General features: G+C 71.6%; 49 protein-coding genes, 1 tRNA gene and 4 pseudogenes (1 of these 54 running past the window's edge). 31 read left to right on the top strand and 23 right to left on the bottom strand.

All coding sequences use genetic code 11. The annotated features are described in order from the left end of the window. Positions 1–165: 165 nt before the first annotated feature. Entirely contained in the window at positions 166–345 is a 180-nt protein-coding gene (locus tag ACIBLA_RS15770) for an LxmA leader domain family RiPP (protein WP_363242316.1), read from the top strand. Positions 346–388: 43 nt separating this feature from the next. Next, positions 389–568: an LxmA leader domain family RiPP gene (locus ACIBLA_RS15765; protein WP_363242317.1), complete on the top strand. Its 180-nt coding sequence runs from the start codon at positions 389–391 to the stop codon at positions 566–568. Between the two features lie 85 nt (positions 569–653). On the opposite strand, the gene ACIBLA_RS15760 is transcribed toward ACIBLA_RS15765, so the two are convergent. Both ACIBLA_RS15760 and ACIBLA_RS15755 read right to left on the bottom strand, forming a co-directional pair. Then, positions 654–1,124, bottom strand: coding sequence for a hypothetical protein (locus ACIBLA_RS15760; RefSeq protein ID WP_399198905.1), 471 nt, complete (start codon positions 1,122–1,124; stop codon positions 654–656). Further along, positions 1,121–1,393, bottom strand: a complete 273-nt coding sequence (locus ACIBLA_RS15755) for a helix-turn-helix transcriptional regulator (RefSeq protein WP_031231541.1) — start codon at positions 1,391–1,393, stop codon at positions 1,121–1,123. Before ACIBLA_RS15755 ends, ACIBLA_RS15760 begins: the two co-directional genes overlap by 4 nt. A gap of 124 nt (positions 1,394–1,517) precedes the next feature. On the opposite strand from ACIBLA_RS15755, the gene ACIBLA_RS15750 reads away from it, so the two are divergent. Together ACIBLA_RS15750 and ACIBLA_RS15745 are read left to right on the top strand one after the other, a co-directional pair. Continuing rightward, entirely contained in the window at positions 1,518–2,516 is a 999-nt protein-coding gene (locus ACIBLA_RS15750) for an LLM class flavin-dependent oxidoreductase (protein WP_363242319.1), read from the top strand. Further along, on the top strand, positions 2,509–3,618 hold the full coding sequence (locus ACIBLA_RS15745) for a hypothetical protein (RefSeq protein ID WP_399198904.1): 1,110 nt from the start codon (positions 2,509–2,511) through the stop codon (positions 3,616–3,618). Before ACIBLA_RS15750 ends, ACIBLA_RS15745 begins: the two co-directional genes overlap by 8 nt. Before the next feature lie 24 nt (positions 3,619–3,642). On the opposite strand, the gene ACIBLA_RS15740 is transcribed toward ACIBLA_RS15745, so the two are convergent. The 4 genes from ACIBLA_RS15740 to ACIBLA_RS15725 form a co-directional block, all read right to left on the bottom strand. Beyond that, entirely contained in the window at positions 3,643–7,524 is a 3,882-nt protein-coding gene (locus ACIBLA_RS15740) for an ABC transporter ATP-binding protein (RefSeq protein WP_399198903.1), read from the bottom strand. A gap of 194 nt (positions 7,525–7,718) precedes the next feature. Then, positions 7,719–9,410, bottom strand: coding sequence for a thiamine pyrophosphate-binding protein (locus ACIBLA_RS15735; protein ID WP_399198902.1), 1,692 nt, complete (start codon positions 9,408–9,410; stop codon positions 7,719–7,721). Beyond that, a complete protein-coding gene (gene speB, locus ACIBLA_RS15730) occupies positions 9,407–10,420 on the bottom strand; it encodes an agmatinase (protein WP_399198900.1) in 1,014 nt (337 codons plus the stop codon). Before speB ends, ACIBLA_RS15735 begins: the two co-directional genes overlap by 4 nt. Positions 10,421–10,511: 91 nt before the next feature. Beyond that, the gene (locus tag ACIBLA_RS15725) at positions 10,512–12,032 is read right to left on the bottom strand and encodes a sodium:solute symporter (RefSeq protein ID WP_363242324.1); all 1,521 of its coding nucleotides are present in this window, start codon (positions 12,030–12,032) and stop codon (positions 10,512–10,514) included. 130 nt (positions 12,033–12,162) lie between these two features. Between ACIBLA_RS15725 and ACIBLA_RS15720 the strand changes: the two genes are divergently transcribed. Beyond that, entirely contained in the window at positions 12,163–13,599 is a 1,437-nt protein-coding gene (locus ACIBLA_RS15720; RefSeq protein ID WP_399198899.1) for a PucR family transcriptional regulator ligand-binding domain-containing protein, read from the top strand. Positions 13,600–13,632: 33 nt separating this feature from the next. Here the strand turns inward: ACIBLA_RS15720 and ACIBLA_RS15715 are convergent, their stop codons facing one another. From ACIBLA_RS15715 to ACIBLA_RS15695, 5 genes are read right to left on the bottom strand one after another with little or no spacing between them, the layout of a single operon-like run. Continuing rightward, positions 13,633–14,466, bottom strand: coding sequence for an amino acid ABC transporter ATP-binding protein (locus ACIBLA_RS15715; RefSeq protein ID WP_363242326.1), 834 nt, complete (start codon positions 14,464–14,466; stop codon positions 13,633–13,635). Next, positions 14,463–15,482 carry an amino acid ABC transporter permease gene (locus ACIBLA_RS15710; RefSeq protein ID WP_363242327.1) on the bottom strand — a complete coding sequence of 340 codons (1,020 nt, stop codon included), beginning with the start codon at positions 15,480–15,482 and terminating at the stop codon, positions 14,463–14,465. Before ACIBLA_RS15710 ends, ACIBLA_RS15715 begins: the two co-directional genes overlap by 4 nt. Before the next feature lie 24 nt (positions 15,483–15,506). Continuing rightward, positions 15,507–16,457: an ABC transporter substrate-binding protein gene (locus ACIBLA_RS15705; RefSeq protein ID WP_399198898.1), complete on the bottom strand. Its 951-nt coding sequence runs from the start codon at positions 16,455–16,457 to the stop codon at positions 15,507–15,509. After that, positions 16,454–17,272 (bottom strand): deaminated glutathione amidase, encoded by an 819-nt coding sequence (locus tag ACIBLA_RS15700; protein ID WP_363242329.1) that lies wholly within the window; start codon positions 17,270–17,272, stop codon positions 16,454–16,456. Before ACIBLA_RS15700 ends, ACIBLA_RS15705 begins: the two co-directional genes overlap by 4 nt. 19 nt (positions 17,273–17,291) lie before the next feature. After that, positions 17,292–18,287 (bottom strand): hypothetical protein, encoded by a 996-nt coding sequence (locus ACIBLA_RS15695; RefSeq protein WP_363242330.1) that lies wholly within the window; start codon positions 18,285–18,287, stop codon positions 17,292–17,294. Positions 18,288–18,554: 267 nt separating this feature from the next. On the opposite strand from ACIBLA_RS15695, the gene ACIBLA_RS15690 reads away from it, so the two are divergent. The 3 genes and pseudogenes from ACIBLA_RS15690 to ACIBLA_RS15680 form a co-directional block, all read left to right on the top strand. After that, positions 18,555–19,904 (top strand): aminotransferase class I/II-fold pyridoxal phosphate-dependent enzyme, encoded by a 1,350-nt coding sequence (locus ACIBLA_RS15690; RefSeq protein WP_399198897.1) that lies wholly within the window; start codon positions 18,555–18,557, stop codon positions 19,902–19,904. A 145-nt stretch (positions 19,905–20,049) separates the two neighbouring features. After that, positions 20,050–21,207, top strand: a complete 1,158-nt coding sequence (locus ACIBLA_RS15685) for an acyl-CoA dehydrogenase family protein (RefSeq protein ID WP_399198896.1) — start codon at positions 20,050–20,052, stop codon at positions 21,205–21,207. 23 nt (positions 21,208–21,230) lie between these two features. Beyond that, positions 21,231–21,405: pseudogene (locus tag ACIBLA_RS15680) on the top strand (acyl-CoA thioesterase II); the annotation flags it as partial. A 54-nt stretch (positions 21,406–21,459) separates the two neighbouring features. On the opposite strand, the gene ACIBLA_RS15675 reads toward ACIBLA_RS15680, so the two are convergent. Further along, positions 21,460–22,248 carry a phosphatase gene (locus ACIBLA_RS15675; RefSeq protein ID WP_363242333.1) on the bottom strand — a complete coding sequence of 263 codons (789 nt, stop codon included), beginning with the start codon at positions 22,246–22,248 and terminating at the stop codon, positions 21,460–21,462. An 87-nt stretch (positions 22,249–22,335) separates the two neighbouring features. Between ACIBLA_RS15675 and ACIBLA_RS15670 the strand changes: the two genes are divergently transcribed. Beyond that, positions 22,336–22,821 (top strand): peroxiredoxin, encoded by a 486-nt coding sequence (locus ACIBLA_RS15670; protein ID WP_399198963.1) that lies wholly within the window; start codon positions 22,336–22,338, stop codon positions 22,819–22,821. Here ACIBLA_RS15670 and ACIBLA_RS15665 read toward each other — a convergent pair. Then, positions 22,811–23,443, bottom strand: a complete 633-nt coding sequence (locus ACIBLA_RS15665) for a TetR/AcrR family transcriptional regulator (protein ID WP_399198895.1) — start codon at positions 23,441–23,443, stop codon at positions 22,811–22,813. The two genes, ACIBLA_RS15670 and ACIBLA_RS15665, sit on opposite strands and share 11 nt — an antisense overlap. A gap of 120 nt (positions 23,444–23,563) precedes the next feature. Here ACIBLA_RS15665 and ACIBLA_RS15660 point away from each other — a divergent pair, with 120 nt between their 5' ends. From ACIBLA_RS15660 to ACIBLA_RS15635, 6 genes are all read left to right on the top strand, one after another. After that, entirely contained in the window at positions 23,564–25,195 is a 1,632-nt protein-coding gene (locus ACIBLA_RS15660; RefSeq protein WP_399198894.1) for a carboxyl transferase domain-containing protein, read from the top strand. A 124-nt stretch (positions 25,196–25,319) separates the two neighbouring features. Continuing rightward, positions 25,320–27,275: an acetyl/propionyl/methylcrotonyl-CoA carboxylase subunit alpha gene (locus tag ACIBLA_RS15655; RefSeq protein WP_399198962.1), complete on the top strand. Its 1,956-nt coding sequence runs from the start codon at positions 25,320–25,322 to the stop codon at positions 27,273–27,275. Then, on the top strand, positions 27,272–28,207 hold the full coding sequence (locus ACIBLA_RS15650) for a hydroxymethylglutaryl-CoA lyase (protein WP_399198893.1): 936 nt from the start codon (positions 27,272–27,274) through the stop codon (positions 28,205–28,207). Before ACIBLA_RS15655 ends, ACIBLA_RS15650 begins: the two co-directional genes overlap by 4 nt. 2 nt (positions 28,208–28,209) lie before the next feature. Beyond that, entirely contained in the window at positions 28,210–29,364 is a 1,155-nt protein-coding gene (locus ACIBLA_RS15645) for an acyl-CoA dehydrogenase family protein (RefSeq protein WP_363242337.1), read from the top strand. Between the two features lie 591 nt (positions 29,365–29,955). Continuing rightward, complete coding sequence (locus tag ACIBLA_RS15640) at positions 29,956–30,990, top strand: ABC transporter substrate-binding protein (RefSeq protein ID WP_399198892.1); 1,035 nt, start codon at positions 29,956–29,958, stop codon at positions 30,988–30,990. A gap of 3 nt (positions 30,991–30,993) precedes the next feature. Next, positions 30,994–31,869 carry a siderophore-interacting protein gene (locus ACIBLA_RS15635; protein ID WP_399198891.1) on the top strand — a complete coding sequence of 292 codons (876 nt, stop codon included), beginning with the start codon at positions 30,994–30,996 and terminating at the stop codon, positions 31,867–31,869. 4 nt (positions 31,870–31,873) lie between these two features. Here the strand turns inward: ACIBLA_RS15635 and ACIBLA_RS15630 are convergent, their stop codons facing one another. From ACIBLA_RS15630 to ACIBLA_RS15620, 3 genes and pseudogenes are all read right to left on the bottom strand, one after another. After that, positions 31,874–32,545: a lysophospholipid acyltransferase family protein gene (locus ACIBLA_RS15630; RefSeq protein WP_399198890.1), complete on the bottom strand. Its 672-nt coding sequence runs from the start codon at positions 32,543–32,545 to the stop codon at positions 31,874–31,876. A 134-nt stretch (positions 32,546–32,679) separates the two neighbouring features. Next, positions 32,680–32,979 (bottom strand): hypothetical protein, encoded by a 300-nt coding sequence (locus tag ACIBLA_RS15625; RefSeq protein WP_363244059.1) that lies wholly within the window; start codon positions 32,977–32,979, stop codon positions 32,680–32,682. Between the two features lie 81 nt (positions 32,980–33,060). Then, positions 33,061–33,579 (bottom strand): annotated as a pseudogene (locus ACIBLA_RS15620) (family 20 glycosylhydrolase); the annotation flags it as partial. On the opposite strand from ACIBLA_RS15620, the pseudogene ACIBLA_RS15615 reads away from it, so the two are divergent. The 3 genes and pseudogenes from ACIBLA_RS15615 to glmS form a co-directional block, all read left to right on the top strand. After that, positions 33,524–33,910, top strand: a pseudogene (locus ACIBLA_RS15615) (SHOCT domain-containing protein); the annotation flags it as partial. The pseudogenes ACIBLA_RS15620 and ACIBLA_RS15615 sit on opposite strands and share 56 nt — an antisense overlap. Before the next feature lie 88 nt (positions 33,911–33,998). Continuing rightward, on the top strand, positions 33,999–34,280 hold the full coding sequence (locus tag ACIBLA_RS15610; RefSeq protein ID WP_363244060.1) for a hypothetical protein: 282 nt from the start codon (positions 33,999–34,001) through the stop codon (positions 34,278–34,280). A gap of 54 nt (positions 34,281–34,334) precedes the next feature. Continuing rightward, a complete protein-coding gene (glmS, locus tag ACIBLA_RS15605; RefSeq protein ID WP_363244061.1) occupies positions 34,335–36,164 on the top strand; it encodes a glutamine--fructose-6-phosphate transaminase (isomerizing) in 1,830 nt (609 codons plus the stop codon). A gap of 31 nt (positions 36,165–36,195) precedes the next feature. Here glmS and ACIBLA_RS15600 read toward each other — a convergent pair whose 3' ends face one another. Continuing rightward, positions 36,196–36,717 (bottom strand): universal stress protein, encoded by a 522-nt coding sequence (locus ACIBLA_RS15600; protein ID WP_363244062.1) that lies wholly within the window; start codon positions 36,715–36,717, stop codon positions 36,196–36,198. Positions 36,718–37,838: 1,121 nt separating this feature from the next. Here ACIBLA_RS15600 and ACIBLA_RS15595 point away from each other — a divergent pair. The 3 genes from ACIBLA_RS15595 to ACIBLA_RS15585 all read left to right on the top strand — a co-directional run bounded on the left by ACIBLA_RS15595 (position 37,839) and on the right by ACIBLA_RS15585 (position 39,834). After that, positions 37,839–39,056 (top strand): helix-turn-helix domain-containing protein, encoded by a 1,218-nt coding sequence (locus ACIBLA_RS15595; RefSeq protein ID WP_363244064.1) that lies wholly within the window; start codon positions 37,839–37,841, stop codon positions 39,054–39,056. Positions 39,057–39,066: 10 nt separating this feature from the next. Further along, the gene (gene orn, locus ACIBLA_RS15590; RefSeq protein WP_399198889.1) at positions 39,067–39,660 is read left to right on the top strand and encodes an oligoribonuclease; all 594 of its coding nucleotides are present in this window, start codon (positions 39,067–39,069) and stop codon (positions 39,658–39,660) included. 101 nt (positions 39,661–39,761) lie between these two features. Next, positions 39,762–39,834, top strand: a tRNA-His gene (locus ACIBLA_RS15585). Positions 39,835–39,923: 89 nt separating this feature from the next. Here the strand turns inward: ACIBLA_RS15585 and ACIBLA_RS15580 are convergent. Then, a complete protein-coding gene (locus ACIBLA_RS15580) occupies positions 39,924–40,967 on the bottom strand; it encodes a zinc-binding dehydrogenase (protein ID WP_363244066.1) in 1,044 nt (347 codons plus the stop codon). 154 nt (positions 40,968–41,121) lie between these two features. On the opposite strand from ACIBLA_RS15580, the gene ACIBLA_RS15575 reads away from it, so the two are divergent. The 3 genes and pseudogenes from ACIBLA_RS15575 to ACIBLA_RS15565 all read left to right on the top strand — a co-directional run bounded on the left by ACIBLA_RS15575 (position 41,122) and on the right by ACIBLA_RS15565 (position 43,739). After that, on the top strand, positions 41,122–42,036 hold the full coding sequence (locus ACIBLA_RS15575; protein ID WP_363244067.1) for a helix-turn-helix transcriptional regulator: 915 nt from the start codon (positions 41,122–41,124) through the stop codon (positions 42,034–42,036). 61 nt (positions 42,037–42,097) lie between these two features. Further along, positions 42,098–42,295: pseudogene (locus ACIBLA_RS15570) on the top strand (carbohydrate ABC transporter permease); the annotation flags it as partial. Between the two features lie 31 nt (positions 42,296–42,326). Beyond that, positions 42,327–43,739: a GH1 family beta-glucosidase gene (locus ACIBLA_RS15565; RefSeq protein ID WP_363244068.1), complete on the top strand. Its 1,413-nt coding sequence runs from the start codon at positions 42,327–42,329 to the stop codon at positions 43,737–43,739. Between the two features lie 207 nt (positions 43,740–43,946). Here the strand turns inward: ACIBLA_RS15565 and ACIBLA_RS15560 are convergent, their stop codons facing one another. Further along, positions 43,947–45,335, bottom strand: a complete 1,389-nt coding sequence (locus ACIBLA_RS15560) for a sensor histidine kinase (RefSeq protein WP_399198888.1) — start codon at positions 45,333–45,335, stop codon at positions 43,947–43,949. Next, positions 45,332–46,066: a response regulator transcription factor gene (locus ACIBLA_RS15555; protein ID WP_363244070.1), complete on the bottom strand. Its 735-nt coding sequence runs from the start codon at positions 46,064–46,066 to the stop codon at positions 45,332–45,334. Before ACIBLA_RS15555 ends, ACIBLA_RS15560 begins: the two co-directional genes overlap by 4 nt. A 100-nt stretch (positions 46,067–46,166) precedes the next feature. Here ACIBLA_RS15555 and ACIBLA_RS15550 point away from each other — a divergent pair, with 100 nt between their 5' ends. Next, the gene (locus ACIBLA_RS15550; RefSeq protein ID WP_363244071.1) at positions 46,167–46,748 is read left to right on the top strand and encodes a hypothetical protein; all 582 of its coding nucleotides are present in this window, start codon (positions 46,167–46,169) and stop codon (positions 46,746–46,748) included. Positions 46,749–46,769: 21 nt separating this feature from the next. Here ACIBLA_RS15550 and ACIBLA_RS15545 read toward each other — a convergent pair whose 3' ends face one another. Together ACIBLA_RS15545 and ACIBLA_RS15540 are read right to left on the bottom strand one after the other, a co-directional pair. Next, positions 46,770–47,654, bottom strand: coding sequence for a spermidine synthase (locus ACIBLA_RS15545; RefSeq protein ID WP_399198887.1), 885 nt, complete (start codon positions 47,652–47,654; stop codon positions 46,770–46,772). Between the two features lie 82 nt (positions 47,655–47,736). Next, positions 47,737–48,186, bottom strand: a complete 450-nt coding sequence (locus ACIBLA_RS15540) for a hypothetical protein (protein ID WP_363244073.1) — start codon at positions 48,184–48,186, stop codon at positions 47,737–47,739. A 323-nt stretch (positions 48,187–48,509) separates the two neighbouring features. On the opposite strand from ACIBLA_RS15540, the gene ACIBLA_RS15535 reads away from it, so the two are divergent. After that, positions 48,510–49,916 carry a tetratricopeptide repeat protein gene (locus ACIBLA_RS15535; RefSeq protein WP_399198886.1) on the top strand — a complete coding sequence of 469 codons (1,407 nt, stop codon included), beginning with the start codon at positions 48,510–48,512 and terminating at the stop codon, positions 49,914–49,916. Positions 49,917–50,021: 105 nt separating this feature from the next. On the opposite strand, the gene ACIBLA_RS15530 is transcribed toward ACIBLA_RS15535, so the two are convergent. Next, a complete protein-coding gene (locus ACIBLA_RS15530; RefSeq protein WP_363244075.1) occupies positions 50,022–50,618 on the bottom strand; it encodes a histidine phosphatase family protein in 597 nt (198 codons plus the stop codon). Between the two features lie 232 nt (positions 50,619–50,850). Here ACIBLA_RS15530 and ACIBLA_RS15525 point away from each other — a divergent pair, with 232 nt between their 5' ends. From ACIBLA_RS15525 to ACIBLA_RS15505, 5 genes are all read left to right on the top strand, one after another. After that, positions 50,851–51,873, top strand: a complete 1,023-nt coding sequence (locus ACIBLA_RS15525; RefSeq protein ID WP_363244076.1) for a phosphatase PAP2 family protein — start codon at positions 50,851–50,853, stop codon at positions 51,871–51,873. Further along, entirely contained in the window at positions 51,773–53,008 is a 1,236-nt protein-coding gene (locus tag ACIBLA_RS15520; RefSeq protein ID WP_399198885.1) for a hypothetical protein, read from the top strand. Before ACIBLA_RS15525 ends, ACIBLA_RS15520 begins: the two co-directional genes overlap by 101 nt. Further along, entirely contained in the window at positions 53,008–54,672 is a 1,665-nt protein-coding gene (locus tag ACIBLA_RS15515) for a hypothetical protein (RefSeq protein ID WP_399198884.1), read from the top strand. Before ACIBLA_RS15520 ends, ACIBLA_RS15515 begins: the two co-directional genes overlap by 1 nt. Then, the gene (locus ACIBLA_RS15510) at positions 54,669–56,033 is read left to right on the top strand and encodes an AAA domain-containing protein (protein WP_399198883.1); all 1,365 of its coding nucleotides are present in this window, start codon (positions 54,669–54,671) and stop codon (positions 56,031–56,033) included. The genes ACIBLA_RS15515 and ACIBLA_RS15510 overlap by 4 nt, the downstream gene beginning before the upstream one ends. A 92-nt stretch (positions 56,034–56,125) precedes the next feature. Then, on the top strand, positions 56,126–56,412 hold the 5' portion of the coding sequence (locus ACIBLA_RS15505; protein ID WP_363244080.1) for a hypothetical protein. 61 nt of this gene lie beyond the right edge of the window; the window shows 287 of its 348 coding nt (coding positions 1–287); the start codon lies at positions 56,126–56,128; its stop codon lies beyond the right edge, outside the window.

The following is a 56,412-nucleotide window of genomic DNA, read 5'->3' as shown; positions in this document are numbered from 1 at the left end:
CCTCAACGGGGCTCGTTGACCGAAAGCGGCCAGTGTCCGAAAGCGGTCAACTCCATTGCCAGCTCGGCATCGGGAGCGGAATGGTGCTGGCACAGCCGGAGAACGTGATTCACCAATTGCGGATCCGGTCACCGTTCATTCTCGCTATCGTCCAAGGGAGTTGCCATGAACACCCAGTCCCTGATCAGCGGTTACGCCAGCTACGCCGACGCCGACGAGCTGGTCCCCGCGGTCGACGCCCCGGCTGCCACCACCACGATCACGACCTCGTCGCAGGCGTGCATCTCCGCCGCGTCGGCCATCTCGGCGGTGTCGATCGACAACACCTTCGACCACTCCTGCTGAACCGTCGTTCGTCCCAACCGTTCGCATCACTCAAGGAGCCGCAATGAACACCCAGTCCCTGATCAGCGGTTACGCCAGCTACGCCGACGCGGACGAGCTCGTCCCCGCGGTCGACGCCCCGGCTGCCACCACCACCATCACGACCTCGTCGGCCGCGTGCATCTCCGCCGCGTCCGCCATCTCGGCCGTGTCGATCGACAACACCTTCGACCACTCCTGCTGAACCGCGTAACCCCCTAGCACGACGCGAACAGGGCGGGTGCCCACCGCCGCAATCGGTGGGCACCCGCCTCACCGTTTTACCCGTCCTACTCGTCCCGGAAGCTTTCGCTGTCCTCGCCGTCCATACCGGACAGCCCCAGGAGGATCGACGGCAGCGCCGCGGAGGTCAGCATCAGCGTGGTGAGCAGCGCGGGAATCCGCTCGATGACATCGGGCTCGTTCTGGAAGGCGACCATGACCAGTACGACCGCCATGCCGGCGCCGACCGCGCACTGGTATCCGATGAACACGACCCGGTTGCGTACGACTTGTTCGCGCTCGTCGAGTCCGGCCACCGGCCGTTCACCGAGGCCGCGCGTCATCGAGCGGAGCACGCCCCACAGCATCAGCCAGAGGACGAAGGCCACGAGCCACCAGGAGTCGGAGAAGGCGTTGCCGTCCGAGATCTGTGACAGCACCACCATCACCGCGCTGAGCGCGCCGAGTGCGATCGCCATGGGCCGCAGGGGGCTCCGGGTCGCCGCCGTCGTTTCGTCGGAACCTGGTTGCGGGGTCACGAGCGTTCCTCCTTGTTGTACAGCTGGGCGGACAGCGGGACGAAGGGCTTACGACTGAAGATCGCCTCGACCGGAAGCCCGAACACGTCGCTGAGCCGGAACGCCAGATCGAGACTCGGGAAGTAGTCACCCCGTTCGATCGCGCCGATCGTCTGCGGGTGGACCTCCACCGAGTTGGCGAGCGCGACCCTGCTGAGGCCGCGCTCGGCGCGCAGGACTCTCAGCTGGTTGTAGATCGGCGATCCCTCGCGATGGCTCACTGGGCTCATACGGAGAAGGTAAGGGAAACACAACATTCCGTCAAGGAATGACAACAGATACAGTCAGCAACAGGCACCGCGCAACGCACAGCCGGAACAACCGCCACAGCTACCAGGGAAGGTGTGCTGCCTCGTGACCACCGACGCCTCCGACCGGTCGACGCTGCCGAGCATCCTCGTACCGAGCATGCCGGACACGACCGAGACCGTCCGTCCCTACGCCGAGCTGGTGCGCGACGGCGACGCACGCCGCGTCTGGATGGGCCAGTCGCTCAAGGTGGAGACGCACCAGGTGTTCGCGCATCTCGCCGGCGCCGGGGTACGCGTCCCGGTCGGCACCAGCGTGACGCTGATGCCGCTGCGCCACCCGTACGAGGCGGCCCTCCAGGCCCGTTCGCTGGCCCTGACGACGGGTCACCCGGTGGTGGCCGGTTACGGCGTCGGCGCGCCCGCCTTCGTACGGAGCCTGAACGGGCGGCCGTACGACAGCCCCCGCACGATGGCCGCCGAGTATCTGCGTACGGTCCGCTCCCTGCTGGACGGCGAGATCGTCGACCACGCCGGTGACTACCACGCGCTGCGCGGACGTCTGATGCCGATGGAACACCCGCCCGTGGAGGTCGGGGTGGGCGTGCTGCGCCCCAACATGGCGCGTACCGCGGGCGGTGTCGCCGATGTCGCCATCACCTGGATGACGCCGCCCGGCTATCTCGCCGAGACCCTGATACCCGCCCTGGACGAGGGCGCCAAGGGCCGGGACGCCCGGTGCCGGGTCGCGACCGTCGTCCATGTCGCGGTCGACCGCCCGAAGCGGGACCCGTACGTCCTCGCGCACACCGCCGCCGCCGGGCACCTGTCCGCCGACCACTACACGGACATGCTGCGCCGGGCCGGAGTCGCGGCCGACCCGGCCGACCCGCAGGCCGGTGCCGTCTCCCTGGTGGACAGCGGGACGTACGTGTACGGCTCCGCGGACCACATCGCGGGCGTGCTCGGCGAGTACCGGGACGCCGGGGTGGACGAGGTGATCCTCAACTGCGGCGGAGTCCTCTTCACGGAGGGTCAGGCCGCCGCGCTCAAGGACGCGCGGGAGATCGTCGAAGCGGTCCGGCGGCGGGACGGCCGTGGCTGACCGGGCGGACGCCCCGGCGGTCCCCGTGGCGGTACGGCCCGCGGGGGGCGCCGGATCGGTGATCGTACGCGAGTACGGCACCCGGTATCTGCGGATCACCGTGCGGTACCACGGCGACGAACGATTCAGCTGGCTGCGCGTCCCCGGGCCGGCCCACGACCGGCCGCAGGCGCCTCCCTCGCCTGCGGCCGGCGTGGCGCTGCGCCGGGTGGACGCCGTCGTCCGCGGCACGGGCTCCGGCGCCTGGCTCGCCCTCGGTGAGTGGGACGCGGCGCGCGGGGAGGGCGGTGTGCTGTATCGCGTGCCCGGCGCCGTCTCGGTCGCGCGGCTGCTGCCCTCGGGTGTCGACACCGCCTACGGGCTCTCCGTACGGGCGTTGGCGGATGCGGGCCGGACGCTGCGGCAACTGCACGACGTGCCGTGGGAGTTCGCGGAGCCCGCGCCGCCGCACCACGGCGTACGGCGGCTCCGGGCCTGGCTCTCCGGGGCCGGCTCCGGGGCGGGCTCCGGGGCGGGCTCCGGCTCCGGCTCCGGAGAGGAGAGCGCCCCGGACGCCGCCCGGCTGCGCGCCCTGGCCTACGACCGGCTCGGCCCCCGCCTGTGGACCCGGCTGGCCGACTGGGCCGAGGCCGCCCAGGAACCACCCGGCAGGGGAGGAGCGGTCCTGCTGCACGGCGCGCCGAGCACCGGCTGGCTGGTCCCCTCCCCTGCCGGTGACCACAGCGCCCTGCTCACCGGCGAAGAGGTCACCGGCGGCGCCCCGGCGCTCGACCTCGGCTGGATCCTCGGCGAACTGCACGAACTGCGCTCCGCCGCCACGCGCGGTCTCGGCGCCGCCGGTCAGGGCCCGCCGGTGGACTATCCGGCCGCCGCCCGCGCCCTGCTCTCCGGCTACCTCCGTAAGGAGGACGGCGACACCGCTCCTCCTACGGAGGTGGCCGCCGCGCTGCCGCCGGGCACCGCCCGCGCCGCCACCCTCCGACTCGCCATCCACATGCGGGACTTCGCGTCCTTCGTCGGCTGGCACGAGGACCTGGCCCACTACGCGGACCTGCTGGCGGAGACGCTTGACGCGGAGGGCGCGCCCACCGTCCAGTGGTGAGCGCACCCCGTCACGTCGCCGCCGTCACGCCCCCGCGACGGTAGCGGTCTCCTCCTCGTCCTCCGGCGCGGGCGGCTCCGCCTCGCCGATGAAGCTGCGCCACAGCCCCGCGTACGAGCCGTCCAGCGCGAGCAGTTCCCCGTGCGTGCCGTCCTCCACCACCCGGCCGTGGTCCAGCACGACCACCCGGTCCGCGCGGGCCGCCGTCGTCAACCGGTGCGCGACGACCAGCGTCGTCCGCCGCCCCGACAGCCGGTCCGTCGCCTGGTTGACCAGCGCCTCGGTCGCGAGGTCGAGCGCGGCGGTCGCCTCGTCCAGCAACAGGACGTCCGGGTCGACCAGTTCGGCACGGGCCAGGGCGATCAACTGCCGCTGACCGGCGGAGAGGTTACGGCCCCGCTCGGCGACCTCGTGCAGATAGCCGCCGTCCAGCGTGGCGATCATCTCGTGCGCGCCGACCGCGCGGGCCGCCGCCTCCACCTCTGCGTCGGTGGCCCCCGGCCGCCCGTAGGCGATGGCGTCGCGCACCGTACCGGCGAAGAGGTACGCCTCCTGCGGTACGACGCCGAGCCGGTGCCGGTACGCCGTCATGTCCAGGTCGCGCAGGTCGGTGCCGTCCGCCGTGACACGCCCGGACGTCGGGTCGTAGAAGCGGGCGACGAGCTTGACGAGCGTGGACTTGCCCGCGCCCGTCTCGCCGACGAACGCGACCGTCTGACCGGCAGGTATACGGAGGTTGACGCCCATGAGGGCGGTCTCCTCCTGGACCGGGGCCTTCCGCAGGACGACGGCCTCGTCCGGGTCGCCGGCGCCGCCGCCCTCGGCCAGGCCGCCCTCCAGGTTGCCGTACGCGAAGTGCACGTCCTCGAAGGCGATCTCGCCCCGCAGCGACGGCACGTCGACCGGCTTCCGCGCCGCCTCTGTAGAGGTCGGCTCGCGCAGCAGCTCCTGGATGCGCCCCAGCGAGACCGTGGCCTGCTGGTAGCCGTCGAAGACCTGCGACAGCTGCTGCACAGGGGCGAAGAACAGCTCGATGTAGAGGAGGTACGCGACGAGCGCGCCGGTCGTCAGCGTCCCCGACTCCACCCGGCCCGCGCCGACGATCAGCACGGCGGCAGCGGCCACCGACGACAGCAGCTGGACGAACGGGAAGTAGACGGAGATCAGCCACTGGCCGCGTACCCGCGCCTGCCGGTAGTGGTCGCTTCGGCCCGCGAACCGCTCCGCGCCGTCCTTCTCGCGCCCGAAGGCCTGGACGATGCGCAGCCCGGAGACCGACTCCTGGAGGTCGGCGTTGACGACGCTGATGCGCTCGCGCGCCAGCTCGTACGCCTGGACGCTCTTGCGCCGGAAGAAGACGGTGCCGACGATCAGCACGGGGAGCGTCGCGAAGACCACCAGCGCCAGCTCCACGTCGATGACGAGCAGCACGACGAGGATGCCGAAGAAGGTGACGACGGAGACGAAGGCCGTGACGAGCCCGGTCTGGAGGAACGTCGACAGCGCGTCCACGTCGGTCGTCATCCGGGTCATGATGCGGCCGGTCAACTCGCGCTCGTAGTAGTCGAGTCCGAGGCGCTGGAGCTGCGCGAAGATCTTCAGGCGCAGTGAGTACAGGACGCGTTCGCCGGTGCGCCCGGTCATCCGCGTCTCGCCGATCTGGGCCGCCCACTGGACGAGCACGACGACCAGCCCCAGCAGGGACGCCGCCCACACCGCGCCGAGCGCGAGCTGTTCCACGCCTTCGTCGATGCCGTGCCTGATCAGGACCGGCAGCAGCAGGCCCATACCGGCGTCGACGGCCACCAGGGCGAGGCTGGCCGCCAGGGGCAGTCCGAAGCCGCCCAGCAGTCGGCGCAGTCCGTACGACGACTCGGAGGCGACGGCGCGGGCCTCGTCGATCGACGGGACGTCGGTGGCCGGTGGCAACGCCTCGACCTGCGCGAGGAGTTCGGGTGTCGCACCGGGAGCGGCGGACTCCTCGGCGGGCGCCTCCTCGCGTTCCCACAGGGCGGGGGTGATGCCGCGTTCGGCGTCGAACTCGGCGTCGATCTCCTCCTGGACGGTGCGGTCGTCCTGCGCGGACGCGTCGCCGACGAGGGCCGGGACGTGGCCCGGAGAGACGCCGCCCAGTTCGTCGGGGTCGGTGAGCAGCCTTCGGTAGAGGGCGGACCGTTCCTGGAGTTCGTCGTGGGTGCCGATGTCGGCGAGCCGTCCGTCGTCGAGGACGGCGATGCGGTCGGCGAGGCCGAGTGTGGAGCGGCGGTGGGCGATGAGCAGCGTCGTACGGCCCGCCATGACCGAGCGCAGCGCCTCGTGGATCTCGTGCTCGACGCGGGCGTCGACGGCGGAGGTGGCGTCGTCCAGGAGCAGCAGGCGGGGGTCGGTGAGGATGGCGCGGGCCAGGGCGATGCGCTGGCGCTGGCCGCCGGAGAGGGTCAGGCCCTGTTCGCCGACGGTGGTGTCGTATCCGGCGGGCAGTTCGGCGATGAAGCGGTCGGCCTGGGCGGCGCGGACGGCGCGTTCGATCTCCTCGTCGGTGGCGTCGGGTTTGCCGTAGGCGATGTTGGCGCGGACGGTGTCGGAGAAGAGGAAGCTGTCTTCCGGTACGAGCCCGATGGCGGCGCGCAGGGAGTCGAGGGTCAGTTCGCGTACGTCGTGGCCGCCGACGAGCACGGCGCCGTGCGTCACGTCGTAGAAGCGCGGCAGGAGCATCGACACGGTGGATTTGCCGCTGCCGGAGGAGCCGACGACGGCGACGGTCTCGCCGGGGCGGATCTCCAGCGAGAAGCCGTCCAGGACGGTGCGGCCGTCCGCGTACGAGAAGGTCACGTCGTCGAACTCGACGGACGCCTCGGCGTCGGCGGGCAGGTCCTTCGTGCCGTTCCGGATGGACGGTTCGGTGTCGATGAGTTCCAGGACCCGCTCGACGCCCGCGCGGGCCTGCTGGCCGACGGTCAGGACCATGGCGAGCATCCGGACGGGGCCGATGAGCTGCGCGAGGTAGGTGGAGAAGGCGACGAACGTGCCGAGGGTGATCTGACCGCGGGTGGCGAGCCAGCCGCCGAACGCGAGCATCGCGACCTGCCCGAGGGCCGGTACGGCCTGGAGGGCGGGTGTGTAGCGGGAGTTGAGCTTGATCGTACGCAGCCGGGCCGCGAACAGTTTGCGGCCGGCGGCCCGCAGCTTGCCGGTCTCCTGGTCCTCCTGGCCGAAGCCCTTGACGACGCGTACGCCGGAGACGGATCCGTCGACCACGCCCGCGACGGTCGCGGCCTGCGACTGGGCGTACCAGGTGGCGGGGTGCAGCCGGGTGCGGCTGCGCCGGGCGATGAACCAGAGGGCGGGGGCGACGGCGAGGGCGACGAGGGTCAGGGGCAGCGAAAGCCACGCCATGATCACGAGGGAGATGAGGAAGAGCAGGACGTTGCCGATGGTCATCGGCAGCATGAAGAGCAGGCCCTGGATGAGCTGGAGGTCGCTGGTGGCGCGGCCGATGACCTGGCCGGTGGACAGCTCGTCCTGGCGGCGGCCGTCGAGTCCGGCGATGGTGCCGTACATCTCCGTACGGAGGTCGTGCTGGACGTCGAGGGCGAGGCGTCCGCCGTAGTAGCGGCGGATGTACGTCATGACGTAGATGACCACGGCCGCGGCTATCAGGAGGCCGGTCCAGACGGCGATGGAGCGGGTGCCGCTGCCTATGACGTCGTCGATGACGACCTTGGTGATCAGCGGGACGAGGGCCATGACGGCCATGCCGGCGAGGGACGAGCCCAGAGCGAGGATGACGTTGCGCCGGTAGCGCCAGGCGTACCCGACGAGCCGCCGGGCCCAGCCGGCGTCCTTCCGGTCCGTTACGCTCCCGCCCGCCCGCTCGCGCTCGGGATCTGTTCGCTCCGCCGCCACTGTCTCCGCCCTCCGTTGCCCTGCCGCTTGTCGGTACGCGGGCCTCCCCCGTGGACCCCCTGCCGGAAGGCATCAACGCGCCCACGTGCGGAATTCATCCCGCAGCAACAAATACCCGTCCCCGGTCGTACGCGCTCGTCGGAGGTACTAGGACTGATGACCGATCGGCCGCCGGACAGGCAGGGGCCCGGCGGCTACCCCGCGGGCAGGTGCGTGGGGGCGAACAGCTTCAGGAGCGCCGGGAGCACCACCACCGACGGTCCGGGGGCCGCCAGCGCCTTCGACAGGTCCTCGCGCAGCGCCTCGGGGCTCGTACGCACCGCGGGCACCCCGAAGGACTCGGCGAGCGCCACGAAGTCCGGGCGGGCCAGCTCGGTGCCGGTGGTCTCGCCGAAGGCGTCCGTCATGTACTCGCGCAGGATGCCGTACCCGCCGTCGTCCACGATCAGCCAGGTGACGGGCAGGTCGTACTGCCGGGCGGTGGCCAGCTCGGCGATCGAGTACATCGCGCCGCCGTCGCCGGAGACCGCGAGGACGGGCTTCGTACGGTCGGCCGCCGCCGCTCCCAGGGCGGCCGGGAAGCCGTAGCCGAGGCCGCCGGCGCCCTGGCCGGAGTGCATCGGTCCGGGCCAGGCGGACCAGGCCCAGTAGGCGAGGATCGTCATGTCCCAGAAGCTGGGCGCGGTGGCGGGCAGCGCGGCTCGTACGGAGGCGAGCACCGCCTGCTCCAGCTCCAGGTCCTGGGCGCCGATCCGCGCCCGTACGTTCGCCAGGACCGTACGGACCGCGTCGCGCGCGGAGCCGGCGGCGGGCTCGGCGCGTTCGGTGACGGACTCCAGGAGCGCGGACAGCGCCTCGCGCGCGTCGGCGTGGATGCCGAGAGCCGGAAGGTTGGACTCCAGCTTGCCGAGGTCGGCCTCGATCTGGATCACCCGGCCGCGCGGGCGGAACGTGTAGTAGTTGGAGGACAGTTCGCCGAGTCCGGAGCCGACGACCAGGACGACGTCGGCGTCCTCCAGGAAGTCGGTGGTGTGCCGGTCCTCCAGCCAGGACTGGAGCGACAGCGGGTGCTCCCAGGGGAACGCGCCCTTGCCACCGAAGGTGGTGACGACGGGCGCGGCCAGCTTCTCGGCGAGGGCCCGCAGCTTGCCGGCGGCGTCCGCCCGTACGACTCCGCCGCCCGCGATGATCACGGGCCGCTCGGCGTGCGACAGGGCGTGCGCCGCCACGGCGACCAGCTCGGGGCGCGGCAGCAGCTCGCGCGGGGTGGCGTCGACGGCGGTGACGAGTGGCAGCGTCGTCTCCTTGAGGAGGACGTCCTGCGGGATCTCGACCCAGACGGGTCCGTGCGGTGCGGTGAGCGCGGACTCCCACGCCGCCGCGATCGCGGACGGGATCTGGGAGGGCGCCCGGACGACGTGGACGGACTTGACGATGTCGCGGAACGAGGCCTGCTGGTCGCGCAGTTCGTGGAGATAGCCGTGCCGGCCGCCGCCGAGGCCCGCCGACGGGATCTGGCTGGAGATCGCGAGCACCGGCGAGGACGCCGCCGCCGCCTCCTGGAGCGCGGCGAGCGAGGTCAGCGCGCCCGGCCCGGTGGAGAGCAGCAGGGGCGCGACCTCGCCGGTGACGCGGCCGTAGGCGTCGGCGGCGAATCCGGCGTTGTTCTCCACGCGCAGCCCGATGTACTCCAGGTCGGAGCGGCGCAGCGCGTCGAACATGGCCAGCGCGTGCTGGCCGGGCAGACCGAAGACGGTGGTGGCGCCGAGGCCGTGCAGCGTCTCGACGACGAGGTCGCCGCCGCTCCGCCCGGCGGGCGGGTTCAGGGCCTGTGCGGTCTGCTCGGGGGTGTAGCGGGGGATCTCGTGGTGGTGGTCGTGAGTCACTTCGCGCGGTCCTCAGCGATCTGGCGGGACATGATCGTGGTCAGCTCGTACGCCGTGTGGGAGGCGGCGATGGAGGTGATCTCCGCGTGGTCGTACGCCGGGGCGACCTCGACCACGTCGGCGGAGACTAGGTGGCAGGGGGCCAGTCCCCGGAGGATTTCGAGGAGTTCGCGCGAGGTGAGCCCGCCGGCCTCGGGGGTGCCGGTGCCGGGCGCGTGGGCCGGGTCGAGCACGTCGATGTCGATCGAGATGTACAGCGGGCGGTCCCCGATGCGCTGCCGCAGCTGGTCGGCGACCTCGTCGACGCCGCGCCGCATGACGTCGGCGGAGGTGACGATGCCGAAGCCCATCCGGTGGTCGTCGTCCAGGTCCTTCTTGCCGTAGAGCGGCCCGCGTGTGCCGACGTGCGACAGCGCCTCGGTGTCGAGGATGCCTTCTTCGACGGCGCGGCGGAACGGGGTGCCGTGGGTGTACTCGGCGCCGAAGTACGTGTCCCAGGTGTCCAGGTGCGCGTCGAAGTGGAGCAGCGCGACCGGGCCGTGCCTCTTGGCGACCGAGCGGAGGAGGGGAAGCGCGATCGTGTGGTCGCCGCCGAGGGTCATCAGGCGGGCGCCGGTGCCGAGCAGGTCGTCGGCCGCCGCCTCGATCGTGTCGACGGCCTCGTTGATGTTGAAGGGGTTGGCGGCGATGTCACCGGCGTCGGCGATCTGCGCGAGCGCGAACGGCGACGCGTCCTGGGCGGGGTTGTACGGGCGCAGCAGGCGGGACGCCTCGCGGATCGCGTTGCCGCCGAAGCGGGCGCCGGGCCGGTAGGACACCCCGCTGTCGAAGGGGACCCCGACCACGGCGACATCGGCGGCCCCGACCTCGTCCAGCCCGGGCAGCCGGGCGAAGGTGGCGGGTCCCGCGTACCGGGGCACGCGGGAGGAGTCGACGGGCCCGCGCGGGCCGCCTTCCGGGCCCGCGCCCGCTGCGGGGCCGGGGCCTTGGTGTCCTGCTGCGCTGCTCATGCTCGTCGAGCCCTTTCGTGGTGCGTGTTCGTGTCCAGCATGACCTGCCGCACCGACAGTCCCGCTGCCGGTGGTCCGGGGTGTACGCGGATCAGCCCGTGCTTCCGGCGGGCACGGACGGCTCCCGGGGACCGTCCCCGTCCTCGGCCCCGGACTCTGCGATCCCGCCCCCGCTCTCCCCCGCGAGGCGGCGGCGCCACACGGCCAGCACGGCCGCGTCGGTCGGCTTCGTCGCCAGGCTGACGACGAGGTAGACCACCAGCGAGGAGAGCAGCCCGTAGTAGACGGGCTCGTTGGCCAGGATGCCGTACGACATCATCAGGCCGACCACCGAAAGGCCGCCCACGATCATCGCGGCGAGCGCGCCCTGTACCGTGCCGCGCTTCCACAGGAGGCCGCCGAGGATGGGCACGAGCAGACCGCCGACGAGCAGGTTGTACGCGACGGTCAGTGCCCCGACGACGTCGTTGAGCGCGATCGCGATGCCGATGACGGCGAGTCCCATGACCAGGATGAAGGCGCGGTTGTCCTTCACCTCGTCCCGCTCGCCCACCGCCTCCGGCCGCCCGTCCCGCTGTCCGACCAGGCTCCTCAGCCGCGCCCAGATGTCGTTGTTGGCGACGGTGGCGCAGGCGATCAGGGCGCCCGACGACGTCGACATCACGGCGGCGAGCGCGGCGGCCAGCACCAGTCCCCTTACGCCGGGCGGGAGTTCGTCCTTGACGATGGTGGCGAACGCGTCGTCGGGGCTCGGCAGCTTCGGGTAGAGAACCTTGGCGGCGGTGCCGATGACGGCTCCGGCTATCGCGTAGAGGAGACAGTAGGTACCGGCGACGGTGCCGCCCCAGCGGGCGGTGCTGTCGCTGCGCGCGGTGAACACCCGCTGCCAGATGTCCTGTCCGATGAGCATGCCGAAGGTGTAGATCAGCACGTACGTGAAGATCGTCTCGCCGCCGATGCCCAGTGGGTCGAAGTACTCCGTGGGAAGCGTCGCCTTCATCTCGCTGAAGCCGCCCGCCTTGACGACCGCGATGGGCAGCAGGAGCAGCAGCACGCCGATCGTCTTGACGACGAACTGCACCATGTCGGTGAGCGTGATCGACCACATGCCGCCGAGCGTCGAGTACGCGACCACGATCGCGCCGCCCAGCATGATCGCGACGGTGCGGTGCAGGTCGAAGAGGACATCGAAGATCGTGGCGTACGCGATGGTCGAGGTGACCGCGAGCATCAGGGTGTAGGCCCACATGACCAGCCCGGAGATGATGCCGGCGCGCCCTCCGTACCGAAGGTCGAGCATCTCGGAGACGGTGTAGACCTTCAGCCGGGAGATCCGCGCGGAGAAGAACACCGACAGGGCCAGCAGTCCGATACCGATGGTGAAGACCAGCCAGGCGCCGGAGAGTCCGTACTGGTAGCCGAGGCCGACGCCGCCGATGGTGGAGGCGCCGCCGAGGACGATGGCGGCCATCGTGCCCGAGTACATCCAGGGGCCGAGCCGGCGGCCCGCCACCAGGAACTCGCTCTTGGACCTGGCGCGGCGCATGCCCCACCAGCCCATGGCGAGCATGCCGACGAGATAGACGACGATCACCGCGTAGTCCACAGCCATGGGGCTTCCTCCTGATCGACTCCGGGGTACCGGGGGTCCGGTGGTGTGCGAGTCGACGGTAGGTGGCCGGAAAGCAACGCTGAAGTGTACGTTTCATCCATTCTTCCCACCGCCTGTGGATGGACCATCCATGCCGGAACCTTCCGCTCCGCCCACCCCGCCCGTCCCGCTGGCCGCGCTGCTCGCGGACGGTGCGCTCGGCCTGCGCCTGGTCGCGGGTCTGCCGGACGCTGCCGCGAAAGGCGTCGCCGTCCACTGGGTGCACACCTCGGAGATGGCCGACCCGTACCCGTATCTGCTCGGCGGTGAGCTGCTGTTGACGGCGGGCGTGCAGCTCACGGACGCGCACACCGACACCTATGTGAGAAGGGTCGTCGAGGCGGGCGCCACGGCGCTCGGTTTCGGGGTCGCGCCGGTGTACGACACGGTCCCGGCCGGCCTGGTCGAGGCCTGCGACCGGTACCGGCTGCCTCTGTTGGAGATCCCCCGGCGCACCCCCTTCACCACCGTGGCGCGCGGAGTGTGGCGGCTGATGGCCGAGGCCCGCCACCGGGAACTGCGCCGGGTCACCGAGGCCCAGCAGGGCCTCGCCTCGGCCGCCGCCCGCCCGGACCCGGTCCCGGCGGTGCTGCGCCAGCTCGCGGTACGGCTCGGGGGCCGGGCGGTGCTGTTCGCCCCCGACGGCGCGGAGCTGCATGCCACGGGCCGGGACCCGGCGCCGGGATCCCGTACGGCCCTGGCCCGGCTGGCGCGCGTGGTGGCCCCGCCGCACGGGACCGCCACGGACACGGCCGGTGGCGCGCCACTGGCCGCGTACGCGCTGGGCGGCGGCCAGGGTCTCGTCCTCGGCGTCGCGGCAGGCAGCCGGGAGGCCGGGGACCACACCGTCACGGGCATGGCCGTCGTCCTGCTGTCGCTGCTCACGGCGCCGCACCAGGGCGCGGCGGAGGCGGCGCGTTCGGCGGCGCTCGTACGGCTGCTGCTGGGCGCCACGCCCGCCGACGCGGCGCCGCTGCTCGGCCCCGGTCCCTGGACCGTGGTGCACGCGCACGGCGGTGACACACCCTTCGCCCCGTCGGCGCTGGCGGCGGCGCTCGGCAGCGCGCTGGCCGAGTCGGACGGCGCCACCGTCCGCGTCCTCACCGACCGCCCGGTCACCGCCCAGCCCGGCTGGACGCTCGGGGTGAGCGCGCCCGCCGGCCCCGCCGCGCTGCCCGGGGCCGACGCCCAGGCGCGGCGCGCGCTGCGCCGCGCGGAGGCCACCCGCGCCGAACTCGTACAGCACCGGGAACCCGGCCCCGACGCCCTCACCGCGCTCGTACCTCCCAAGGAGGCCGCGGCGCACGCCCGTTCCCGCCTGGCCCCGATCGCCGACTCCCCCGCGCTGACCGAGACCCTGCGCACCTGGCTGTCGCTGCACGGCAGTTGGGACCGTACGGCGGTGGCCCTGACGGTCCACCGCAACACGGTGCGCCAGCGCATCACCCGCTGCGCGACGCTCCTGGAGGCGGACCTGGACGAGGCGGACGTACGGATGGAGCTGTGGTTCGCGCTGCGCTGGCTGTGAGCGGTGCCTGCGGAGATCGCACCGTCCCGGCCGTCAGAGGAAACGTCCGAGGAAGGCGCGGGTACGGGGGTTGGACGGCCGGTCGAGTACGTCCTCGGGGGTACCGCTCTCCAGCACGCAGCCACCGTCCATGAAGACCACCCGGTCCGCGACCTCCTTGGCGAACCCGACCTCGTGGGTCACCACGATCATGGTGAGGCCGTCGCGGGCCAGGTCCCGCATCGTCGCGAGTACCTCACCGACGAGTTCCGGGTCCAGGGCGCTGGTCGGCTCGTCGAAGAGCATCAGCTTCGGCCGCATCGCCAGGGCGCGGGCGATGGCGACGCGCTGCTGCTGGCCGCCGGACAGCTGTCTCGGGTAGGCGTCGGCCTTGTCCGACAGGCCCACGCGCTCCAGCAGCGCGAGTGCTGTCTTCCGCGCCTCGGCCTTCGGCACCCGGAGCACCCCGACCGGTGCCTCCATGACATTGCCGAGGACGGTCTGGTGCGGAAAGAGATTGAAGTGCTGGAACACCATGCCGATGTCACGGCGCTGCCGGGTCACCTCGCGGGGGCGCAGATGGTGGACGCGGGAGCCGGACGTGCGGTGGCCGATCAGCCGGCCGCCGACATGGATGGAGCCCGCGTCGATCTGCTCCAGATGGTTGATGCACCGCAGGAAGGTCGACTTGCCCGACCCGGACGGGCCCATGAGGACGACGACCTCGCCCGCGCGCACGTCGAGGTCGATACCGCGCAGCACTTCCAGGTGCCCGAACCGCTTGTGCACGCCGTGGGCGACCACCAGGGGCGGCGCGACGGGATCGACCGAGGCAGCTCCCCGCGGGGCCTTCGCCAAGGTGTCCTCGGTCAAGATGTCCTTGGTCATGGGGTTTCCTCCTTCTCGGCGGCAGGCGAGGTGGGCGACGTGGCCGCCGCGGTGCGTCGCCGGAAGAGCGCGAAGTCCCAGAAGCCCTGCTGGGCCTGGCGGGTCGCACCGCGTGCGTAGTACCGCTCGATGAACGACTGGCCGACGTAGAGCACGCTCGTCATGACCAGGTACCAGAGGCAGGCCACGATCAGCAGCGGGATGGTCTCGAAGGTGCGGTTGTAGATCGACTGCACGGTGTAGAGCAGATCCGCCAGGGCGATGACGCTCACCAGCGAGGTGGCCTTCATCATGTTGATCACCTGGCTGCCGGTGGGCGGCACGATGAACCGCATCGCCTGCGGCAGCACCACGCGCCGCAGTATCCGAGTCTTGCCCATGCCGAGCGCGGCGGCGGCCTCCGTCTGCCCCGGGTCGACGCCCAGCAGTCCGCCGCGCACGATCTCGGCCATGTAGGCGGCTTCGTTGAGCCCGAGGCCGAGGATGGCGGCGAGCAGCGGGGTGATGAGCGAGTTCGTCTGGCCGCTGACGAACTCGGGGCCGAACGGCACCCCGAAGGAGATCCGGGGCAGCAGCGCCGACAGGTTGTACCAGAACACGAGTTGGACCAGGACCGGGATCCCCCGGAAGAACCAGACGTACGCGCCGCAGACGACGCTCAGCACACGGTTCTCCGACATCCGGCCGACCGCGACGAGTACGCCGCCGACGATGCCGATGAGCATGGCGATGACGGTCAGTTCGATGGTCGTGGCGATGCCCTGCCCGATGGCCTGCGCACCGAAGTAGCTGCCTACGGTGGCCCATTCGAAGTTGCTGTTGGTCACCAGGAAGTGGCCGAGCTGGGCGCCGAGGACCACGAGGGCCAGGACCGACAGCCAGCGCATCGGATGCCGTACGTGGGCGGCCCCGGCCACATCGACGACGGGTACCGTTCCCGGCCCGGCGGCGCCACCGGCATCGTCCGTGGCGGCTTTCCTGGGGGTGGTGGAGGTGGGGGAGTGTGCGGTGGCCATGGTCGGCTCACCTCCTCACTGGGATCAGGCGTCGCCGCCGAGGTTGACACCGGGCTTGTCGAGCTGGTTGGCGGACAGACCCCACTGCTTCATGATCCGGCCGTAGGTGCCGTTGTCGATGAGCTTCTGGATCGACTTGACGAGTACGTCGCGCAGCGGCGAGTCCTTGGCGACGACCGTGCCCTGGTAGAGGTCGTTGAAGCCGTTCGACTGGCCTGTTCCGCTCAGTTCGAGTTCGCCCTTCGCCTGGGAGACGAAGTACGTGAGGGGCGCCTGCGAGGAGAAGAACGCGTCGGCCCTGCCGGACCGTACGGCCAGGATCGAGCCGGGCTGGTCCTTGTACGACTGGACCTTGACGGCCGGCTTGCCGTCCGTGACGCACTTCTCGGACTGCTTCTTGATCACGGCTTCGGCCGAGCCGCCGCCCATGACGGCGATCCGCTTGCCGCAGGCGGTGTCGAGGTCCTTGATGCCCTGCGGGTTCCCCTTCTTCACCGCGAAGACGACGAACTCCTGTGCCCAGTCGACGAAGTCGTTGGCGCTCTGACGGTCCTTGAAGTCCCCGATCGGGCCGATCGCGAGGTCGTAGCGGCCCGCCTTGATTCCGGTCAGCACGCTGGGCAGGCCGTCCGCCGTCACATGCTCGATCTTGACGCCGAGGAGCTGCCCGAGCGCCTCGGAGAGGTCGGCGGAGGCTCCGGTGAGGCTGTGTCCGTCGGAGCCGGCTATCTCGTACGGCGGGAAGGAGCCGTTGTTGACCGAGACCAGCTTGCCGGACGTGCGCGCCTTCTCGGGCAGCAGCGCGCTCAGTTCCTTGTCCACGGTCAGCTTGGACTTGGCCTGGCCCGCGGCGCCGGTGCTGTCCGTGGCGCCCTTGGACTGGGGCGGGTTGCTGCCGCAGCCGACGAGGACGAGAGAGCAGACGAGGGCGGTGGCGAACCCCGCACTCTTCGGGAAGTGTTTCGGGAAACTCATGAGTGGGCTCCAGATGGTGCGAGGGGAATGACTGCCGGGTCGACGGCGAACCGGCGGTTGGCCAGCACGGGCAGGGTCCGGCGGGCGGAGGATGTGATGTCGGGGTCGGCCTCGGCCCAGGCCAGCCCGCGTACGGCGGCGAGCCGGGTGCGTACGGTGCCGAGCGGGTCCACGACGAGGCTGTTGCCGATGTTGCGCGGGCCGCACTCGCCGCTCGCCGCGACCCAGCAGGTGTTCTCCAGCGCCCGCGCCGTGATCATGACCTCCCAGTGGCGCTCCTTGGCCGGACCGCGTACCCATGCCGCGGGCAGCGCCAGGACCTCGGCGCCGGCGTCCACGAGGAGCCGGGCCAGTTCGGGGAAGCGCACGTCGTAGCAGGTCATGAGGCCGACCTTGGTGCCGGCCACCTCGATGACGACGGGCGGCTCGTCCGCCGGGCGTACGTTCGCCGACTCCTGGTCGCCGAAGGCGTCGTAGAGATGGATCTTGCGGTACCGGCCGACCAGCTCGCCGTCGCGGAGCGCGACGAGTGTGTTGAACACCCGCCCGTCGTCGGAGGGTTCATGGATTCCGACGACGACGGTGACATGGCTCCCGACGGTCGTGGCGCGCAGTTCGCTGACGAACGGGCCGTCCAGCGGCTGGGCCACCTCGCGGATGCGGTGGCGGTCCTCGGTGAAGCGGGCCAGTACCCCTTCGGGGAGTACGAGCAGATCCGCGCCGCCCCGTTCCGCCTCGGCGGTGAGTTCCTGGCAGGCGGCGAGATTGTCCTTCCAGTCGGGGCTGGCGGCGAATTGTCCGACGGCTATGCGCATGGTGACGGCTCCGGGAGGCTCAGGCGGCGGTCAGGGGAAGGGGGCGGGGGAGCACGGCGTCGGGGACGCGCGCGAGCGCGGGGTCGGGGAAGACCACGGCCGGGTCGATGGGTTCGGGCCAGACTCCCTGCGCGTACAGCTCCTCGCAGAAGGCGCTGGTCATCTCCGCGTTGCTCTCCGCCCCGTACGGCATCCAGTCGCCGCCGAACAGGACGGCCGACTCGGTCAGTTCGTGCAGCAGCCACGGCGTGGTGTCGGCGAGCAGCCTGCGCCGCTCGACCCAGCGGCGCTTGGACCGCTCAAGGCCCGCGAGCAGCGCGGCGGGCAGCGTGGGATGGGCCTCGACGACCTCGCGCTTGAGGGTGACGAGGTGGATTCCGGGGACGAAGCCGGTGGCCGCCCAGTAGGCGCGCTCGGCCGCCCGGTGGTCGTCCAGCAGATGCCGGAAGCGGCTGTCAGGGGTGAAGAGTTCCGCGGGCATGAACGGGCTGAGTATCGCGTCCAGCCGGCCCGCGGCCAGCTCGCCCTCCAGAGTCTCGCCCTCGCCCATGGCGGAGACGTTCGGCGGAAGCGGCCTGCCGCCCAGCCGGTCCTTGCCCGACTCCCCCGCTGTCAGCGGCCCCACCCGCCAGGTCACGCCGGTGAGATCGACCCCTTCCGCGCGCAGCAGGGCGCGGGTCCAGGTGTTGCCGGAGTCCGGCCAGCCGGTGAGTCCGACCCTGGCCCCGGCGAGCTGGGCGAGGGTGTGCAGCGGGCTGTCCACCCGTACGAGTACGCAGCGCTGGCGGAATCCGCGCATGACGAACGCGGGCAGGCCGACCAGCCGGTCGTCGCCGGCCGCGCGGGCCTGGACGTAGCGGCTGAACGAGGTCTCGCCGCCGTCGAGTCCGGGCTCGGTGAGTACGTCGGGGGTGGTGTCGCGCGAGTCGACCCGGACGGTGAAGCCCGCGACGTCCACCAGCCCGGAGGCCAGGGGTACGACATGGTCCCAGTCACGAAGTCCCAGACGGATCACGGGAGATGACGCGGACGATGGCGCGGACGTCGGTGCGGGGGAAGACACAGCGGGCACTCCTTGCATTCAGCACACTTCGCATATAGTTCACTTTCGGCCACATTCGGCCGTGCGATGGCTGGAACACTATTGTTCAGCGACAGGGTAAACAAGGTCCCGTTTGTTCCCGAACATTATTTTTCCGTGCTGTAACCTGCCGTAATCCGCCGCGCGGCCGTGCGGGGCGGGGCTCGGACAGGCGTGGGGTGGGCAATGCAGGAGAACGCGGTGACCAGAACCGGACTGGCCGCGCGCATCACGGACGCCAGCGCACGCGGTATCGCCGCCGCGATGACGGACCTCATCAGGTCGGGGGAGCTCGCGCCCGGCAGCACACTGCCCACGGTGCGCGGCCTCGCCGCCGAACTCGGCGTGAGCCCCGGCACCGTGGCGGAGGCCTGGGCGGCACTGCGCAGACACCGGATGATCACCACGCTCGGCCGCCGGGGCAGCGTCGTCAGCGGGCCGCCGACCGTTCCGCACCCGGCCCGTTTCGAGCGCGTGGGGGACCTCGGATCCCATCTCACGCTTGACCTCGCCGTGGCCGCCCCGGACCCGGCCCTGCTGCCGGCGCTGGACGACGCCCTGCTCGCGGGAGCGCGGAATCCGCAGCTCAACGACTACTCCCGGTCCGCCATCACACCCGCCCTGCTGGACGCCGTACGGGACACCTGGCCGTTCGAACCGGGCGCCTGGACGGCCGTGGGCGGCGGCTACGAAGGCGTACAACTGCTCTGTCAGTCCCTGATCGTCCCCGGCGACCGGGTCGCCGTGGAGGACCCGACCGCGGCACGGCTGCTGGACATCCTCGAAGCGCTCGACGCGCAGATCGTCCCGGTCGCCTGCGACACAGAAGGACCACTCCCCGATTCCCTCGCCGACGCGCTGCGGCAGCGCCCCGTGCTCTTCCTGCACCAGTCACGGGCGCAGGCCCCGTGCGGCTGGACGGTCAGCGAGGAACGGGCCGCCGCGCTGGCCGCGCTGCTCGAAGGCTCACCTAACGTCGTCGTGATCGAGGACGACGGCATCGGCCCCGTCGCGATGAGCCCGGCGGCGAGCATCGGCGCCCATCTCCCGCACCGGACGGCCCTGGTGCGCTCGTACTCCAAGTCGTACGGGCCCGATCTGCGCATCGCGGTGGTCGGCGGACCCGCCGAAGTCGTGGAGCGGGCACGGGTGTTGCGTACCTTCGGTACGGGGTGGACCAGCCGGATCCTCCAGGACGCCCTGGCCCATCTGCTGTCCGACGACGAGACGGGCCACCGCGTACAGGCCGCCGCGCACCGCTACGACCTGCGCCGCCGCGCGCTGGCCGACCGCCTGGCCGGCCATGGCGTGGAGACCGCCAACCGGGACGGGCTGATGCTGTGGGTACCGGTCGCGGACGAGACGTCCGCGCTGGTCACACTGGCGGCGCGAGGCGTCACCGTCTCACCGGGCAGCCGCTTCTGCGTCTCCTACGCCGCCCCCCACGTACGGATCGCCACCAGCCGCCTCACGGAAAACGCACAGGCGCTGGACGAGACGGCGGCGCTGATCGTCCTGGCGGCATCGGCCTCGACGGGCCGACCCGGCTGATCGCGCCGCCGCGTGAGGCCCAGGAGGCGGCGGGCTGTGATGCCGCTGACACCGCAGGTCTGTGGACACCCGAGTGAACCGCCCGGTAACTTGGACTGAGCAAGCGCTTAGACAGCCCAACTCAGCCTTGAAGGAGAGGAATCCCGTGCGCCGTAGCGTGTACAACGAGGACCACGAGGCGTTCCGGGAGACCCTTCGCGCCTTCATCGAGGCCGAGGTCGTCCCGGTCTACGACGAGTGGTACGCCGAGGGCCTGGTGCCGCGCGAGTTCTACTACAAGCTCGGCGAGTTGGGCATCTTCGGTATCGAGGTGCCGGAGGAGTTCGGGGGCGCCGGCGAGGAGTCGTTCAAGTTCCAGGCGATCGTCTCCGAGGAGTGCGCCCGCGCGGGCGTCTCCTTCGGAGGGTCCAGCGTGCATGTCGCGCTCTGCCTGCCGTATGTGAAGACGTACGCCACCGACGAGCAGAAGAAGCGGTGGCTGCCCGGCTTCGTGACGGGCGAGACCATGTACGCCATCGCCATGACCGAGCCCGGCACCGGCTCCGACCTCGCGGGTATGAAGACCACGGCCAAGCTCTCCGCCGACGGCTCGCACTACGTGCTCAACGGCGCCAAGACCTTCATCACCGGCGGCGTGCACGCCGACCGCGTCATCGTCTGCGCCCGCACCGCCCCGCCGAGCCCGGAGGACCGCAGGCACGGCATCTCGCTGTTCGTCGTGGACACGAAGTCCGAGGGGTACGCGGTCGGCCGCAAGCTCGACAAGCTGGGCCTGAAGTCGTCGGACACCGCCGAACTGTCCTTCAGCGACGTCAAGGTACCCGTGGACGACCTGCTCGGCGAGGAGAACAAGGGCTTCTCCTACCTCGGGCAGAATCTTCCGCAGGAGCGCCTGGGCATCGCCGTCGGCGCGTACGCGCAGGCGTCGGCCGCGATCCGCTTCGCGCAGCAGTACGTGCAGGACCGCACCGTCTTCGGCAAAACCGTCGCCTCCTTCCAGAACACCAAGTTCGAACTGGCCGCCTGCAAGGCCGAGGTCGACGCCGCCGAGGCCGTCTGCGACCGTGCGCTCGATGCCCACGACTTGGGCGAACTGTCCGCCGCCGAGGCCGCGTCGGCGAAGCTCTTCTGTACGGAGGTCGCGCACCGCGTCATCGACAAGTGCCTCCAACTGCACGGCGGCTACGGCTACATGAACGAGTACCCGATCGCCCGCCTGTACGCGGACAACCGCGTCAACCGCATCTACGGCGGCACCAGCGAGGTCATGAAGATGATCATCGCCAAGTCCATGGGCCTGTAAGGCCGTCAGCGGCCAGAGCCATGAAGTACGCGGACCGGTTCGTCGACCCGTCCGTGGCCGACCGGCTGCTGGAGGCGCGCGGCGGTGGATCCGCGGTACGTGGACGCCCCGCCGTACGCCACGGCCGGGCAGCCGCGTGAGGCCCGCTCGCTGGTCTGGTTCCGCACGGTCGGCAAGCTCGCCGACGACCCGCTGCTGGAAGCCGGGCCCGAGGGAGTGACGCGCGGGGCGGGTGCGCGCCGTCCGCGGGTCTCAGACGGTGTTCGTCAGACCGGCCCCGTTCAGCAGGTACTCCGTCATCGGGTCGTAGAAGCGCGGGTCCGTCACATGGTCGTCCAGCGGCACCGTCACCTGGAGGGTGCCCTCCGCCTCCCCGATGAACAGGGCGGGGTCGTTGCAGTCCGCGTACCCGATCGAGTCGAGGCCCCGCTGGCCCGCACAGCCCGCCCAGCCGTGGTCGGCGAGCACCAGGTCCGGCTGCGGTCTCCCGTCGCGCTCCAGGGCGTCCAGGATGGCGCGCATCGGCTCCGGCGAGTGGGTGTGCCAGAGCGTCGCGCCGCGCTCCAGCATGGCGACGCCGGCGAACTGGAAGAGCATGCCCTCGTCGGCCGTCAGGCCGCCGGGGATCCGGATGATCTCGCAGCCGGCCAGCCGCAGCGCGTCCGCCGTCTGCCGGTGCACATCGAGCAGGCCGCCGGGGTGGCCGGTGGCGAACAGCACGCTCTCGCGACCCGCCGCCGCCTTGCGCAGCCGCGCCGCCATCCGCTCCAACGCGTCGACGGTCAGCTCGGGGTCGATGGTGTCCTGGCCGTGCCGGTGCTCCGGATCGTCGTTGACCCCGCACCGCTCGGCCATCACGGCGAGCACGTCCTGCTCGTCGGTCCAGCGGTCGCCCAGCTCCAGGCCCAGCCAGAAGTGGCGGTCGCCGTTGGCGAGCTTGCGATAGTGGGAGAGGTTGTTGTCCCTGGGTGTGGCCACGTCTCCGGCGATGCGCGTACGGACGAGGTGGTCGACGAGAGCTTCGCGGCTGGGTATCGGCATGAGCCCATTGTGCCGTCAGACGCAGTCGCGGTGCCGCTGGTCCCGGTGACTGGACAGGGACACACCCCGATCAGCGAGGAGCCTCTTGTGGCAGCATCACCCGGTCTCGGCCGCCCGGTGGAGAACTTCGCCCTGCCCGGCGGGGTGCTCGACGGGGACGACACCTTCGTACGGAGGCAGTACCGCCTCGACGAGCGGCGGGGCCACCCGCTGGTCCTCGCCTTCTACCCCGGTGACGACACCACCGTCTGCACCAAGCAGCTGTGCTCGTACTCCAGCGGTCTGGAGACCTTCACCGAGCTGGACGCCGAGGTGTGGGGCATCAGCCCGCAGGACGTCGACAGCCACGAGGCGTTCGCCCGTAGGTACCGGCTGCGGATCCCGCTGCTCGCCGACACCGACCGGGCGGTGGCGCGGGCCTTCGGAATCGCCGCGCCCGGAATCGGGCTGCGCCGCGCGGTCTTCCTGATCGCGCCGGACGGCACGCTGCGCTGGAAGCACGTGGCGCTGCTCGGCGCGACGTTCCAGTCGGTGGAGACGCTGGCCAGGGAGCTGGCCGGCCTCACGTCCTGACGTCCGGCCCGGCGCCGTACCCGGCGTCCTCCTCACCGAGGGCGGCGAACGCGCCGTGCGCCAGGCGGCGCAGGAGCGTTTCCGCCACCGCGCTCCGGGGTGTGCCACGGCCGTTGGGGCTCAGGTGGGGCGTCGAGTTCAGCAGGCCGAAGACGGCGTGCACGGCGCCGCGGGCGACCGGCTCGGGCAGGTCCTGGTGGATCTCGCGCACCACGCCGACCCACAGCTCGACGTACTGCCGCTGGAGCTGCCGCACGAGCTTGCGGTCGCTGTCCCTGAGCCGGTCCAGTTCGCGGTCGTGCAGCGTGATCAGCGGGCGGTCGTCCAGGGCGAAGTCGATATGGCCGTCGATCAGCGAGGCGAGCACGGCCTCCGGGTCACCGGCCGTGGCCGCCACCCGCTTCCTGCCGCCGTCCAGCAGCCGGCCGCTGATGCCGACGAGCAGTTCGGCGAGCATGGCGTCCTTGCCCGCGAAATGGCGGTACAGGCCCGGCCCGCTGATGCCGACGGCCGCCCCTATCTCGTCGACGCCCACCCCGTGGAAACCGCGCTCGGCGAAGAGCCTGGCGGCCTCGTTGAGGATCTGCTCTCGGCGCGTCGGTGCCGCGGTCCTGGTGCTCATGGAATCCATTCTAGACAGGACGGTTAGCGGTCGTTAACCTGAGAGCAATACGTTAACGCTCATTAACCGTGCACACCGCCCCAGCGAGACCGGGCAAGACCGAGCAAGGGAGCTCGACCGATGCAGCAGGCACCCGTGCTGGCGAGCGCCGCGGACCCGGCGTCCGAGGCCTGGCGCGTCAACGAGGCGGCGCATCTGCAGCTCGCGGACGCCCTGCGTGCCAGGCTCACAGCCGCCCGGCTCGGCGGCGGCGAGAAGTCCCGCGCCCGGCATGTGGCGCGCGGGAAGCTGCTGCCCCGCGACAGGGTGGACACCCTGCTGGACCCCGGCTCGCCCTTCCTGGAGCTGGCCCCGCTGGCGGCGGAGGACATGTACGGCGGGCAGGCGCCCGCGGCCGGGGTGATCGCCGGGATCGGCCGGGTCAGCGGCCGTGAGGTGGTCGTGGTCGCCAATGACGCCACGGTCAAGGGCGGGACGTATTACCCGATGACGGTGAAGAAGCATCTGCGCGCCCAGGAGGTCGCGCTGGAGAACAGACTGCCGTGCGTCTATCTCGTGGACTCGGGCGGCGCCTTCCTGCCGATGCAGGACGAGGTCTTCCCCGACCGCGACCACTTCGGCCGGATCTTCTACAACCAGGCGCGGATGTCCGGCGCCGGGATCCCGCAGATCGCGGCCGTCCTCGGTTCCTGCACGGCGGGCGGCGCGTATGTGCCGGCGATGAGCGACGAGGCCGTGATCGTCCGCGACCAGGGCACGATCTTCCTGGGCGGCCCGCCGCTGGTGAAGGCGGCGACCGGCGAGGTCGTCACCGCCGAGGAGCTGGGCGGCGGCGAGGTCCACTCCCGTACGTCGGGGGTCACCGACCATCTCGCCGAGGACGACGCGCACGCGCTGCGGATCGTCCGCACGATCGTCTCGACGCTCCCCGAGCGCGGCTCGGTGCCCTGGCAGGTCGAGCCGGCCGAGGAGCCGAAGGTCGACCCGATGGGGCTGTACGGGGCGGTGCCGGTCGATTCGCGCACGCCGTACGACGTCCGTGAGGTGATCGCCCGGCTCGTGGACGGCTCGCGGTTCGCGGAGTTCAAGTCCGAGTTCGGTACGACCCTGGTGACCGGCTTCGCGCGGGTCCACGGCCACCCGGTGGGGATCGTCGCCAACAACGGCATCCTGTTCTCCGAATCGGCCCAGAAGGGCGCGCACTTCATCGAGCTGTGCGACCAGCGCGGCATCCCGCTGCTGTTCCTCCAGAACATCTCGGGGTTCATGGTCGGCAAGGCGTACGAGGCGGGCGGCATCGCCAAGCACGGCGCGAAGATGGTGACGGCCGTGGCGTGCGCGCGGGTACCGAAGCTCACGGTCGTGGTCGGCGGTTCGTACGGCGCGGGGAACTACTCGATGTGCGGCCGGGCCTACTCCCCCCGCTTCCTGTGGATGTGGCCCAACGCCAAGATCTCGGTGATGGGCGGCGAGCAGGCGGCCTCGGTGCTGGCGACCGTCAAACGCGACCAGATCGAGGGGCGCGGCGAAGAGTGGCCGGCCGAGGAGGAAGAGGCGTTCAAGGACCCGGTGCGCGCGCAGTACGAGACGCAGGGCAACGCCTATTACGCGACGGCGCGGCTCTGGGACGACGGGGTGATCGACCCGCTGGAGACCCGTCAGGTGGTGGGTCTGGCGCTGACGGCCTGCGCCAACGCCCCGCTTCCCCAGAAGGACAGCACCGCCCCCGGCTTCGGCGTCTTCCGGATGTGAGTGACAGATGACCTCCCTGCACACGACCACGAACACGACGGCGGCCACGAGCGCGTCCGCGACCGCGGCCACGACCGCCCCGCACCTGACCTCCCCGCACCCGAACTCCCCGGAATCGACCAGCATGTTCGACACCGTCCTCGTCGCGAACCGTGGCGAGATCGCGGTCCGCGTCATCCGTACGCTGCGCGCGCTCGGCGTCCGCTCCGTCGCGGTCTTCAGCGACGCCGACGCGGACGCCCGGCATGTCCGTGAGGCGGACACCGCCGTGCGGATCGGCCCGGCACCCGCCTCCGAGAGCTATCTGGTGAGCGAGCGGCTGCTGGAGGCCGCGGCCCGTACGGGCGCCCAGGCGGTCCATCCGGGCTACGGCTTCCTCGCGGAGAACGCGGCCTTCGCGCAGGCGTGTACGGACGCCGGGCTGGTCTTCATCGGGCCGACCGCGTCCGCCATCTCCCTGATGGGCGACAAGATCCGCGCCAAGGAGACCGTGGCGGCGGCCGGGGTCCCGGTGGTGCCCGGCTCCTCGGGCAGCGGTCTGACCGACGCCCAACTGGCCGACGCGGCCAGGGAGATCGGGATGCCGGTGCTGCTGAAGCCGTCGGCGGGCGGCGGCGGCAAGGGCATGCGGCTCACCCGCCTGGAGTCGGCCCTGCGGGACGAGATCGCGGCGGCCCGGCGCGAGGCCCGCGCGTCCTTCGGCGACGACACGCTCCTGGTCGAGCGGTGGATCGACCGGCCGCGCCACATCGAGATCCAGGTGCTGGCCGACGGACACGGCAATGTGGTCCATCTCGGCGAGCGCGAGTGCTCGTTGCAGCGCCGCCACCAGAAGATCATCGAGGAGGCGCCGTCCGTCCTGCTGGACGACAAGACGCGCGCGGCGATGGGCGAGGCGGCCGTCCAGGCGGCACGCTCCTGCGGCTACCGGGGCGCGGGGACGGTCGAGTTCATCGTGCCGGGTGACGACCCGGCCTCGTACTTCTTCATGGAGATGAACACCCGCCTCCAGGTGGAGCATCCCGTCACCGAGCTGGTCACCGGCCTGGACCTGGTCGAGTGGCAGGTGCGCGTCGCCGCCGGTGAACGGCTCCCGTTCACCCAGGAGGACATCACGCTCACCGGGCACGCGATCGAGGCCCGCGTCTGCGCGGAGGACCCCGCGCGCGGCTTCCTGCCCTCGGGCGGCCGGGTGCTGTCGCTGTGCGAACCGCAGGGCGACGGCGTGCGCACCGACTCGGGCCTGAGCGAGGGCACGGAGGTCGGGAGCCTGTACGACCCGATGCTGTCGAAGGTGATCGTGCACGCCCCGGACCGCGCGACGGCGCTGCGCAGGCTGCGGTCGGCCCTGGCGGAGACGGTGACGCTGGGCGTCCCGACGAACGCCGGCTTCCTACGGAGGCTGCTGGCCCACCCCGCCGTGGTGGCGGGCGAGCTGGACACGGGGCTGGTGGAGCGGGACGCGGACTCGCTGGTGCCGGCGGAGGTGCCGCCGGAGGTGTACGAAGCGGCGGCGGCGGTACGGGAGTCGGCCCTGGCCCCCGCCCCCACCAGCGGCTGGACCGACCCCTTCTCCGTACCGAACGGCTGGCGGATGGGCGGCATGACCGTGCCGGTCACCCACCATCTGCGCGTGGCGGGACATGAACCCGTCACTCACCGCCTGCTCGGCAGCGGCCCCTCGCATGTGGAGCCCGGCCGGGTGACGGTCACGGTGGACGGGATGACACATACGTTCCACCGGGCGGACGACTGGCTCGGCAGGGACGGCGACAGCTGGCACGTACAGGACCACGATCCGGTCGAGGCGGCGCTGCTCGGCGCCGCCGGCGCCGGCGGCCTCGACGCGCTCACGGCCCCGATGCCCGGCACGGTCACCGTCGTCAAGGTGGCGGTCGGGGACGAAGTGGTGGCGGGCCAGGGCCTGTTGGTGGTCGAGGCCATGAAGATGGAGCACGTCGTCTCCGCCCCGCACGACGGCACGGTCACGGAGCTGGATGTCACGGCGGGCTCCACCGTCGCCATGGACCAGGTGCTGGCGGTCGTCGCCCCGGCCACGGCTCCCGAGGAGGAGAAATGACGCTCCCGATGACCGTGATGGACGAGGGCCTGCCGACCCGGATCCGTATCCATGAGGTGGGTGCGCGCGACGGCCTCCAGAACGAGGCGACGATCGTCCCTACGGAGATCAAGGCGGAGTTCATCCACCGCCTCGCCGCCGCCGGGCTCACCACCATCGAGGCGACCAGCTTCGTCCACCCCAAGTGGGTACCCCAACTGGCCGACGCCGAGCGGCTGTTCCCGATGGTGCGGGACCTGGAGAACGTACGGCTGCCCGTCCTCGTGCCGAACGACCGCGGCCTCGACCGGGCGCTGGCCCTCGGCGTCCGTCAGGTGGCCGTCTTCGCCAGCGCGACCGAGTCCTTCGCCAAGGCCAATCTGAACCGGAGCCTGGACGAGTCCCTCGCCATGTTCGAGCCGGTCGTCGCCCGCGCCCGCGACGAACGGCTCCATGTCCGGGGCTATCTCTCGATGTGCTTCGGCGACCCGTGGGAGGGGCCGGTCCCCGTCGACCAGGTCGCCCGGATCGTCAGGACCCTCGTCGACATGGGCTGCGACGAGGTGAGTCTCGGCGACACGATCGGTGTGGCGACCCCCGGCCATGTGCAGAGCCTGCTCGCCACACTCATCGAGGAAGGCGTGCACGTCTCGAAGATCGGGGTGCACTTCCACGACACGTACGGCCAGGCGCTCGCCAACACCTTCGCCGCGCTCCAGCACGGGGTGACCACCGTCGACGCGTCGGCGGGCGGCCTGGGCGGCTGCCCGTTCGCGAAGAGCGCCACGGGGAATCTCGCCACGGAAGACCTCCTGTGGATGTTGCAGGGCCTCGGTATCCACACCGGGGTCGATCTCGGCCTGCTCACCGCCACCAGCGTGTGGATGGCCGAACAGCTGGGGCGGCCCAGCCCTTCCCGCACCGTAAGCGCCCTCTCCCACAAGGAGTCCTAGCCATGTCCCTGGACCACCGGCTCTCCGCCGAGCACGAGGAACTGCGCCGCACCGTCGAGGCGTTCGCGCAGGACGTCGTCGCACCCAAGATCGGCGACTTCTACGAGCGGCACGAGTTCCCGTACGAGATCGTGCGCGAGATGGGCCGGATGGGCCTGTTCGGCCTGCCCTTCCCGGAGGAGTACGGCGGCATGGGCGGCGACTACATGGCGCTCGGCATCGCCCTGGAGGAGCTGGCCCGCGTCGACTCCTCGGTGGCCATCACCCTGGAAGCGGGCGTCTCGCTCGGCGCGATGCCGCTGCACCTCTTCGGTACGGAGGAGCAGAAGCGGGAGTGGCTGCCGCGGCTGTGCTCGGGGGAGATCCTGGGCGCGTTCGGCCTGACGGAGCCCGAGGCGGGCTCGGACGCGGGCGGCACACGCACCACGGCCGTACGGGACGGCGACGAGTGGGTCATCAACGGCTCGAAGTGCTTCATCACCAACTCGGGCACCGACATCACCGGCCTGGTCACGGTCACGGCGGTCACCAGCCGCAAGGAGGACGGCAGCCCGGCGATCTCCTCGATCATCGTCCCGTCCGGCACCCCCGGCTTCACGGTCGCGGCCCCGTACTCGAAGGTCGGCTGGAACGCGTCGGACACCCGCGAGCTGTCCTTCTCCGACGTCCGCGTCCCCGTGACGAACCTGGTCGGCACGGAAGGGCGGGGTTACGCCCAGTTCCTTCGCATCCTGGACGAGGGCCGCATCGCGATCTCCGCGCTGGCCACGGGCCTGGCGCAGGGCTGCGTCGACGAGTCGGTGAAGTACGCGAAGGAGCGGCACGCCTTCGGCCGCCCGATCGGCTCGAACCAGGCCATCCAGTTCAAGATCGCCGACATGGAGATGCGGGCCCACATGTCCCGCCTCTCCTGGCGCGACGCGGCGTCCCGCCTGGTCCACGGCGAGCCCTTCAAGAAGGAGGCCGCGCTGGCGAAGCTCTACTCGTCCACGGTGGCGGTGGACAACGCCCGCGAGGCCACCCAGATCCACGGCGGCTACGGCTTCATGAACGAGTACCCGGTGGCCCGCATGTGGCGCGACTCCAAGATTCTGGAGATCGGCGAGGGCACGAGCGAGGTCCAACGCATGCTGATCGCACGGGAGCTGGGCCTGTAGCGGGTGCGCCTGCGGCGCGCTGGTTGGGTTGCCGGGTTGGTACGACCTGGGTCCTCGTGCTGACCGGTCCGTCCTCAATCGCCGGACGGGCTGGGTGGTTGCGGTGGTTGCCGGGTGCCGCTCCGGGGTCATGCCCGGACGGCATGATTTACGGCGCGTGCAACGCTCGTTGGCCCCGAGGGAACCGGGCTTTCCACACGCCACAAATCAGCCTGAGTGTCCGACCACGACCCCTGCGCGTCCCCCTTCCTCCGCGCGGACCGGAGCGACGGGGTGCTGGTACGGATCCCCCACCGGCCTGAGGGGGGCGGGCCGCAGGAGGGGTGTGTCCGGACACTCAGGCTGATTTGTGGCGCGTGAAAAAGAAGGGTCAGCGGATCCAACGAACCCTGCACGCGCCGTAAATCACGCCGTCCGGACATACCCCTCCGAAGGCCCCGCACCCCGCCCCCGGCCAACGAACCCGCACCCCGGAAACCCCGCACCCCAGAGGCATCGGTGCACCAGTACGTACTGGTAAGCAAGGTTAGGCTAACCTACCTGGACTTACCCATCGGCCGGTCCCCGGCGCGTACGAAAGCGGACATCGACATGCCCAACGCCCTCAGCTCAGCCCTCACCCGCCGCGGCGTCCTCGCCGCCGGTGGTGCCGTCGGTCTCGGCGTCGCGCTCGCCGCCTGCGGAAGCGACGACGGCAAGGGAGGCCCCGGCGAGGGCGACGGCGGCGACGCGAAGGCGGGGCCCTGGTCCTTCAAGGACGACCGCGGCGAGACCGCCAAGGCCGACAGCGTCCCGAAGAGCATCGTCGCCTTCACCGGCACCGCCGCCGCGCTCCACGACTACGGGATCGAGGTCAAGGGTGTCTTCGGGCCGACCACCACCAAGGGCGGCAAGCCGGACATCCAGGCGGGCGACCTCGATGTCACCAAGGTCGAGATACTCGGCAACGTATGGGGCGAGTTCAACGTCGAGAAGTACGCGGCGCTCGCACCGGACCTGCTCGTCACCACCCAGTGGGTCGAGGGCGAACTCTGGTACGTCCCGGAGCAGTCCAAGGACAAGATCCTCAAGTTGGCCCCCAGCGTGGCGCTCTGGGCGGCGGAGACCACCGTGCCCAAGGCGATCCAGCGGCACGCCGACCTCGCCGAGTCCCTGGGCGCGGACCTGAAGGCCGCGAAGGTCACCGACGCCAAGGCCAGGTTCGAGAAGGCGGCCGGCCGGCTGCGGGCGGCTGCCAAGTCCAGGCCGGACATCACGGTGATGGTCGGCTCGGCCAGCCAGGACCTGTTCTACGTCTCGCTCGCCAAGACGTCCGCCGACACCCTCTACTTCCAGGAGCTGGGGGTGAAGTTCGTCGAGCCGAAGGTGAACGCGCAGGGCTTCTTCGAGGAGTTGAGCTGGGAGAACATCGACAAGTACCCGGCCGACATCATCATGATGGACAACCGTTCCTCCGCCCTCCAGCCGGACGCCCTCACGTCCAAGCCGACATGGGCGCAGCTGCCCGCCGTCAAGGCCGGTCAGGTCGTCCCGCGCGTCACGGAGCCCATCTACTCGTACGACAAGTGCGCACCGGTCCTCGACGATCTGGCCGCGGCCATCGAGAAGGCCAGGAAGGTCGCCTGACCGATGCCGACCGCGACGCCCGGGGCGGCGGCCGACAGCGCTCCGTTCCGTTTCTTCGCCCTTCAGGTCGTACGCGTACGGCGGCTGGTGCCGTCACTCGTCCGCGTCACCTTCGGCGGCGCCGGCCCTGCAGGAGCCACCTGCCCCGCCGGCCTCACCGGCTTCGCCGCCGGCGGGCGCGACCAGAGCCTGTCGCTCTTCCTGCCGCTGCCAGGGCAGGAAGAGCCCGTCGTCCCCGTCGAGGAGGGCGACGGCTGGTGGGCGGCCTGGCGGGCGCTGCCGGACGACGTACGGGCCGTGATGCGCTCGTACACGGTGCGCGAACAGCGTTACGAACCGGACGAGCTGGACATCGACTTCGCCCTGCACCCGGACGGTGGCCCGGCCTGCCGCTGGGCGGGCGACGCGGCCCCCGGCGACCGCGTGCTCGTCCTCGGGCCGGCCGTCGCGGACAACACGGCGGTCCGCTTCCGGCCCCCGGCCGGCACCGACTCCGTACTGATCTGGGCCGACGAGACCTCCCTGCCCGCCGCCGCGGCGATCCTGGAGTGGCTGCCCGCCGGGACGAAGACGCGGGTGTGGCTCGACGTGCCGTGCGCCGCCGACCGGATGGAGCTGCGGACGGCGGCCGACGCCACCGTCCACTGGCTGGCGCGCGACGAGGACGCGCCCTCGGCCGTGGAGGCGGTACGCGCGGCCGAGTTGCCCGGCGACGCCCCGTACGCGTGGCTCGCGGGCGAGGCGGGGACAGTGAAGGAGCTGCGCCGCCACCTGGTACGGGAGCGCCGACTGGACCGCCGGCACGTGACGTTCGTCGGCTACTGGCGGCGGGGCCTGAGCGAGGAGCAGCTGCGGGAGGAAGCGGTGACGGGCGGGTAGCCGGTCAGACGGTCGCCCCCACCGCCGGGGCCGGGGCCCGCCCGGCGTGCATCGCCGTACGCCACGCGGCGGTGACCGCGCGATGGGCCTGGCCGGTGGCGGTCGGCAGATCGCCCGTCAGCCGCACCGGCGCGCCGATGTGCACCCGCAGGGCCGGGCGGCGCAGCGGCGCGCCGGCCAGCCCCGCGAGCCCCGCGAGGCCACCGCCCGGCATCAGGCGCCTGGCCCCGGTCTGCCCGAGAGGGACGACCGGCGCACCGGTGGCGGCGGCGAGGCGGGCCAGGCCGCTGCGGAACGGGTGGGGAGGCGTCTCGGTGGCGCACTCGAAGTCCGGTATGCCGCCCTCGCCGTAGATGAGGACGAGCCGGCCACGCGCGAGCGCGGCGGCGGCGTCCTGGAGGCAGGCGGCGGCGCGTGGATCCGCGCGGCGGACGGGGACATGGCCGCCACGGGTGAGCGCCCGCCCGAGGAGCGGTACGCGCCAGAGCCCCGCCGCCGCCATCACCACCGGCTCGACGCCCAGCCGGTGCAGCGCGGCGAGCACGATCGCCGGGTCGCTGAGCGACGTGTGGTTCGCGACGACGATGCTCCCGGACGCCAACTCGGCGTCCGCGTCCAGCGTGACCGTGAGCCGTCCGAAGCACGGCACCAGTGCGGCGGCTGTACGGCTGAGCATGAGGGGCCTCCGGGAGGGATGACGAGCGATGCCCCTCATGGTCACCTGCGGCACCGGAGGCGGCGTGAGTACCGGTACTCACGCCGCCGGACTCAACCACCCGGCAGCGCAAGTCCGTTGAGCCACTGCGAGGACTAGTAGCCGTCCGGGTAACCCCACTCCACGCCGATCGCGGCCGTCGGCACGGCACCGTGGACCGCCTGCGTGACGTCGCGCTCGAACGCGGTGCTCCACTTCCCGAAACCCCGGACGCTCAACGGCCACCTGCCTGTCGTCACCTTCACGGATATCGGCTCCCGGAACTTCCGGAGACTGACCTCGTTGGCGATTCCGTGCTCCCGCAGGACCTCCGCCAGTGCCGCCCTGACGGCCACGGCCTGGTCCAGGGAGTCGAGCTTGTCGACGCACAGCGCGAGATGGATGTTCACAGACATGCGCGGCACCCTACCGAAGCCCGTCACCAGCCCGTCGCCGCGTCGGCTCCGGGAACCGGCCGCCGGCTCACCCGGACGCGCTCACTCGGCGGGCCACGGCACCACCGGCGAGCGGTAGTAGTCGATCCCCAGAGCCGTCAGCCGCGGCCCCTGCGCCGCCAGCCGCTGCTTGTACGTGTCCCAGTCCCGCGCCGACTGCGGGGACCAGCCGGGCTCCGCGACACCGGGCAACCTCGGGAACGCCATCTTCTCGATGTGGTCGCTGGTCGACAGGGTCTCCGACCAGAGCGGCGCCTCGACGCCCAGCACCGCGCCGGGATCGACCCCGGCGTCGGCGAGATAGGCCGCCGGATCCCAGTCGTACGAACGGTCCACCTCCACCAGACCGGCCCACGTCTGGCCCAGGTCGGTGTTCCGGTCGTACTTCATGTCGAGATAGACGCGGTCGGCCGGCGACAGGATCAGCTTCGTGCCGGCCTTGGTCGCCTCGGCGACCTGTGCGCGCTCGGCGGCGCCCGTGGCGTCGTAGCCCCAGTACTGCGCGACCGCGCCCTTCACCGGGTCGGCACCGGTCAGCTGGTGCCAACCCACCACGGTCTTCCGGGTCGCCAAGGGCAATCCCCCGGCGCCCAAGCACGACCCGCACGCCGTGGAGCTGTACGGCTTCCGGAAGGACCCGCTGATGGCGCTGGTCGCCGCGGCCGTGGTGGCCCGGCTGCCGCACCCGCACGCCGCGCCGGAGCTCCTCACCAAGACCGCCGAGGCCGCCGCGCCTGTACCCGCGCCCGCCTCCGCCCCCGCGGCGGCGAGTGGCGACGATCATGACGCGCTGCTGCGCAGGCTCCGTGAGCTGGGCGAACTGCATCTGGCCGGGATCCTCACGGAGGAGGAGTTCACTACCGCCAAGCAGGCCGTACTGAAGCGCCTCTGAGTAGGGTCCGGACGGAGATCATGGACACTTCTGCCCGGAATCGGGCAGAATTCTTGCAAACAGTCCCGCGCACCCGCAGTATCTACGGGTGCTCGAACGCCGTTCACCCTCGTCCCACGACGACCTCGTCGACCATCTGGTCCGCAGCACCGCGCTCCCGCGCGGCGAGGCGGTCCGGGTGATCCTGGACGTTCTGGCGTACTTCGACGAGACCACCGAGGAGTTCGTCCGGCGCAGGCACCGCGAGCTACAGGCCGGCGGCGCCGCGAACCCGGAGATCTTCGAGCGGATCGCGGCCGAGCTGCCGCACCGCGCGGTGGCGCCGCCGGAGCTGTCCCTCAGACAGCTCCGGCGCATCGTCTACGGCTGAGCCGAGCAGCGGTACCACTGAACATTGACGGATGACGGAGAGGCAGAGACCGATATGTGCGGAATCGTCGGTTACATCGGCAGGCGTGACGTGGCTCCCCTGCTGCTTGAGGGCCTACAGCGGCTGGAGTACCGGGGTTACGACTCCGCAGGCCTGGTCATCACCGGCAAGGCGACGGCGGGCAAGCCGGCTGCCCTGAAGATGGTCAAGGCCAAGGGCCGGGTCCGCGAGCTGGAGTCCCGCGTCCCCAAGCGCTTCGCCGGCACCACCGGTATCGCGCACACCCGCTGGGCCACCCACGGCGCCCCGAGCGACGAGAACGCTCACCCGCACCTCGACCCCGAGAACAAGGTCGCCCTCGTCCACAACGGCATCATCGACAACGCCACCGAGCTGCGCCTGAAGCTGGAGGCCGACGGTGTCGTGTTCCTCTCCGAGACCGACACCGAGGTCCTGACCCATCTCATCGCGCGCTCGCAGGCCGAGACGCTGGAGGAGAAGGTCCGCCAGTCGCTGAAGCTGGTGGAGGGCACGTACGGCATCGCCGTCCTGCACGCCGACTTCGCGGACCGTATCGTCGTCGCCCGCAACGGCTCGCCCGTCGTCCTCGGCATCGGCGAGAAGGAGATGTTCGTCGCGTCCGACGTCGCCGCGCTGGTCTCCCACACCCGCCAGGTCGTCACGCTCGACGACGGCGAGATGGCCACCATCAAGGCCGACGACTTCCGTACGTACACCACCGAGGGCTCGCGCACCTCGGCCACGCCGACCACCGTGGAGTGGGAGGCCGAGTCGTACGACATGGGCGGCCATGACACGTACATGCACAAGGAGATCTCCGAGCAGCCCGAGGCCGTGGACCGGGTGCTGCGCGGCCGGATCGACGACCGGTTCTCGACCGTGCACCTGGGCGGCCTGAATCTGGACGCGCGCGAGGCGCGCGGGGTGCGGCGCATCAAGATCCTCGGCTGCGGCACCTCGTACCACGCCGGTCTCATCGGCGCCGGGCTGATCGAGTCGCTGGCGCGGATCCCGGCGGACGCCGAGCCCGCGTCCGAATTCCGTTACCGCAACCCGGTCGTGGACCCCGACACGCTCTACATCGCCGTGTCGCAGTCGGGCGAGACGTACGACGTGCTGGCCGCCGTGCAGGAACTCAAGCGCAAGGGCGCGCGGGTGCTCGGCGTGGTCAATGTCGTCGGCTCGGCGATCGCCCGCGAGACCGACGGCGGCGTGTACGTGCACGCGGGCCCCGAGGTCTGCGTCGTCTCCACCAAGTGCTTCACCAACACGGTGGTCTCCTTCGCGCTGCTCGCGCTGCATCTGGGCCGGATCCGCGATCTGTCGGTCGCCGACGGCAAGCGGATCATCGCGGGGCTGCGCAGGCTGCCCGAACAGATCGCGGAGATCCTTGAGTCCGAGGCGGACATCAAGAAGGTGGCGGAGGAGTACGCGGACGCGAAGTCGATGATGTTCATCGGCCGGGTGCGCGGCTATCCGGTGGCGCTTGAGGCCTCGTTGAAGCTCAAGGAGATCTCGTACATCCACGCCGAGGCCTATCCCGCCTCGGAATTGAAGCACGGCCCGCTCGCGCTCATCGAGCCGGCGCTGCCGACGGTGGCGATCGTGCCGGACGACGACCTGCTGGAGAAGAACCGCGCGGCGCTGGAGGAGATCAAGGCGCGCAGCGGCCGGATCCTGGCGGTCGCGCACCAGGAGCAGCCGAAGGCCGACCAGACGATCGTGGTGCCGAAGAACGAGACGGAGCTGGACCCGATCCTGATGGGCATCCCGCTTCAACTGCTCGCCTATCACACGGCGTTGGCGCTGGGCCGGGACATCGACAAGCCGCGTAACCTCGCCAAGTCCGTGACGGTGGAATAGGAGACGCCGACACCGGACAGAGCTGCCGGCCCTACGGGATGACCACGACGGGCCGTTGGGCCCGTCGTGCCAGCCGGCCCGCCACCGTGCCGAAGATGCGTCCGACGATGCCGTGCGTGGAGCCGACGACGATCGCGTCGGCCGAGTACTCCTCGCCGACCTCTTCGAGTTCGTGGCAGATGTCGCCGCCGCGCTCGACGAGGATCCACGGCACCTCGGACAGATAGTCGGCGCAGGCGAGTTCGAGACCGAGTACTTCGGTGCGGTGGTCCGGGACGTCCACGAAGACCGGGGGCTCGCAGCCCGCCCAGACGGTGGTGGGCAGTCTGTTGGCCACATGCACGATGATCAGCGCCGAGCCGAGCCGGCGGGCCATTCCGATGGCGTACGCGAGGGCGCGCTCGCTCGATGTCGAGCCGTCGAAGCCCACGACCACTCCGTGCCGGAAGGCGGGATCGCAGGAGGGGCGCGTCTCTTCCGCCGCTTGCAGGTCCGACGCGGGGTCGGTCAACTGCTCGCGGTCAGCGGGTTCGGGGATTTCGTGACCGGCCATCGATGTCTCGGCGAGGAAGGTCCTTGTGTGAAGGAGCAACAATTGACGGGGCAACGGAGCTGTGTCTGGGAATCATCTTCCCAACCCCTTACCCCCCAGAGTACGGCGACACTCCTCTTTTCCGCCCAGGGGCCGTCGCCGCGGACGCGACGTCCTGGGGGAGCATGCCCGAGCCCGTCGGGGATCGCAACGCCGGATGGCCGGTACACAGGGACGTGAGAGGGCGGGCCAGCCGGGGGGTGGTACGTGACCGGACGGTCGGGCGCTTCGTTGATCATGGGTCCCCCGTCGTCGACGCAGTCACCCCAGTCACACAGCCACCCCCGTCACCAGGGAGCTCACGTGTCCGTACGACCGCATCACCACGCCTCCCCCTCGGGACCGGAGTCCGCGTCGGCCGCACCGGACGCGTCCGCAACATCTGTCGCGACTGACACCTCTGCCGCCTCTGCCACACCTGCCGCGCCAGTCGCATCCGCCGACTCCGTGAGCGATGTGGTTCGCTGGGCCGCGTTCAGTTGCCTTCTCGTACCGGTGGTTCTTGTCGTGTGCGGCACGTCCGTCGGCGGGGCCGCCGGACCCGCGCTGGCGCTTGTCGCCGTGACGGCGGTCTGCCGGCTGCTTCTGCGCCGCTCGGAGCAGTCGCTCTGTGCCCAACGTACGGCGGGTAACGCCAGGCCCCAGGGGGCGCATCGAGGCGCGCGTACGCCTAACAGAAGCGCGCCGGGAGACTGACTCTTCCGGGTCCGCACACCCGTAAGTTTTCAGCCAACTTCACCCCTGCGACCCATCCTTGGCGAAATGGCCTGCCAACCCCCTTGTCACCAGGGCAGAGAGGCCCTTTCCGGCCGCGAAGAGCCTACGGGGACGGGCCATGCGCGCCAGGCGTACTTCCCTGTGAGCCGCGAGGGTGGAACGCTTCGTGATCGAATGCTTCGCGCCAGGTTGCCTTGTCGACATAGCGGCGGATGGAGAACTTGTCACGCCGGCACCACGGGACACAGTAGATTCGATCATGAGTATCGAAGAGTGGGGTCCCGTGCAAAACCGAGGGGAATCGTGCAGGAGCGAAAGACCCGACACGAACGGGGAGACGCGAACACCGAGGGGGGCTTAGCGCCATGAGCCAGGACTCCATTGCCGCACCGGAGTCAGCACGAAAGCTTTCCGGTCGCCGCCGCCGAGAAGTCGTCGCTGTGCTGCTGTTCAGTGGTGGGCCCATCTTCGAGAGCTCCATTCCGCTCTCCGTGTTCGGCATCGACCGCCAGGACGCCGGGGTTCCGCGGTATCGGCTGCTCGTGTGCGGTGGGGAGGACGGCCCGCTCCGCACCACCGGCGGGCTCGAACTCACCACGCCGTACGGCCTGGAGGCGATCGGCAGAGCGGGCACGGTCGTCGTCCCCGCCTGGCGGTCGATCACCTCGCCGCCACCGCCCGAGGCGCTCGACGCGCTGCGCCGAGCGCACGAGGAGGGCGCCCGGATCGTCGGACTGTGCACCGGCGCGTTCGTGCTCGCCGCGGCCGGTCTGCTGGACGGCCGCCCGGCGACGACGCACTGGATGTACGCGCCGACGCTGGCCAAGCGATATCCGTCCGTCCATGTGGATCCGCGTGAACTGTTCGTCGACGACGGCGATGTGCTCACGTCGGCGGGGACAGCGGCCGGGATTGATTTGTGCTTGCACATAGTGCGTACGGATCACGGGACCGAGGCCGCCGGGGCACTGGCGCGCAGGCTCGTCGTCCCGCCGCGTCGCAGTGGCGGTCAGGAGCGCTATCTGGACAGGTCTTTACCAGAGGAAATCGGCTCCGACCCGCTCGCCGAGGTCGTGGCCTGGGCACTGGAGCATCTGCACGAGCAGTTCGACGTGGAGACTCTGGCGGCCCGCGCCTATATGAGCCGCAGGACGTTCGACCGCCGCTTCCGTTCGCTCACCGGCAGCGCGCCGCTCCAGTGGCTGATCACGCAGCGCGTGCTCCAGGCGCAGCGGCTGCTGGAGACCTCCGACTACTCGGTCGACGAGGTCGCCGGCCGCTGCGGCTTCCGCTCGCCGGTGGCGCTGCGCGGGCACTTCCGGCGCCAGCTGGGCTCGTCCCCCGCCGCGTACCGGGCCGCCTACCGGGCCCGCCGTCCGCACGGGGACCAGCTCGGGTCGGCGCCGGTGGAGCCGGTCGTACCGACGCAGACCTCCCCGCAGGCCCGGAGGGCGGCGGCTGCCGCCCCGTCCGGTTCCGCGACGGCCTCGTCGTCGGTGCCGGAGCCGGTCAGACCCTACTCGGAGGCCTTCGCCTCAGGTCAGGGCCGCCCGAGCCTGCCCGGTCAGCGGAGCGCACCGTAGGGTAAGGCGCATGAACGATCGAATGGTGTGGATCGACTGCGAGATGACCGGGCTCTCGCTGACGGACGACGCACTCATCGAGGTGGCCGCGCTGGTCACCGACTCGGAGCTGAACGTGCTCGGCGAAGGGGTCGACATCGTCGTACGTCCTCCGGACGCGGCGCTGAAGACCATGCCCGAGGTGGTACGGCAGATGCACACCGCCTCGGGCCTGCTCGACGAGCTGGCCGACGGCAGCACCCTGGCCGAGGCCGAGGAGCGGGTGCTGGCGTACGTACGCGAGCATGTCAGGGAGCCGGGGAAGGCGCCGCTGTGCGGAAACACGGTCGGCACCGACCGCGGCTTCCTGCTGCGGGACATGCCGGAGCTGGAGGGTTATCTCCACTACCGGATCGTCGACGTCTCGTCGATCAAGGAGCTGGCACGCCGCTGGTACCCGCGCGCCTACTTCAACAGCCCCGAGAAGGGCGGCAATCACCGGGCGCTGGCGGACATCCGTGAATCCATCGCGGAGCTGCGCTACTACCGCGAGGCGGTCTTCGTGCCGCAGCCCGGCCCGGACTCGGACACGGCGAAGACGATCGCGGCGAAGCACGTGCTGTGAGACACACGCCCCACAGGGCCCGCCATAACTCGTGAGCGAGCACCCTCGCGGACCCTGTACACTTTTTCTCGGCCGGTCGGGCACAGGATTGACCGGGCATGGTGGGTATAGCTCAGCTGGTAGAGCACCTGGTTGTGGTCCAGGATGTCGCGGGTTCAAGTCCCGTTACTCACCCTGAATGATCAAGGCCGGACCTGGAAGAACAGGTCCGGCCTTGGTCATGAAAGCCCCCGCCTCGTTGTTCGAGGTCGGGGGCTTCGGCGTCAGGGCTTGGCGAGGAGCTTGAGGGTCTTGCGGTCGGCCATGGCCTGGTAGCCGGCCGGGACGCCGTCGAGGTCGGTCGTGGCGTCGAAGACCTTCCCCGGCTCGATGGTGCCGTCGAGGATGTCGGGCATCAGTTCCTCGATGTAGGCGCGGACCGGTGCGGGGCCGCCCGCCAGGCGGAGGTTGGGGCCGAAGAGGCTGCCGAAGCCGATCGGTGCCGCCTCGTACTGCGGGACGCCGACGCGGCTGATGACGCCGCCAGGGCGGGTGATGCCGAGGGCCTGCTCGTAGGCGGGCATGTTCCCGACGGCTTCGAGGACCACGTGCGTGCCGTGTCCGCCGCTGAGTTCGCGGACCGCCTCGATGCCCTCCTCGCCCCTCGCGGAGACGACGTCGGTGGCGCCGAACTCGCGGCCGAGGTCGGTACGTTCCTGGTGGCGGCCCATCAGGATGATCTGTTCGGCGCCCAGCCGCCTGGCGGACAGCACCGCCAGCAGACCGACGGCGCCGTCACCGATCACGGTGACGCGCGTGCGCTCGTTCACGCCGCCCATCACGGCGGCGTGGTAGCCGGTGCCGAAGACGTCCGACAGCGTCAGCAGGGACGGGATGAGGGCGGAGTCCGCCGCGACGGGGAGCTTGACGAGGGTGCCGTCGGCCAGTGGCACACGGACGGCTTCCGACTGGCCGCCCTCTTCCGGCTCGCCGTCCCAGAAGCCCGCCTGCGGGTGGGCACAGGACGTGTGCAGGCCCTCGCGGCAGAACGCGCAGGTGTTGTCCGAGATGGCGAAGGGGGCGACGACGAGGTCCCCGCGCCTGAGGGTCGTCACCTCGGATCCGGTGTCCTCGACGACGCCGATGAACTCGTGTCCCATCCGCACGGGGCCGTCCGCGGGGGACATCGACGCGTACGGCCACAGGTCGCTGCCGCAGACGCAGGAGGCGGTGACGCGGACGAGGGCGTCGGTGGGGTGCTTGATGACGGAGTCCGGGACGTCCTGGACTCGGACGTCGCCGGCGCCGTACATGAGGGTCGCGCGCATGAGATGTTCTCCAAGGGGTCGTACCGTGCCGGATTGCCGCACGGCGGCGGTCGACCCCCACGGAACTCCCCTCGCCACGCATGGGGAAGGTCGCGTTTATGGGGGGTATAACCTCAACCTCCCTCGTCGGCGGCAGGTGGTTACCGTTGATGGCATGGACCAGCCACCCGACAACCGCACCGAGATCCGGGATTTCCTCGCCAGCAGACGCGCGAAGATCACCCCGGAGGAGGTCGGGCTGCCCACCAGCGGCCGGCGCCGGGTTCCGGGGCTACGGCGTGAGGAGGTCGCCGTCCTCGCGGGGGTGAGCACGGAGTGGTACACGCGGCTGGAGAAGGGCCACATCGGCGGGGTGTCCGAAGACGTCCTCGACGCGGTCGGCCGGGCGCTGCGACTGGACGACGACGAACGCACCTACCTGTTCGACCTGGCGCGGGCGGCCCGGCCCGCCCACCGTGCGCCGTCCCGCCGCAAGGATGTCGAGGCCCCGCCGCGTATCCAGTGGATGCTCGACTCCATGACGATGGCCGCCGCGTTCGTACGCAACGGACGTCAGGACATCGTCGCCGCGAACCCGCTGGCCCGCGCCCTGCACGCGCCGGTGTACGCGAGCGAGACCACCGACAAGCACGGCCGTGCCAACATCGCCCGCTACATCTTCCTGGATCCGGGCTCCCACGACTTCTTCGTCGACTGGGACGCCGCGGCCGTCGCCGCCGCCGCGCTCCTGCGCGCGGAGGCCGGGCGTGAACCCCACGACCGGGCCCTGCGCGAACTCGTCGGCGACCTGTCGACGCTCAGTCCCGAGTTCCGCCACCGGTGGGCCTCGCACGACATCCGGATCCGTCACGACGGCGTGAAGCGGCTGTGGCACCACGAGGTCGGCCGGCTGGAGCTGACCTATCACTCCCTGGACCTGCCGATGTCCCACCGGGCGGTGCACGACCTGACCATCTACATCGCCGAACCGGGCACCACCTCCGAAGACCGGCTCAGGCTCCTCGCCAGCCTGGCGGCCCCCCGGCCCGAGACGGCGGAGCCCACCCACGACTCCCACGACGCCGGCTGACTTCCTTGACACCTTCCCTGTGAGCGGGGACGCTCGACCACTGAGTGGGAGCGCTCCCATGTGGCCGATCATCGCGCTCACTCAGAACGGCCACCCGACCGTGCAGGTCGCGCTCACGGGTCTCGGCCGCGGCTGCATTCCCGACCAGTCGGTGATCATGGCCGGTGCCCTGCTCGGTACGCTTCCGCTGCTGCCGGCCTTCGTGATCTTCGGCAAGCACATCGTCGGTGGCATCATGACAGGCGCGGTCAAGGGCTGACCGCGCGTCTTCCCCGACCCGGAGCGCACCCATGTCCCTCAGCTTTCCGTCCGACTTCATATGGGGCACCGCCACCGCCGCCTACCAGATCGAGGGCGGCGCGCGGGAGATCGGCCGTACCCCGTCGATCTGGGACACCTTCAGCCACACACCGGGCAAGGTCGAGAACGGCGACACCGGTGACACCGCCGCCGACCACATCCACCGCCGGGCCGAGGACGTGCGCCTCATGGCGGACCTCGGGGTGAACGCGTACCGCTTCTCGGTCTCGTGGTCGCGCGTCCAGCCGATCGGGCGCGGCCCCGCCGTGCAGCGCGGTCTCGACTTCTACCGCAAGCTCGTCGACGACCTGCTGGAGCGCGGCATCCGGCCCGTCCTCACCCTCTACCACTGGGACCTTCCGCACGATCTGGAGATGGCGGGCGGCTGGCCGGTGCGCGAGACGGCGTTCAGGTTCGCTGAGTACGCGCGGATCCTCGGTGACGCGCTCGGCGACCGGGTCGACCGCTGGGTGACCCTCAACGAGCCCTGGTGCAGCGCCTTTCTGGGCTACGCCTCCGGTGTGCACGCGCCGGGCCGGACGGATCCGCTGCTCGCTCTGCGGGCCGCGCACCATCTCAACCTCGGCCACGGGCTGGCCACTCAGGCCCTGCGGACGGTGCTGCCCAGGCGCGCCCAGGTGACCGTCTGCCACAACGCCGCCCAGGTGCGGGCCCGTTCGCAGTCGCCGGAGGACCTGGACGCCCGGCGCCGTATCGACGCGCTGGCGAACCGGATCTTCACCGGGCCGATGCTGGCGGGCGCGTACCCCGACGACCTGGTCGAGGACACCGCGCGGATCACCGACTGGTCCTTTGCGCAGGCGGACGACACGGCGACGATCAACCAGCCGCTGGACTGGCTGGGCATCAACTACTACACGCCGCACCTGGTGTCGGCCTCGCCGGACACCGGCGCGGACACCGGGCGCCGCGACAGCCACGGCGCGGGCGAGAAGTCCCCCTGGCCCGGCGCCGAGTCCGTGACGTTCCATCAGCCGCCGGGCGAGGTCACGGAGATGGGCTGGTCGGTCGATCCGACCGGGCTGTACGACGTGCTGATGCGCTACACGCGCGAGGCGCCCGACGTGCCGTTGGTGATCACCGAGAACGGCGCGGCGTACGACGACAAGCCGGACGCGGAAGGCGTCGTGCACGACCCGGACCGGATCCGCTTCCTGCACGGTCATCTGTCGGCGGCGCACCGTGCGATGGCCGACGGGGCGGATGTACGTGGCTACTTCCTCTGGTCGCTGCTGGACAACTTCGAGTGGGAGCGGGGCTACGGCAAGCGCTTCGGCGCGGTGCACGTCGACTACGAGACGCAGGCGCGTACGCCGAAGTCCAGCGCCCGCTGGTACGCGCGGCTGACCGAGACGGGCGTGCTGCCCGACCCGCCGGAGTAGCAGCCTGTTCGTCGGGGCGCGTCCCGGCCGGGGGGGGGGTCGGTGGCCGGCCGGGACGCGGCGGGGTGGCGACCGGTGGGGGACGGCAGCCATGCGGTTCGTACGGTCTTCCGGCAAGCACGCTAGCCGCATCGGTCCGGACAAGTCACCGATAACGGGCGGGTGTTGGTGTTCTTGAGGCGCCCTTAAGGAACCGTTGGGAGCGGATTAATGCGCGGCCGGCCGACGGCGCGGCCGGTTCCCGCGGCGGCCTCCGGCCGACCGTGTGGAGCGCCTGCCGCCGAGCCCGATCCAGATCCGTACCTCCGTGCCGCCGAGCACGGAGCGCCCGATGCGTACGTCTCCGCCGGTCGACTCGGCGACCCGGCGCACGATGTCGAGCCCGAGCCCCGTCGAGCCGTCGCCGGCGCCGCTGTTGCCGCGTACGAGGGCCGCCTCGGGGTCCGCGATTCCGGGGCCCGCGTCGGAGACGAGGACGATCACGGCCTCCTCCGCGTGGTGGACGTCGACGGCGAAGCCGGTGCCCTCGGGGGTGTGCCGGAAGACGTTGCCGAGCAACGCGTCCAGGGCGGCGGCCAGTTCGGGCCTGGCGACCGGTATGCGCACCGGGCGGCCGACCCCGGCCAGCCGTACCTTCCGGCCCTCGTCCTCGGCCAGCGCCGACCAGAAGTCCATCCGCTCGCGGATGACTTCGGAGACGTCGCAGCCCACGCCGGGTGTCGTCGCACGGGTCTGCGGCTTGGCCCTCCGGGCCGTACGGATGATGGTGTCGACCTCGCGTTCCAGCTGCGCGACGGCCGCCCGCGTCTGGTCGGCGGCCGGACTCTCACCCAGCGAGGCGGCGTTGAGGCGCAGCACGGTGAGCGGGGTGCGCAGCCGGTGCGACAGGTCGGCGGCCAGTTCCCGTTCGTTGGCGAGGAGTTGGACCACCTGGTCGGCCATCGAGTTGAAGGCGACGGCCGCGGACCGCAGCTCGGGCGGGCCACTCGTAGGGACGCGGGCGCCGAGTCGGCCCTCGCCCAGGTCATGGGCGGCGCCCGCGAGCCGCTGGGCGGGCTGGACCATCCGTACGCCGAGGCGGTCGGCCACGGCGACCGAGCCCACGATCAGCGCGGTGCCCACGCCCGCGAGGACCAGCCAGGCGGTGGCGACGCCGTTGACGACCTCGTCCTCGGGGACGAACACCTCGATGATGGCGATCTTTCCGGTGGAGATCGCGATCGGCTGGAGGAGCGCGGACCCGCCGCTGACCTCGGCGATGGAGGCCCTGCCCAGCCGCTCGGTGGCGCGCAGGTCCCGCTGCGCGGCCCGGCGGGTGCCGATCTCCACGGGCACGCTGCCCGCCTCGCCGGAGGCCGGCACATGGACGGCGAGCTGTCCCGTGTCACCGATGGGGCTGGACCGGACGGCCCACTCCAGCTGATCGCGGCCCTGGGCGATGGAGAGCACGGGGCCGAGGGTCGCCGCCTGCCGTTCGGCGTTGGAGAAGGCCCGGTCCTTGGCCATCTCCTTGATGACGAGCGCGAGCGGGACGGCGAAGGCGAGCACGACCATCGCGGTGACCGCGAGCGAGACCCTGACCAGTGCCCATCTCATGACAGGGGCTCGCGCCCGCCGGGGCCGGAGGCCGACGCCCGAGGGACCGGCGGTTCCAGCTTCACTCCGACGCCGCGCAGGGTGTGCAGATAGCGGGGCCTGGCCGCCGTCTCGCCCAACTTCCTGCGCAGCCAGGACAGATGGACGTCGATGGTCTGGTCGTCGCCGTACGACTGCCGCCACACCTCGGCGAGCAGTTCCTTGCGCGCGACGACCACACCGGGCCGCCCGGCGAGGAAGGCGAGCAGGTCGAACTCACGCCGCGTCAGATCCAGTGGGGCGCCGTCGAGTTCGGCCTGGCGGCGCAGCGGGTCGATGGCGAGCCCGCCGACCCGGATGACGCGCGGGGGCGAGTCGGCGGCGGCGGTGGCGCGAGAGCGGCGCAGCACGGCGGCCATCCGGGCCGACAGATGCTCCACCGAGAACGGTTTGGTGAGGTAGTCGTCGGCGCCGTCGTTCAACAGCCGTACGATCTCCGCCTCGTCGTCCCGCGCCGTGGCGATGATCACCGGCACGTCCGTGATCCCGCGCAGCATCTTCAGCGCCTCCGCCCCGTCGAGATCGGGCAGTCCGAGATCGAGGATGACCACGTCGAAGCGGAAATGGGCGACCTCGCGCAGCGCTTCCAGGGCGGTACCGACGCTCCGTACGGTGTGGGAGGCATCGGTCAAGTGCCTGATGAGGGCGGAGCGTACGAACTGGTCGTCCTCGACCACGAGCACACTTGGCATGGGCGGCACCGTACGCCATCCGGACGCCCCGGCGTCCGCCGTTCGGCAACGCGGAGGGGATCTCGGCTCATAGGGACAACTGCCGTGCGGGTGGTGCAGTATGGCCCCGATGCGCAGAGGACTCGTACATGCCATGGCGTGGACGCTCGCGACAGGGGCGGCGGTCACGCTGTCGTGGTGGGGTGTGCGCACGGTCGTGGTGGGCACGGTGTACGACAGGCCGCGCGCGCTTCCGATCACCGGGGACAACACGACCACGCAGCAGGCCCGGCCGGAGTCGTCCTCGACCCACCGCCCGCCGAGCCCGCCGCCCTCGCCCCCGTCGTCGTCCCCGCGCCCTCCGTCCGCCGAGGCGACGGACGACAAGCCGTCGGCGACCGGACCCGCGAAATCGCCGACATCACCGGAATCGCCGGAGCGGAAGCCGCCTTCGGATCCGGGCGCGGACCCCGCCGCGAACAGCGACGTCAAGAGCTATCCGGTGGACGGCGGGCGGGTCGTCTTCGATCTCGGCGACGAAGCGGGCGAGTTGGTCTCGGCGACGCCGGAGGACGGCTGGCAGATGCAGGTGTGGAAGCAGGACTTCTGGATCCGGGTGACGTTCACTCGGGACGACCGGGAGATCTCGGTCTTCTGCACCTGGCACGACTCGGCGCCGCGGGTGCAGATCGACGAGCGGTAAGTCCCCGGCGGGTAAGGGCGTTCAGTCGAAGGAGCCGGCCGGCGGTTCGGGTGACGGCTTGGCGTTCGCGTCGGTGACGGGCGCCGCGCCGCCGGTGAAGTCCGTGAGCGAGCGCCCGTGTTCCACCCGCCCCGGATGTGGATCGCCGGCGACCCGGCGCGTCAGCTCGGCCACCGGCAACTCCCGTTCCGAGGCGAGGAGTACGGCGTTGCCGAAACGCCGGCCGCGCAGTACGGCGGGGTCGGCGGCGAGCGCCAGCTGCGGGAAGACGGTGGCGGCCGTGGCGATCTGGGAGCGCAGATGCGCGAGCGGGGGTCCGTCGGCGAGGTTGGCCGCGTAGCCACCGCCGGGCGTCAGCACCCGCCGTACGTCGGCGAGGAATTCGGTGCTGGTGAGATGCGCCGGGGTGCGGGCTCCGTCGAAGACGTCCGTGATCACCAGGTCCGCCCAGCCGTCGGGCACCTTGGCGAGCCCGGCCCGCGCGTCGATGGAGCGGACCCGGATCCGGGCGGCCGGGTCCAGCGGGAGTTGTCTGCGCACGAGTTGGACGAGGGGCGCGTCCAGTTCCACGATCTGCTGGGTGGACCGGGGGCGGGTCGCCGCGACGTAACGGGCGAGGGTGAAGGCGCCGCCGCCGAGGTGGACGACGTGCAGCGGCCGGCCGGCGGGCGCGACGAGGTCGATGAAGTGACCGAGTCTGCGCTGGTAGGCGAAGGTGAGATGGGCCGGGTCCGCGAGGTCGACATGCGACTGCGGGGCGCCGTCGATCAGCAGCGTCCAGGCGCGGGGGCGCTCGCGGTCGGGCACAAGTTCGGCGATGCCGCCGTCGACCGGCTCGGTGACGGTCTCGGGCCCGGAGCCCCCTCGGCCACGTCGCCTGTTCTTCGCCGCCGGATTCTTCGCCACGGGTCCATTATCCGCCCGCCGGCGTTCCTCCGCCGTCGCTCACCGTCCGCCGATGCCAGGTGCGCCAGACACCAGGCACCGGCTACCGGCGGCCGTCCGCCGCCTCGATCAGCCGGGCCGCCTCGCCCAGCGCCTCCCGCAGCACCGCCGGGTCCGTGACCTCGCCGGTGTCGTCGTCCGGCGGCAGCAGCCACGCACCGCCCGTGACGGGCGGCTCGGCCGGCACCCGCAGCCCCCGGCCGGCCGTCTCCGTACACGCGCTGCCGGGCATGTCCCAGCCCGCCGCCGTGCCGGGCGGCACCAGGAACCCGAGGTTGTCGCAGTTGCCGTCGAGGAGTACGGGCCCCACCGCCGGAGCCTCGCCCCCGCCACGGCGCAGGATGTCGACGGCCTCCAGCCCCTGGCGGGCCGGCACGGTCACCAGGTCGCAGGCGCCGCCGTCCCCGTCACAAGCGTCAACGGGCGGCAACTCGCCTGCCTCGGCGGCGGGCTTGTGCCGCACGGTCGTCCATGAGCCTTCACCGGTCCGCATACCGACCTCCAACTCCGAGAAGAGAACCCCTCCTCGTCGAGTGGAGACACGTGGCGCGTCTCCTCATGGTTCAACGCGCTTCGGCGTCAACAGCTACGGCAGGAGTCCGCCGCAAAGGATGGCAGTTCATGGCGGATCGTGGGTGAGATATCCGGTTTGTAGCCAAACCCTGCGTACGTAACTCGTCACAACCGGTACGTTCTTGGACGCCGGACCGCCGGACCGCCGGGTTGCCGGGGCTGCCGGGTTGCCGGGTTGCCGGAAACCCGGTTGCCGGATGAACCGGCAGGCACGACCAAGGTGTTCCAGGAGAGGTCTCGGCCATGGCGTCGATCCGGGCAGTTCCCAACCTCGTCTTCCGCCGGCTGCGAGGGCGCCGCTCGCCGGGGGAGTTCGCCGCGGCCGTACGCAGGTCCGCACGGGAGATCGGTGAACAAGTCGCGTGCGACGCACGGTATATCGGACGGGTGGAGGCCGGCGAGATCCGCTGTCCCAACTACGCGTACGAACGCGTCTTCCTCCATATGTTCCCCGGCCTCACCCTGGCCGATCTGGGCTTCTCGGCCCGCGAGAGCGTGCGCGGCCGGGCGTCCAGACCCACGGCCGACGCCTGCCCGGCGGCGCCGGCCCCCGTCCCGAACCCGACCCCGGTGTACAGCGACACCGGTGACACCAGCGAGGAGAGCGACGTGCTGCGTCGCGCATTCATGACGAACGGCCCGGCGTCGATGGCCGCGGCGGCCTCTCTCGGCCCCGGTCTCGGCCTCGGCCTCGGCGCCGCGCCCGCGCTCGCCGACGTGCCCGGCCCGCGGCGGGTGGGCGAGGCCGAGGTGGCCGCCCTGGAGGAGGCGGTACGCCGGATCCGGCTGCTGGACGACCGGCACGGCGCCGACGGCCTGTACCGGCGGGCGGCACGGCCGCTGCGGACCGCGTACGAGCTCCTCGACGCGGGCACCGTCCCCCACGGCGCGACGGCGGACCGGCTGCACGCGAGCGCGGGCGAACTGGCGATCTCGGTGGGCTGGCTGGCGCACGACTCGGGCCGGTTCGATGACGCGCGTTCGCACTACGCGGAGGCGCTCGCGACCGCACGGGTCGCCGGTGACGCGGGACTTGAGGCGCACGCGTTCTGCAACACGGCGTTCCTGGCGCGGGACGCGGGCAGACACCGTGAGGCGGTACGCGCGGCGCAGGCCGGCCGGCGCGCGGCACGGGACCTCGCGTCGCCGCGGCTTCTGTCGCTGCTCGCGCTCCGCGAGGCGGGCGGCTGGGCGGGGCTGGGGGACCGTACCGGCTGCGAGCAGGCGCTCGGGCAGGCCCACACGCTCTTCGAGCGCGGTGCGTCGGACGCCGATCCCGAGTGGATGTCCTTCTTCGGCGAGCCCGAGCTGGAGGCGCTGGAGGCGCAGTGCCGGGCGGCGCTGGGCGACTGGTCGGCGGCGGCCCGGCACGCGTACCGGGCCACGGTCCTCCAGGACCCGCACTTCACGCGCAATCTCGCGCTCTACCGGACCGAGTTGGCCACCGACCTGGCGCGCGCGGGCTTCCTCGACGAGGCCGCGGCGGCCGGGCACCGGGTGCTCGATCTGATGGACGAGGTCCAGTCGTCCCGTATCCAGGGAATACTCGCGGTCATGGTGCGGGTGCTGCTGCCGAGGCGGCGTACGGCGGAGGTGAGCGGGTTCCTGGACCGCCACGCGTCCGCGGCGGCGACGGCGCACCGGGCCTGACCCGGGGCTTCGCAGAACTGCCAACGCCGCGAAGTGTCGTGCCAGGCGTCGTTCGCCGCACGGGACTTCGGGGGCACGGCCAGGGGCCGACCCCACCCGGCCCCGTCAGCCCGCGAGGTGCCCCGTGTCGTTCCAGATGTCGATCGCGGGCGCCCCGTACGCCCAGCCCAGAACGGACAGGGACGTCGGCGCCAGCCGGATCCGGGACGCGAAGGACACGTCCTCGCCCAGCCAGCGCGCGCCGATCGAGCGCAGGATGTGGCCGTGCGCGAAGACCAGCACGTCGCGGTCGGCCGAGCGCGCCCAGTCCACGACCTCGTCGGCGCGCGCGGCGACTTCGGCCAGCGTCTCGCCGTCGGGGACGCCGTCGCGCCAGATGAACCAGCCCGGCCGTACCGACTGGATCTCGGCCGGGGTCATGCCCTCGTACGCGCCGTAGTCGAACTCCATCAGCGCGTCCCACGCCCGCGCCCGGCCGCCGAACCCGGCGAGTTCACAGGTGTCGCTCGCGCGCACCAGCGGGCTGGTGCGGATCTCCGCGTCGGGCAGGCCCGACCACGGTTCGCGGTGCAGCCGCTCCCCCAGCAGCTTGGCGCCGCGCTTGCCCTCGTCGAGCAGAGGGACATCCGTCCTGCCGGTGTGCCTGCCGGACAGCGACCACGCCGTCTGGCCGTGCCGGGCGAGGAGGATGCGCGATGCCATGGAAGCTCTCCCTGAGGTTCACAGAAGGTGCCGTCCCATCATCCCGCACCTGAACGGATGGCAACCTCCGGGACGATCTCGGCGTCCCCAACAGAAGCCGACGGTCCGTGCACGGGGGTTGCGTTGACGCATGTGGGTTCGCAGGGGACCCGTCGCATGCGCGCGATCACCTACACCGTACGGTTGAACGTCGGCGGAAGGCCGCGTAAGCAGATGAGGGAGAGCGTTCCGGATGCCGCAGACCGCCCGTGCGCGCACCGTCCACCGGCCCCGTTGGTGGGCCGAACTGCTGCTCCTGGTGGTGGTTTACGCGGCGTACTCGGCCGGCCGGCTGCTGGCGCGCGGTGATGTGTCGACGGCCGTCGACCACGGGCTGGCGATCCTGCGAATAGAGAAGGCGTTCTTCCTGAACGCCGAACATCCTCTCAACCGGCTTTTCACCAGCACCCCGGCCATCGGCATACCCGCCGACTTCGCGTACGCCTCGCTGCACTACGTCGTCACCCCGGCGATTCTGATCTGGATCTTCCGCCGCCGCCCCGCGCACTACCGGGCGGCCCGCACCTGGCTGATGCTCTCCACCCTGCTCGGCCTGGTCGGCTTCACCCTCCTACCGACGTGCCCGCCCCGGCTGCTCGACGCCGGTTACGGGTTCGTCGACACGATGGCGCAGTACAGCTCGTACGGCTGGTGGGGCGCCGAGGCGAGCGCGCCGCGCGGGCTCGGCGGGATGACCAACCAGTACGCCGCGATGCCGAGCCTGCATGTCGGCTGGGCGGTGTGGTGCGGGGTGCTGCTGTGGCGGTACGGCAGGACGCCGCTGCTGCGGGCCCTCGGGGTCGTCTATCCGCTGCTCACCGTGGTCGTGGTGATGGGCACCGCGAACCACTACTTCCTCGACGCGGTCGCCGGCGCCGCCGTGATGGGGGCGGGCGCGCTCCTGACGGGTCCCGCGCTGCGGGCCGCCGACCGGAGCTGGGCGCGCGCGGCCGACCGGTACGCGTTCGTGGCCGGGTTCGCGGCGGCGCGGGTGACTGTGCCGGTGCCCGACGTGGGGTCCGCACCGGCGCGCGAGCCCGTCGCGGTCGCGAAGACTTCCGCCAACTCCCCGTTCAAACCTCCGATTGTCAGTGACGGATGCGAGACTTCCGCGGGTGAGCGATTCCCCGGGCAGCGCACCCGCACCAACAGCAGCACCGGCCACCCCAGTGGTACCGGAGCCGCGACCGACGACGCTCCGGCAGCGGCTCGCTGAGCTGCGCGGACCGGACGTCGCGCCTCATCCGCTGGACGCCCGCGCGCTGGCCGCCCTCGCCGCCAATCCGGGCTGCGGGCGCCGTGCGCTGCTGGACGGCGCCGGGGTCGACAAGACGGCGCTCGCGGCGGCGCTCGGCTCTCCCGCCCCGTTCGGGCAGTCGCAGTTCGCTTTCATGCGGGGCAACGCCTTCGAGGCACGCGTCAAGGCCGACGGCGGCACGGAGTTGATGCGGCTGCTGCACGAGCGCATGGGCGCGGGGTCGCCGCCGCCGGTGCCCGGCGAGGTGCTGGTCCCCGACCTGGCGGCGGCCGGCCCCGAGGGCCGCGCCGCGCGGACGGCGCTGGCGCTGCGCGAGGCGACCGGCGCCGAGGCGAAGCCCGGTGCCTCCGGCGCGTGGACACTTCTGGTGCACCCGCTGCTCGCGCTGGAGGTCGCGGGCTCGCCCGCCTATCTGGAGCCGGACGCCGTGGTGGTCCATCCGGACGGCCGGTGGACGGTCGTGGAGATCAAGTCCTTCCCGATGATCGACAGTTCGGCCGACCCGTCGAAGGTGGGCGCCGCCGCGCGGCAGGCCGCCGTGTACGTGCTGGCGCTGGAGCGGGTCGCCGCGCGGGTGACCGGCGCCCGGGTGGACCACTCGGTGCTGCTGGTCTGCCCCAGGGACTTCTCCAACCTGCCGACCGCCTCGGTCGTGGACGTACGCAAGCAACTGTCGGTGACCCGGCGGCAGCTGACCCGGCTCACCCGGATCGAGGACATCGCGGCGACCCTGCCCGAGGGCACCAGCTTCGACCTGGAGCGGTGCTCGGCGGCGGAGCTGACGGCGGCGGTCGACTCGGTGACGGCGGCGTACGCGCCGGAGTGCCTGGCCGCATGCGAGCTGGCCTTCCACTGCCGCGGCCGGGCCCGCTCGGCGGGGGCCGTGGAGACGCTGGGGCGGGGTGTACGGGGCGAGTTGGGCGGCCTGACGACGGTCGGCGCGGTGCTGGCGGCGGCGCGCGGCGAGAGCGCGCCGGGGACGGCCGACGACGACCCGACGGTCGTGGCGCTGCGCAGGGCCGCCGCGCTGCGCGCGGAGGCGCTGGAGCCGGCCACCGCTCCGGCGCGCCACGCGGAAGGCGTGGTCGCCTGATGTCGCTGATCAGCACCCTCGCCCGGCTGGAGGCGGTGGAGAGCGGGCGCGCACAGCCGCTGGCCACCGTGTGCCACCGGCGGCTGTCGGACCGCCCGCTGGTGTTCGTACCGCTCACGACGGCCGGTGAGGCCGGTGCCCCGCTCGGCGCGCTCGTCGGCACGGACCGGGAGGCGCCCCGGCTGCTGACCGTGGCGCAGCCGCGCGACCGCGATCTGCGCTTCGCCTTCCTCGCCTATCTGGCGGAGGCGGTGCTGCCGCACCTGGACGCGTACGCGGACGACGTGGAGCTTGCCGAACGGAGCGAGACCGACCCGGAGACGGGCAAGCGCGTCAAGGTCGAGGTCGATCTGTGCCTGGACGCACCGCAGTTGATCGTGCCGAACCGGCCGGGTGTCGACTTCGTACGCCTGCTGGGGCGTTCGATGCGCTTCCGGCGTACGGCGGAGCAGGACCCGGACACGCCGTATCCGGCGCCCGCGCGGGTGCCGCTGCTGGGCCGCTGGCTGACGCACTACGGCGAGCGGGCGCGGGTGCCGGGTTCGTCGCTGCTACTGGCGGCGACGGACTTGCTGAACAGGCACTGGGCTACGGGGCAGTCGAACGTGGAGGACCAGCATCTGGGGGCGCTGCTGGCCTGGATCGACCCGCCGGACGGCGAATCCGGCCGGGACGCGGCGCTGCGCGCGGAGACGGACCGGGACCGCCGTGGGCAGTTGCTGTGCCCGCCGGCCGGTCCGGCGACGGACCCGGCGTTCGACAACAGGCTGCTGGCGCCGGCGATCGACGAGTACGACCGGGCGCGTCAGTCGCTCGGCGCCGCCGAGGACGGTCTCGGCGCGGACGAGCAGTTGGGCCGGCTGACCAGGGCCGAGCGGGAGATCCGGACGCTGCTGGAGAGCCAGTTGCGGCCGACGTGGGACGCGGTGTGGCGCGGGCTCGACCTGCTGCGGGAGCTGCCGCCGGGGGCGCGGGTCGCCGACCGGTGGACGCGCGACCGCTGGTCCTTCACCGGGCACCGCGACCGGGTGCGGTCGGGCGAACCGCCGCAGCCGCGGCACGACGACGCGGTGACGGCGGCGCAGAAGCTGGCCTCACGGGAGACGGCGCAGGCGCAGTTGGAGGCGCAGGAGGCGTTGGACGACCCGCTGGTGCTGGCGGGGCGCAGACTGTCGGGCGAGGCGTTCATCGGGGAGGTGACGGACGTGGTGATGGCCTACAGCGAGAGCAAGCGCCCGAGTCCGCGCCCTCTGATCACGCTGTACAGCGAGGACCGCCCGCAGCTCGGCGAGCGCGTGAAGGTCTACCGCTCGCTGGACGGCAAGCCGCAGTCGGCCGAGTTCGTGGGCTGGGAACCAGACGGGCACGACGGGGACGGAACGCTGGTGCTGCGGCTGACGGACCGGATGGGCCGGGGCAAGGAGCCGGCGGAGGGGTCGCTCCCGGAGAAGGGCGACCGGATCGCGTGGACCCTGTTCGAACACGACCAGCGCGGCGGCCCGAAGCTGCCGTCGACGGAGGAGACGCCGTGGACGCACGGGGGGCCGCCGGCGGTGGGACCTGATGCCGGTGCGGGTGAGTCCGGGGCACCCGGCCCCGTCCCCGGAGCCGTACACACTCCCGTCCCCCTCCCCGACCCGGTGACCGAAGAGGACTTCCTGTGACCGCGACCAGCTCCACCACCGCGTCCGATCGGGCCGGTTTCGATCCTGGTGCCGAGGCCGCGCGGGCCACGGACGCGATCCTGTACGACACGCTGTACGGCGCGTACCGGGGCGTGGTCGTCGACTCGCCGCCCGGCGCCGGGAAGTCGACGCTCGTGGTGCGGGCCGCGCTCGAACTGGCCACGGCGGGGCGGCCGTTGATGGTCGTCGCGCAGACCAACGCCCAGGTGGACGACCTCGTCACCCGGCTCGCCGAGAAGGCCCCCGACCTGCCGGTGGGCCGGCTGCACAGCAACGACCCGGATCCGTACGACCCGTCGCTCAACGAGCTCGCCTCCGTACGGAAGTCGGCGAAGGCGGCCGATCTCGCGGGCCTCGACGTCGTCGTGTCGACCGCCGCCAAGTGGGCGCATGTGCAGGGCGTGGAGCCGTGGCGGCACGCGATCGTGGACGAGGCGTACCAGATGCGTTCGGACGCGCTGCTCGCCGTCGCCGGCCTCTTCGAACGGGCGCTGTTCGTGGGCGATCCGGGCCAGTTGGACCCGTTCAGCGTGGTCGGCGCCGACCAGTGGGCGGGGCTGAGCTACGACCCGTCGGCGAGCGCGGTCGCCACGCTCCTCGCGCACAACCCCGAACTGCCGCAGCACCGGCTCCCGGTGTCGTGGCGGCTGCCGGCGTCGGCCGCGCCGCTGGTGTCGGACGCGTTCTACCCGTACACGCCGTTCCGCAGCGGTACGGGCCCCGCGGACCGTCGGCTCACCTTCGCCGTCCCGTCCGACGGGTCGGGCCCGGACCGGGTGGTGGACGAGGCGGCGGCGTCCGGCTGGGGCCTGCTGGAGCTGCCCGCGCGGCGTACGCCCCGTACGGACCCGGAGGCGGTACGGGCGGTGGCCCTGGTGGTCCGCCGGCTGCTGGACCGGGGCGGTGCGACGGTGGGCGAGCGCGGCCCGGACGCGGCGCCGCTGACGGCCGACCGCGTCGCCGTCGGCACGGCCCACCGGGACCAGGCGGCGGCGGTCCGCGCGGCCCTCGCGGAGCTGGGGGTGACGGGCGTGGCGGTGGACACGGCGAACCGGCTCCAGGGCCGGGAGTTCGACGTCACGGTCGTCCTGCATCCGCTCTCCGGCCGCCCGGACGCGACGGCGTTCCACCTGGAGACGGGCCGCCTGTGCGTGCTCACCTCCCGCCACCGGCACGCCTGCATCGTGATCTGCCGCGCGGGCGTCCCGGAACTGCTGGACGAACACCCGTCGACGGAGCCGGTGCAGCTGGGAGTCACGATCAAGTTCCCTGATGGGTGGGAGGCGAACCACGCGGTGCTCTCGCACCTGTCGGAACACCGCGTGTCCTGGCAGCCCTGAGGCCCACTTGCGCGAGGCGGGACAATGGACGGTGGCCGGAGCGGCACAGAGGGGCTCACAGACGCCCGCACGAGGAGCAGCAGGAGGACCACATGGCGGAATCCGAGTCGAGTCGGCGACGGCTGCGGCCCGCCCCGCTGCTGTTCGAGCCGTCGGACGCGGCCTCCGATCCGGAGCACTTCTTCGACCTGGAGTCGATCGACGATCCGGGCGCGCTCCTGGACCGGGCCACCGAGCTGACGCTCGCGTTCCGCGCGGCCACCGACCGTGCCGTGGAGTTCCAGGCCCTCGCCGCCGCGCAGCTCGCCGATCCCCGGCGGTTCGACCGGCTCACGCCCGCGGACATCGCCGAGCGGGCGGAGTGGACCGAGGACTACGC

It is taken from the genome of Streptomyces sp. NPDC050433, from assembly GCF_044458565.1.
GTDB lineage: Bacteria > Actinomycetota > Actinomycetes > Streptomycetales > Streptomycetaceae > Streptomyces.
This window is presented reverse-complemented; position numbering and strand designations above follow the sequence as displayed.

Bases quoted from the DNA above. Each gene is read 5' to 3' on its own strand.
- speB (WP_399198900.1), bottom strand. From the start codon at position 10,420: ATGAGCAGCGCAGCAGGACACCAAGGCCCCGGCCCCGCAGCGGGCGCG.
- ACIBLA_RS15530 (WP_363244075.1), bottom strand. From the start codon at position 50,618: ATGGCATCGCGCATCCTCCTCGCCCGGCACGGCCAGACGGCGTGGTCG.
- ACIBLA_RS15600 (WP_363244062.1), bottom strand. From the start codon at position 36,717: ATGGCCGGTCACGAAATCCCCGAACCCGCTGACCGCGAGCAGTTGACC.
- ACIBLA_RS15515 (WP_399198884.1), top strand. From the start codon at position 53,008: ATGTCGCTGATCAGCACCCTCGCCCGGCTGGAGGCGGTGGAGAGCGGG.
- ACIBLA_RS15660 (WP_399198894.1), top strand. From the start codon at position 23,564: ATGCAGCAGGCACCCGTGCTGGCGAGCGCCGCGGACCCGGCGTCCGAG.
- ACIBLA_RS15665 (WP_399198895.1), bottom strand. From the start codon at position 23,443: ATGAGCACCAGGACCGCGGCACCGACGCGCCGAGAGCAGATCCTCAAC.
- ACIBLA_RS15575 (WP_363244067.1), top strand. From the start codon at position 41,122: ATGGACCAGCCACCCGACAACCGCACCGAGATCCGGGATTTCCTCGCC.
- ACIBLA_RS15725 (WP_363242324.1), bottom strand. From the start codon at position 12,032: ATGGCTGTGGACTACGCGGTGATCGTCGTCTATCTCGTCGGCATGCTC.
- ACIBLA_RS15630 (WP_399198890.1), bottom strand. From the start codon at position 32,545: ATGCTCAGCCGTACAGCCGCCGCACTGGTGCCGTGCTTCGGACGGCTC.
- ACIBLA_RS15525 (WP_363244076.1), top strand. From the start codon at position 50,851: ATGCCGCAGACCGCCCGTGCGCGCACCGTCCACCGGCCCCGTTGGTGG.
- glmS (WP_363244061.1), top strand. From the start codon at position 34,335: ATGTGCGGAATCGTCGGTTACATCGGCAGGCGTGACGTGGCTCCCCTG.
- ACIBLA_RS15580 (WP_363244066.1), bottom strand. From the start codon at position 40,967: ATGCGCGCGACCCTCATGTACGGCGCCGGCGACGTCCGAGTCCAGGAC.
- ACIBLA_RS15710 (WP_363242327.1), bottom strand. From the start codon at position 15,482: ATGGCCACCGCACACTCCCCCACCTCCACCACCCCCAGGAAAGCCGCC.
- ACIBLA_RS15555 (WP_363244070.1), bottom strand. From the start codon at position 46,066: ATGCCAAGTGTGCTCGTGGTCGAGGACGACCAGTTCGTACGCTCCGCC.
- ACIBLA_RS15765 (WP_363242317.1), top strand. From the start codon at position 389: ATGAACACCCAGTCCCTGATCAGCGGTTACGCCAGCTACGCCGACGCG.
- ACIBLA_RS15705 (WP_399198898.1), bottom strand. From the start codon at position 16,457: ATGAGTTTCCCGAAACACTTCCCGAAGAGTGCGGGGTTCGCCACCGCC.
- ACIBLA_RS15595 (WP_363244064.1), top strand. From the start codon at position 37,839: ATGAGCCAGGACTCCATTGCCGCACCGGAGTCAGCACGAAAGCTTTCC.
- ACIBLA_RS15755 (WP_031231541.1), bottom strand. From the start codon at position 1,393: ATGAGCCCAGTGAGCCATCGCGAGGGATCGCCGATCTACAACCAGCTG.
- ACIBLA_RS15720 (WP_399198899.1), top strand. From the start codon at position 12,163: ATGCCGGAACCTTCCGCTCCGCCCACCCCGCCCGTCCCGCTGGCCGCG.
- ACIBLA_RS15770 (WP_363242316.1), top strand. From the start codon at position 166: ATGAACACCCAGTCCCTGATCAGCGGTTACGCCAGCTACGCCGACGCC.
- ACIBLA_RS15715 (WP_363242326.1), bottom strand. From the start codon at position 14,466: ATGACCAAGGACATCTTGACCGAGGACACCTTGGCGAAGGCCCCGCGG.
- ACIBLA_RS15625 (WP_363244059.1), bottom strand. From the start codon at position 32,979: ATGTCTGTGAACATCCATCTCGCGCTGTGCGTCGACAAGCTCGACTCC.
- ACIBLA_RS15550 (WP_363244071.1), top strand. From the start codon at position 46,167: ATGGCCCCGATGCGCAGAGGACTCGTACATGCCATGGCGTGGACGCTC.
- ACIBLA_RS15640 (WP_399198892.1), top strand. From the start codon at position 29,956: ATGCCCAACGCCCTCAGCTCAGCCCTCACCCGCCGCGGCGTCCTCGCC.
- ACIBLA_RS15635 (WP_399198891.1), top strand. From the start codon at position 30,994: ATGCCGACCGCGACGCCCGGGGCGGCGGCCGACAGCGCTCCGTTCCGT.
- ACIBLA_RS15560 (WP_399198888.1), bottom strand. From the start codon at position 45,335: ATGAGATGGGCACTGGTCAGGGTCTCGCTCGCGGTCACCGCGATGGTC.
- ACIBLA_RS15675 (WP_363242333.1), bottom strand. From the start codon at position 22,248: ATGCCGATACCCAGCCGCGAAGCTCTCGTCGACCACCTCGTCCGTACG.
- ACIBLA_RS15650 (WP_399198893.1), top strand. From the start codon at position 27,272: ATGACGCTCCCGATGACCGTGATGGACGAGGGCCTGCCGACCCGGATC.
- orn (WP_399198889.1), top strand. From the start codon at position 39,067: ATGAACGATCGAATGGTGTGGATCGACTGCGAGATGACCGGGCTCTCG.
- ACIBLA_RS15645 (WP_363242337.1), top strand. From the start codon at position 28,210: ATGTCCCTGGACCACCGGCTCTCCGCCGAGCACGAGGAACTGCGCCGC.
- ACIBLA_RS15540 (WP_363244073.1), bottom strand. From the start codon at position 48,186: ATGCGGACCGGTGAAGGCTCATGGACGACCGTGCGGCACAAGCCCGCC.
- ACIBLA_RS15700 (WP_363242329.1), bottom strand. From the start codon at position 17,272: ATGCGCATAGCCGTCGGACAATTCGCCGCCAGCCCCGACTGGAAGGAC.
- ACIBLA_RS15535 (WP_399198886.1), top strand. From the start codon at position 48,510: ATGGCGTCGATCCGGGCAGTTCCCAACCTCGTCTTCCGCCGGCTGCGA.
- ACIBLA_RS15565 (WP_363244068.1), top strand. From the start codon at position 42,327: ATGTCCCTCAGCTTTCCGTCCGACTTCATATGGGGCACCGCCACCGCC.
- ACIBLA_RS15655 (WP_399198962.1), top strand. From the start codon at position 25,320: ATGTTCGACACCGTCCTCGTCGCGAACCGTGGCGAGATCGCGGTCCGC.